51 protein-coding genes (1 of these 51 running past the window's edge) are annotated in these 57,671 nt (G+C 57.4%); 10 read left to right on the top strand and 41 right to left on the bottom strand.

What is annotated here, in order from left to right; translation table 11 throughout:
* From QS713_RS08535 to QS713_RS08440, 20 genes are all read right to left on the bottom strand, one after another.
* Nucleotides 1-261: the beginning of an RluA family pseudouridine synthase gene (locus tag QS713_RS08535; protein WP_313274498.1), read on the bottom strand. Its footprint begins 660 nt before the window's first position; the window shows 261 of its 921 coding nt (coding positions 1-261); its start codon is at nt 259-261; the stop codon falls past the left edge of the window.
* The gene (gene lspA, locus QS713_RS08530; RefSeq protein WP_313274496.1) at nt 254-814 is read right to left on the bottom strand and encodes a signal peptidase II; all 561 of its coding nucleotides are present in this window, start codon (nt 812-814) and stop codon (nt 254-256) included. The genes QS713_RS08535 and lspA overlap by 8 nt, the downstream gene beginning before the upstream one ends.
* A 132-nt stretch (nt 815-946) precedes the next feature.
* Nucleotides 947-1,546 (bottom strand): DivIVA domain-containing protein, encoded by a 600-nt coding sequence (locus tag QS713_RS08525; RefSeq protein ID WP_102215631.1) that lies wholly within the window; start codon nt 1,544-1,546, stop codon nt 947-949.
* A gap of 172 nt (nt 1,547-1,718) precedes the next feature.
* The gene (locus tag QS713_RS08520; RefSeq protein WP_102215630.1) at nt 1,719-2,006 is read right to left on the bottom strand and encodes a YggT family protein; all 288 of its coding nucleotides are present in this window, start codon (nt 2,004-2,006) and stop codon (nt 1,719-1,721) included.
* Nucleotides 2,007-2,018: 12 nt separating this feature from the next.
* Nucleotides 2,019-2,456, bottom strand: a complete 438-nt coding sequence (locus QS713_RS08515) for a cell division protein SepF (protein WP_313274491.1) — start codon at nt 2,454-2,456, stop codon at nt 2,019-2,021.
* Between the two features lie 88 nt (nt 2,457-2,544).
* Nucleotides 2,545-3,258 carry a purine nucleoside phosphorylase YfiH/LACC1 family protein gene (locus QS713_RS08510; protein ID WP_313274489.1) on the bottom strand — a complete coding sequence of 238 codons (714 nt, stop codon included), beginning with the start codon at nt 3,256-3,258 and terminating at the stop codon, nt 2,545-2,547.
* Nucleotides 3,258-4,505, bottom strand: coding sequence for a cell division protein FtsZ (ftsZ, locus tag QS713_RS08505; protein ID WP_313274487.1), 1,248 nt, complete (start codon nt 4,503-4,505; stop codon nt 3,258-3,260). Before ftsZ ends, QS713_RS08510 begins: the two co-directional genes overlap by 1 nt.
* Before the next feature lie 254 nt (nt 4,506-4,759).
* Nucleotides 4,760-5,770, bottom strand: coding sequence for a cell division protein FtsQ/DivIB (locus tag QS713_RS08500; protein ID WP_313274484.1), 1,011 nt, complete (start codon nt 5,768-5,770; stop codon nt 4,760-4,762).
* A complete protein-coding gene (gene murC, locus QS713_RS08495) occupies nt 5,767-7,119 on the bottom strand; it encodes a UDP-N-acetylmuramate--L-alanine ligase (RefSeq protein WP_313274483.1) in 1,353 nt (450 codons plus the stop codon). Before murC ends, QS713_RS08500 begins: the two co-directional genes overlap by 4 nt.
* Before the next feature lie 6 nt (nt 7,120-7,125).
* Entirely contained in the window at nt 7,126-8,370 is a 1,245-nt protein-coding gene (gene murG, locus QS713_RS08490; protein WP_313274480.1) for an undecaprenyldiphospho-muramoylpentapeptide beta-N-acetylglucosaminyltransferase, read from the bottom strand.
* Nucleotides 8,367-9,647 carry an FtsW/RodA/SpoVE family cell cycle protein gene (locus QS713_RS08485; protein ID WP_313274479.1) on the bottom strand — a complete coding sequence of 427 codons (1,281 nt, stop codon included), beginning with the start codon at nt 9,645-9,647 and terminating at the stop codon, nt 8,367-8,369. The genes murG and QS713_RS08485 overlap by 4 nt, the downstream gene beginning before the upstream one ends.
* Nucleotides 9,644-11,065 carry a UDP-N-acetylmuramoyl-L-alanine--D-glutamate ligase gene (murD, locus tag QS713_RS08480; RefSeq protein ID WP_313274476.1) on the bottom strand — a complete coding sequence of 474 codons (1,422 nt, stop codon included), beginning with the start codon at nt 11,063-11,065 and terminating at the stop codon, nt 9,644-9,646. Before murD ends, QS713_RS08485 begins: the two co-directional genes overlap by 4 nt.
* On the bottom strand, nt 11,062-12,147 hold the full coding sequence (gene mraY, locus QS713_RS08475) for a phospho-N-acetylmuramoyl-pentapeptide-transferase (protein WP_313274474.1): 1,086 nt from the start codon (nt 12,145-12,147) through the stop codon (nt 11,062-11,064). The genes murD and mraY overlap by 4 nt, the downstream gene beginning before the upstream one ends.
* A gap of 27 nt (nt 12,148-12,174) precedes the next feature.
* Complete coding sequence (locus QS713_RS08470; protein ID WP_313274471.1) at nt 12,175-13,551, bottom strand: UDP-N-acetylmuramoyl-tripeptide--D-alanyl-D-alanine ligase; 1,377 nt, start codon at nt 13,549-13,551, stop codon at nt 12,175-12,177.
* 80 nt (nt 13,552-13,631) lie between these two features.
* Nucleotides 13,632-15,284, bottom strand: a complete 1,653-nt coding sequence (locus tag QS713_RS08465) for a Mur ligase family protein (RefSeq protein WP_313274470.1) — start codon at nt 15,282-15,284, stop codon at nt 13,632-13,634.
* Nucleotides 15,285-15,326: 42 nt separating this feature from the next.
* Complete coding sequence (locus QS713_RS08460) at nt 15,327-17,084, bottom strand: peptidoglycan D,D-transpeptidase FtsI family protein (protein ID WP_313274467.1); 1,758 nt, start codon at nt 17,082-17,084, stop codon at nt 15,327-15,329.
* Between the two features lie 81 nt (nt 17,085-17,165).
* Nucleotides 17,166-17,582, bottom strand: a complete 417-nt coding sequence (gene ftsL, locus QS713_RS08455; protein ID WP_313274466.1) for a cell division protein FtsL — start codon at nt 17,580-17,582, stop codon at nt 17,166-17,168.
* A complete protein-coding gene (gene rsmH / locus QS713_RS08450) occupies nt 17,579-18,568 on the bottom strand; it encodes a 16S rRNA (cytosine(1402)-N(4))-methyltransferase RsmH (RefSeq protein ID WP_313274464.1) in 990 nt (329 codons plus the stop codon). The genes ftsL and rsmH overlap by 4 nt, the downstream gene beginning before the upstream one ends.
* Before the next feature lie 109 nt (nt 18,569-18,677).
* On the bottom strand, nt 18,678-19,109 hold the full coding sequence (gene mraZ / locus QS713_RS08445) for a division/cell wall cluster transcriptional repressor MraZ (RefSeq protein WP_313274461.1): 432 nt from the start codon (nt 19,107-19,109) through the stop codon (nt 18,678-18,680).
* A 399-nt stretch (nt 19,110-19,508) separates the two neighbouring features.
* Nucleotides 19,509-19,976, bottom strand: coding sequence for a SixA phosphatase family protein (locus tag QS713_RS08440; RefSeq protein ID WP_313274459.1), 468 nt, complete (start codon nt 19,974-19,976; stop codon nt 19,509-19,511).
* Nucleotides 19,977-20,068: 92 nt separating this feature from the next.
* On the opposite strand from QS713_RS08440, the gene QS713_RS08435 reads away from it, so the two are divergent.
* On the top strand, nt 20,069-21,595 hold the full coding sequence (locus QS713_RS08435) for a class I adenylate-forming enzyme family protein (protein WP_313274456.1): 1,527 nt from the start codon (nt 20,069-20,071) through the stop codon (nt 21,593-21,595).
* A gap of 40 nt (nt 21,596-21,635) precedes the next feature.
* Here QS713_RS08435 and lipA read toward each other — a convergent pair whose 3' ends face one another.
* Both lipA and lipB read right to left on the bottom strand, forming a co-directional pair.
* Nucleotides 21,636-22,655: a lipoyl synthase gene (lipA, locus tag QS713_RS08430; RefSeq protein WP_313274455.1), complete on the bottom strand. Its 1,020-nt coding sequence runs from the start codon at nt 22,653-22,655 to the stop codon at nt 21,636-21,638.
* 1 nt (nt 22,656) lies between these two features.
* Entirely contained in the window at nt 22,657-23,322 is a 666-nt protein-coding gene (lipB, locus tag QS713_RS08425; protein ID WP_313274453.1) for a lipoyl(octanoyl) transferase LipB, read from the bottom strand.
* Nucleotides 23,323-23,417: 95 nt separating this feature from the next.
* On the opposite strand from lipB, the gene QS713_RS08420 reads away from it, so the two are divergent.
* Complete coding sequence (locus QS713_RS08420) at nt 23,418-23,669, top strand: hypothetical protein (protein WP_313274451.1); 252 nt, start codon at nt 23,418-23,420, stop codon at nt 23,667-23,669.
* Nucleotides 23,670-23,768: 99 nt separating this feature from the next.
* Here the strand turns inward: QS713_RS08420 and QS713_RS08415 are convergent, their stop codons facing one another.
* Complete coding sequence (locus QS713_RS08415; RefSeq protein WP_313274449.1) at nt 23,769-25,379, bottom strand: ABC-F family ATP-binding cassette domain-containing protein; 1,611 nt, start codon at nt 25,377-25,379, stop codon at nt 23,769-23,771.
* Between the two features lie 25 nt (nt 25,380-25,404).
* Between QS713_RS08415 and QS713_RS08410 the strand changes: the two genes are divergently transcribed.
* The 5 genes from QS713_RS08410 (at nt 25,405) to QS713_RS08390 (ending at nt 32,262) form a co-directional block, all read left to right on the top strand.
* On the top strand, nt 25,405-26,169 hold the full coding sequence (locus QS713_RS08410) for a queuosine precursor transporter (RefSeq protein ID WP_313274446.1): 765 nt from the start codon (nt 25,405-25,407) through the stop codon (nt 26,167-26,169).
* 14 nt (nt 26,170-26,183) lie between these two features.
* Nucleotides 26,184-27,482 (top strand): tRNA guanosine(34) transglycosylase Tgt, encoded by a 1,299-nt coding sequence (tgt, locus tag QS713_RS08405; RefSeq protein WP_313274444.1) that lies wholly within the window; start codon nt 26,184-26,186, stop codon nt 27,480-27,482.
* 210 nt (nt 27,483-27,692) lie between these two features.
* Nucleotides 27,693-28,715 (top strand): CPBP family intramembrane glutamic endopeptidase, encoded by a 1,023-nt coding sequence (locus QS713_RS08400; protein ID WP_313274442.1) that lies wholly within the window; start codon nt 27,693-27,695, stop codon nt 28,713-28,715.
* A gap of 524 nt (nt 28,716-29,239) precedes the next feature.
* Nucleotides 29,240-29,899, top strand: coding sequence for an ABC transporter ATP-binding protein (locus QS713_RS08395; RefSeq protein ID WP_313274440.1), 660 nt, complete (start codon nt 29,240-29,242; stop codon nt 29,897-29,899).
* Between the two features lie 164 nt (nt 29,900-30,063).
* Entirely contained in the window at nt 30,064-32,262 is a 2,199-nt protein-coding gene (locus QS713_RS08390; protein WP_313274439.1) for an ABC transporter permease, read from the top strand.
* Nucleotides 32,263-32,526: 264 nt separating this feature from the next.
* On the opposite strand, the gene QS713_RS08385 is transcribed toward QS713_RS08390, so the two are convergent.
* The 17 genes from QS713_RS08385 to QS713_RS08305 form a co-directional block, all read right to left on the bottom strand.
* Complete coding sequence (locus QS713_RS08385; RefSeq protein ID WP_313274437.1) at nt 32,527-32,931, bottom strand: metal-sulfur cluster assembly factor; 405 nt, start codon at nt 32,929-32,931, stop codon at nt 32,527-32,529.
* Nucleotides 32,924-33,397 (bottom strand): Fe-S cluster assembly sulfur transfer protein SufU, encoded by a 474-nt coding sequence (gene sufU, locus QS713_RS08380; protein WP_313274435.1) that lies wholly within the window; start codon nt 33,395-33,397, stop codon nt 32,924-32,926. The genes QS713_RS08385 and sufU overlap by 8 nt, the downstream gene beginning before the upstream one ends.
* A 6-nt stretch (nt 33,398-33,403) precedes the next feature.
* Nucleotides 33,404-34,687 (bottom strand): aminotransferase class V-fold PLP-dependent enzyme, encoded by a 1,284-nt coding sequence (locus tag QS713_RS08375; RefSeq protein WP_313274432.1) that lies wholly within the window; start codon nt 34,685-34,687, stop codon nt 33,404-33,406.
* Between the two features lie 6 nt (nt 34,688-34,693).
* Nucleotides 34,694-35,446 (bottom strand): Fe-S cluster assembly ATPase SufC, encoded by a 753-nt coding sequence (gene sufC, locus QS713_RS08370; protein WP_313274429.1) that lies wholly within the window; start codon nt 35,444-35,446, stop codon nt 34,694-34,696.
* A 69-nt stretch (nt 35,447-35,515) separates the two neighbouring features.
* Entirely contained in the window at nt 35,516-36,700 is a 1,185-nt protein-coding gene (gene sufD / locus QS713_RS08365; protein ID WP_313274427.1) for a Fe-S cluster assembly protein SufD, read from the bottom strand.
* On the bottom strand, nt 36,697-38,142 hold the full coding sequence (gene sufB / locus QS713_RS08360) for a Fe-S cluster assembly protein SufB (RefSeq protein ID WP_102215601.1): 1,446 nt from the start codon (nt 38,140-38,142) through the stop codon (nt 36,697-36,699). The genes sufD and sufB overlap by 4 nt, the downstream gene beginning before the upstream one ends.
* A 33-nt stretch (nt 38,143-38,175) precedes the next feature.
* Complete coding sequence (locus QS713_RS08355; protein WP_102215600.1) at nt 38,176-38,865, bottom strand: helix-turn-helix transcriptional regulator; 690 nt, start codon at nt 38,863-38,865, stop codon at nt 38,176-38,178.
* A 178-nt stretch (nt 38,866-39,043) separates the two neighbouring features.
* Nucleotides 39,044-39,676: an NUDIX domain-containing protein gene (locus QS713_RS08350; RefSeq protein ID WP_313274588.1), complete on the bottom strand. Its 633-nt coding sequence runs from the start codon at nt 39,674-39,676 to the stop codon at nt 39,044-39,046.
* Nucleotides 39,666-41,312 (bottom strand): murein biosynthesis integral membrane protein MurJ, encoded by a 1,647-nt coding sequence (murJ, locus tag QS713_RS08345; protein ID WP_313274422.1) that lies wholly within the window; start codon nt 41,310-41,312, stop codon nt 39,666-39,668. Before murJ ends, QS713_RS08350 begins: the two co-directional genes overlap by 11 nt.
* On the bottom strand, nt 41,309-42,139 hold the full coding sequence (locus tag QS713_RS08340; protein WP_313274420.1) for a beta-carotene 15,15'-monooxygenase: 831 nt from the start codon (nt 42,137-42,139) through the stop codon (nt 41,309-41,311). Before QS713_RS08340 ends, murJ begins: the two co-directional genes overlap by 4 nt.
* A 31-nt stretch (nt 42,140-42,170) precedes the next feature.
* On the bottom strand, nt 42,171-43,100 hold the full coding sequence (locus QS713_RS08335; protein ID WP_313274419.1) for a copper transporter: 930 nt from the start codon (nt 43,098-43,100) through the stop codon (nt 42,171-42,173).
* A 13-nt stretch (nt 43,101-43,113) separates the two neighbouring features.
* The gene (gene steA, locus QS713_RS08330; RefSeq protein ID WP_313274585.1) at nt 43,114-44,307 is read right to left on the bottom strand and encodes a putative cytokinetic ring protein SteA; all 1,194 of its coding nucleotides are present in this window, start codon (nt 44,305-44,307) and stop codon (nt 43,114-43,116) included.
* A gap of 2 nt (nt 44,308-44,309) precedes the next feature.
* Nucleotides 44,310-45,965, bottom strand: coding sequence for a DNA repair protein RecN (gene recN, locus QS713_RS08325; RefSeq protein WP_313274417.1), 1,656 nt, complete (start codon nt 45,963-45,965; stop codon nt 44,310-44,312).
* Entirely contained in the window at nt 45,962-46,807 is an 846-nt protein-coding gene (locus tag QS713_RS08320) for an NAD kinase (protein WP_313274415.1), read from the bottom strand. Before QS713_RS08320 ends, recN begins: the two co-directional genes overlap by 4 nt.
* A gap of 118 nt (nt 46,808-46,925) precedes the next feature.
* Complete coding sequence (locus QS713_RS08315) at nt 46,926-47,747, bottom strand: TlyA family RNA methyltransferase (protein ID WP_313274412.1); 822 nt, start codon at nt 47,745-47,747, stop codon at nt 46,926-46,928.
* Nucleotides 47,747-47,869: a hypothetical protein gene (locus QS713_RS08310; protein WP_313274410.1), complete on the bottom strand. Its 123-nt coding sequence runs from the start codon at nt 47,867-47,869 to the stop codon at nt 47,747-47,749. Before QS713_RS08310 ends, QS713_RS08315 begins: the two co-directional genes overlap by 1 nt.
* Nucleotides 47,853-50,510, bottom strand: a complete 2,658-nt coding sequence (locus QS713_RS08305; protein ID WP_313274407.1) for an HAD hydrolase-like protein — start codon at nt 50,508-50,510, stop codon at nt 47,853-47,855. The genes QS713_RS08310 and QS713_RS08305 overlap by 17 nt, the downstream gene beginning before the upstream one ends.
* A gap of 188 nt (nt 50,511-50,698) precedes the next feature.
* Here QS713_RS08305 and QS713_RS08300 point away from each other — a divergent pair, with 188 nt between their 5' ends.
* Genes QS713_RS08300 through QS713_RS08290 form a run of 3 tightly spaced genes read left to right on the top strand, consistent with a single transcriptional unit; the run spans nt 50,699 to nt 54,585 of the window.
* On the top strand, nt 50,699-51,901 hold the full coding sequence (locus tag QS713_RS08300; protein WP_313274406.1) for a DUF8744 domain-containing protein: 1,203 nt from the start codon (nt 50,699-50,701) through the stop codon (nt 51,899-51,901).
* Nucleotides 51,888-53,129: a hypothetical protein gene (locus QS713_RS08295; RefSeq protein ID WP_313274404.1), complete on the top strand. Its 1,242-nt coding sequence runs from the start codon at nt 51,888-51,890 to the stop codon at nt 53,127-53,129. The genes QS713_RS08300 and QS713_RS08295 overlap by 14 nt, the downstream gene beginning before the upstream one ends.
* Nucleotides 53,116-54,585 carry a cupredoxin domain-containing protein gene (locus tag QS713_RS08290; protein ID WP_313274401.1) on the top strand — a complete coding sequence of 490 codons (1,470 nt, stop codon included), beginning with the start codon at nt 53,116-53,118 and terminating at the stop codon, nt 54,583-54,585. Before QS713_RS08295 ends, QS713_RS08290 begins: the two co-directional genes overlap by 14 nt.
* 194 nt (nt 54,586-54,779) lie before the next feature.
* Here the strand turns inward: QS713_RS08290 and QS713_RS08285 are convergent, their stop codons facing one another.
* Nucleotides 54,780-57,053 carry a bifunctional metallophosphatase/5'-nucleotidase gene (locus QS713_RS08285; protein WP_313274398.1) on the bottom strand — a complete coding sequence of 758 codons (2,274 nt, stop codon included), beginning with the start codon at nt 57,051-57,053 and terminating at the stop codon, nt 54,780-54,782.
* Nucleotides 57,054-57,671: the final 618 nt, after the last annotated feature.

Here is a 57,671-nt window from a genome sequence, read left to right as displayed (position 1 = left end):
GACGTCTTCGTCGTTGTAGATAATGTCCATGCCCACAACCGGGGGTGGCACTGCTTTCGGCTGCGCCATGTCGACTTCCAGCAAACCCTCACCCGGTAGTTTGAAGTTCTTCTTTACTGTCTGTGCGTTAACCCGAACTTTCCCCGCTTCCACGAGGTCACTACTCGCGGTGCGGGACAGCCCGAGCATACGCGCCAGCGCAGTGTCCACGCGCATCCCCACTAAGGCATCTGGGATCGGGAGGAAACGGGTGTCACTCATCGGGTTGCCCTTGTCTAGGCGCAACTTGCTCTTGGCCGCCCGCAGAATGCCCGCGCCGACCCTTGCTGGATTCGGGGCTAAATGGGATTCCGGCAATAGACAGCCCGAATATGCCAGCGGCAGCCAGGACGATAAAAATGTCCGCCACGTTGCCAACAAACCAGCCGTTCCAGTTCAAGAAATCCACCACGTGGCCCATTCCCACCGCAGGAGGTTGGGTAATGCGGTCCACAAGGTTCCCAACCGCACCTCCCAAAAGGATTCCTAAACATAGAGCCCACGGCCGGCTCCTAACCTGGAACGAAACGTAGATGATTAGTGCACAAACAACGCCTGCCACGAGGGTGAATAGCCACGTGGCACCCGATAAGAAAGAGAACGCAGCCCCGGGGTTAGACACCAGCTGTAGGGAAATGAAAGATCCGATGAACGGCCGCACCTGTCCCGCTTCAAGCGCCGTCAGGGCCCAAAGCTTTGTCCCCTGGTCAACCGCCACGCACACCGCCGCCACGGCCCAAAGCGTCACTGCGTGCCGCGTTAATTGTGCGCCCACCACACCCCCGTTGTCGTGCGTCGTTTTTTGAAACCTGCAGAGCTAATTGCGTATCCCCGTGAGTCCAAGCAAGAGCGGCGACAAGCGATAGTGCTTGCCGCCGCCACATTGCTCGCTTGTTCAGAACCTATTTCACTCGCGTGGAGCGTCCACCTCAGTAAGTAGTGACTGGAGGTGGTTGCGGATCTTCCCGCGGTAATCAGACTCGAAGTGCTTGAGCTCGTTAATCTTCGACTCGAGCATCGACCGTTCCTCATCGAGCTTCTTGAGGATTGACGTGTGCTCATCTTCTGCTTCACGCACAATCTTCTCACCTTGCTGGCGAGCCTCTGCGATCAACCGCTCACCTTCCTGACGGCCGTCGCGCACGTATTCGTCGTGTACTCGCTGAGCGAGCGCCAGCATGGACGTCGCGTCCTCGGGCTCACCGGTAGCACTGGTGCGCGTAGCCTGAGCGGGTTCAGCAACAGGAGCGGGTTCAGGCTCCGGTTCCGGTTCGGGTTCAGGTTCAACAACAGGTTCTGGCTGCGGCGTAGTTTCCGCCACCTTCGGAGCGTTCGACTCCGCTTCTTCCAACTTCTGTTTCAGCTCGGTGTTTTCAACCTGAAGGGCATAGATGGTCTCTACAACCTCATCGAGGAACTCATCTACCTCGACCTGGTCATAACCCTCACGGAACTTCACTGACTGGAAAGTCTTATTTAAGACATCCTCTGTCGTGAGCAGCGCCATTTCTTCACCTCTGGATCTCGATACAATTCTTTTGGTCGGCGGGTCGAGTTCAGACTACGCCCCATTTCGCACATGCGATCTGAAGCTCTAGCCAGCGCCGACCTTCACCATTGACGTGTTCTTTCAAACACTCATCGCTAATAGGTTACCGAATTTCTAGCGGGCTTCCTACCTAGAACAGGTATTTTGCCAAATTTCCTATAAAAATTACCCCCACAAAAAGCACAATAAAGCCCACGTCCAAGGCGATCGCTCCCAGACGCAGCGGAGGAATTCTTTTCCGCAGCCAGCGCAACGGCGGATCAGTGAGCGCGTACACGACGTTCGCCACCAGAAGGATCAAACCCTGAGGGCGCCAGTCTTGGGAGAAAAACTGTACCCAGTCTAGGATCATCCGGGCCAGCAAAACCAGGGTGTACACGGAGACGAGGACCTGGATAATATTGCCGATTAATACCAAGTTGGATCGCTCTTAATCAAAAATGGAGGAAGAACGAGACGCTTTAACCGCGTCGTTCTCAATCTTCACGGACTCGGGAGAAAGCAATAGTACCTCGCCGCCCACAACTTCGATTTCTCCGCGTAGACCAAACGTTAACCCAGCACAGAAATCCACGATTCTTCGTGACTCAGTCTCGCTCATCCCAGCGAGGTTCACGATCACGGGAATGCCGTCACGAAATGCCTCACCAATTGTGCGCGCATCTTCGTAAGAAGCGGGCCGCACTGTTTTAATCCGACTCAGATCTGGTTGCTTTGAAGACACAACTTCAGGGCGCGGAAGCACAGTCATGGGTTCGTATTCCTCCTCGGGTTCGTACGCTGCCTCATCTTCGTAGTATTCAGGTTCTTCATCCGAGTAGCTACGCCACCCCATTTTTGCCATTACCTGGTTCAGCGCACCTGACATCCCAGACCTCCCATTTTTCGCCGGCTTAAGTCGATATCTCAAAGTTAGATGACGAAAGCTTGCGACGCATGGTTTGACTCGGCGTGTCTTACAGGTCCGAGGTTTGAATCCACCCTACCTGCCGGCCACATCCGGTGTATCTGCGGTAAGAGTGCAGGTCAGGGGTTTCTAACGTGCATTCTTCGCGGTGATGGATGTGATGAACACCAGCTTCGTTTAGCTGTGCATCCACCCCTGCCCGCAAATCTAACGCGCGCGTCCCCCACCGGGATTCAGCTTGCAACACTGGTAGCACCTGCGTGCACGCGCGAAAGGTTTTTTCGTCTACCTCGTAGCATTTGCCGCAAATACACGGTCCAACCCAGGCACTGATGCTTTCTGCCCCCAGGTCCCGCAACGCCCGCACCGTGTTGCTCACTATGTTCTTCTCAACTCCCCTGCGGCCCGCGTGTACTGCTGCGACCCAGCGTCCCCTATCGGCACTCATGAGGATTGGGACGCAGTCCGCTACCTGCACCGCGGCTGCGCCCGAGGCAACAATCACCGCATCTGCTTGAACCGCGTTTTTGCCGCGCGGATCCGCAGGCGGGTTCACCGCGACACAGTCGGAATGGGTTTGCTCCATCCACACGATCGGACTGCCCACCAGGTGCGCGAGGGCCCGCCGGTCAGCAAGCACGGCCTGCGGATCGTCACCGACCGCGAGGCCGTAGTTGGGCCGGTCGATACCATCCGCAACGGGCGTCTGGATGCGCGTGAACCCGATGCGGGCACCGTCTAAGTCGGGCGAGCTAGTGTGCATCAGCGCAAGAAGTCCGGCAGGTCCAGCCCCTTGTCGTCATCGTCGTCCTCATCGAAAATCCGGGGAACGACAAAGGAGTCATCCGACTCGCGTTTCTTCTCTTTTTCTGGCCGGGCTGAGGGGAACGCGGACCGCGTTGGCACAGGCTGTTCAGCTCGGTGCGCAGGCTGCGGAAGAGTACCCAGGGGCCGCTCAGGCGTGCTCTCTTCGGACGGTTTCTTCTCTGCTTGCGCGGGTTTTTCTTTCTCCGCTTTCTTTACAGAACCGAATACCTCATCGGGATCTGTGTAGGAACTCTGACTCTCGTCGAAACCAGCGGCGATAACGGTGACGCGAACTTCGTCGCCCAAAGAATCGTCGGTGACGGAACCGAAAATAATATTTGCTTCCGGATGCACGGATTCTTTGACGAGCATCGCGGCTTGCTGAATCTCGAACAGGCCAATGTCAGATGCAGCTTGGAAGAAGAACAGAACCCCGTGGGCTCCATCGATACTGGCTTCCAAAAGCGGCGAGGCGATTGCCGCTTCCGCTGCCCGGAGCGCGCGGTCTTCACCCTGCGCACTGCCGATCCCCATGAGGGCACTTCCCGCATCTTTCATGACGGACTTAACGTCTGCGAAGTCGACGTTCACCTCGCCGGGCGTCGTAATCAGGTCGGTTATACCTTGCACACCTGAGCGCAGAACCTCATCTGCCATACGGAACGCGTCTAAATACGAAACGTTCCGGTCGGAAATCTGCAGGAGGCGGTCGTTGGGGATAACGATCAGCGTGTCCACTTCCTTGCGCAACGATTCAATCCCAGATTCGGCTTGTGACGCCCGGCGGTTTCCTTCGAACGCGAATGGGCGCGTAACTACCCCGACGGTGAGCGCGTCTTCTTCGCGGGCCACGCGCGCGACTACGGGGGCGGCGCCAGTTCCGGTGCCACCACCTTCCCCCGCGGTAACGAACACCATGTCGGCACCTTCGAGGGCTTCGCGGATCCCATCTTCGTTCGCTTCGGCAGCCTTGCGGCCAATCGTGGGGTCAGCGCCAGCGCCGAGACCGCGGGTCAGTTCTTCGCCGAGGTCAATTTTCACTTCCGCATCGGACATGAGAAGTGCTTGCGTGTCCGTGTTCATCGCAATGAACTCCACGCCTTTCAAACCGGCTTCGATCATCCGGTTGATTGCGTTGGTGCCGCCACCACCCACGCCCACAACCTTGATCGTTGCCAGGTAGTTCGGTGTTGCTGTTGCCACTGGTTCCCCCAAATAATGTTCCTCTACGAACCCAGAACCTTAAACCTAAAGTTGAAGGTTCAGTTTTCGTCTGATCGTTGCGTAGGAAAGTTAAACAAACTTACCTACTAGTTCAACTTCTGAACCCGCGTGTCGCAAACAGGTGTTGCCACCTAGTGCGCGGCGGTGATGCTGCGTGTCGCACACCGGTGTTGCCACGTGCTGCACAGCGGTGATGCTGCACGGCGCACGGTCGTTGCACACAGGTGTTGTGACTAGCTCGTTACGGGCCGAGAAGGCGCACTCACATCGTACGTTTCTGCGGGCCGCTGCTTCATTAACACGAGCGCCACCTGCGCCTTCGTTTTCGAATTACTGCTATCGCCCCATTTTATCGTCTTGCCGTCATCGGTTTGAATATCCAGGTGCGAGGCGGATGCGACAAACATTTTCACCCGCTGCATAAGTTCCCCCGGTAGTTGCGTCTGCACGGAAGTAATTAGGTCAATGGCGGCACGGCGCTCTTGCTTCGAGCCCGCATCCACTTGGGCACGCGGCAGGTTCTTCGGTGGGTCTTTAACCGCGTCTATTTGTACGCCGTCGGTGTCGAGCACCAACCATGCCTCCCCCTGGGCTACTGCGACCGCTGGTTTTCGCGTCTGCACGTTCACTGTCAAGCCGTGTATGCCCGCGCGGCGCACAGTCACTTGCTTCACGCGGTTTATTTCCTCTACCTTCTGTGCCACCGTAGTTGTGGATAGGCGGGTAATGGGCATGCCTTCGAACGTTCGAACTTGCTCGCGAATAGTATCTGCCGGCACGGACGAGTCAGATACCTGCACCTTCACTTGATTCATGTTTAACGCGAAGATCGGTGAGAAAAAGACTGCCCACACCGCGGCCAGGAGAATCACTGCAACGAGTGCAGCAATCCCGATGCGGGAAAATGCTGCGCGTGTCTTCGCTCGCTTGCGTTCGTCACGGTAGCGTGACAGCTCCGGCACTTTCTTCTTACTGGAAAACGCCTGCGATGCGCTCGGCGCTGGAAGATAGTTCTTCTGGGTTCGAAGCCGAGCCTGCATACGTGATTTCAGCGACTCTTGGGCAGGCTGGTCCTCCCTCTTTGGCTTCGTATTCGCATCCTCTTGCCCGTCGGATCGGCGAGAGGACGCTCGCGCATTCCGGCTTCCTGATCGGCGAGCGGGCACCTGGGTCTGCCGCCCCACCCGGTCTTCTCCGGGAGTGCGGGCAGTGCGGTTGCTGCTCGGCCCACGCGGTCGCCTCATTGATTCAACCACACCTGTTCTATTGTCGATCCCGCTTCAGTCACACTTCCAGCGCCCATCGTTAAACACAGGTCACCGGGCTGGGCTTGCAGCGCCAGAGCCCGCGCCGCCTCATGCAAATCTGGAACAAACGACGCCCCCGCGATCTGGTCGCTAATCAGCGCGGCACTAACCCCTTCAATCGGAGCTTCCCGAGCCCCATAAATATCCGTGAGCACCACCACGTCCGCATGTGCAAGAGCCGCGGCAAAACGATCACAAAAATTCTTCGTCCGCGAATACAAATGCGGCTGGAACAGCACCAGAACCCGGCCATCACCGGCAACCTGACGCGCCTGCTTTAACACTGCCTCTACTTCAGACGGGTGGTGCGCGTAGTCGTCAAACAACCGCTTACCATCTACCTCGCAGCGAAAATCAAACCGCCGCCCGGTTCCCTCAAACGCATTCAACGCACGCACCATAACTGCCGGTTCGACGCCTAACTCAACCCCAACTAAGAACGCGCCCGCCGCATTCTCCAGATTGTGTTCCCCGCCCACCCGCAACTGCAGTGGCCACTGCGAACCGTTGTAACTCAAGGTGGCACGCGCGCACTCCCCCAAGTGGGGGTCGCGCAAAGTCGCGTCGGAACCAGGGTGGAAACCATACGTCAAAACGCGGCCACCCGCCTGCGCATACGCCTGCCCGAGCTTATTCGCACCCGGATCGTCCGCACACACCACCAGAGCGCCGCCGGGTTCAATGCGCCCTGCGAAGTCGACAAACGCCTGCTCGAACGCGTCGTTGGAACCGTAGTAGTCCAAGTGATCAACCTCTACGTTCGTCACCATCGCAATGCGCGGCGAATAGTTCAAAAAAGACGCGTCCGACTCATCTGCTTCGGCGACAAACACATTGCTGGCCCCCAGGTGCGCGCCCGAACCGAAGCCTTTCACTACCCCACCGACCGCGAAAGACGCGTCCACCCCCGCGTGCGACAGGGCTTGCGCCAACATACCGGAGGTCGTGGTTTTCCCATGCGCGCCCGCAACCGCCACGAACTCCATCCCGGTGGCTGCCAACGCGAGGGCTTGCGAACGGTGGATCACCCGCTGCCCCCGGGCCCGCGCCACCGCCAGTTCCGGGTTTGAATCTTTAACCGCGGTGGACACCACCACCACGGCATCCTCGGGAACATGCGCCGCATCGTGCCCAACAAACGTAGTGACCCCATGCTCACCCAGGCTCTGCAGACGAGGGGAATCCGCCTGGTCCGAACCGCTCACCTGCGCCCCCTGCGCCGCCAACAGCTGAGCAACCACCGACATCCCAGCGCCGCCCACACCAATCAGATGAAACTTCACCATGTTCGCCTACCTCGCCTCTTTCCCATCGGGATCTGTATGCGTCGCTCCCGGATTATGCGTCGCTCCCGGAGTGTGCGTCGCTCCCGGAGTGCGCGGTGCTCCCGGAGTGCGCGGTGCTCCCGCGCGTTCGTGCAGGACTTCACTGACCATATCTGCCAGTACGCCCGCTGCGTCCACGCGGCCTAGTTGCGCGCTCGCAGCCGCCATCGACTCTAACCGCGACGGGCTTGCCAGCAGCGGCGCCACCCAGTTCCGCACCACCGACTCGTCGAACTCACTGTCGGCAAAAAGGTACGCACCCCCGGCTTTAACCTGCGCGGCCGCGTTGAGTTTCTGTTCCCCATTGCCAATAGGTAAAGGCACGTAAACCGCGGGGATTCCAAGCGCCGTTAACTCGCACACAGTGCCGGCACCAGAGCGGCACACCACCAGGTCACTTGCCGCGAAGAAGTCCGCCATGTTCGACGCGTATTCGCGCACAATCCAGCGGCCTTCAAATCCGCATGAGCGAACCGCCTGCTCGACACCTTCGGATTTACCTTTCCCAGTCAAGTGCAGCACCTGCAGCCGCTTGTCGAACGCGCTCGCAGCAGCAACCATCACCTCATTCAAATGTTTCGCCCCTAGCGACCCGCCCGTTATCAACAGGGTCGGCTGGTTCGGATCCAAATGAAGCTTCTTCGCCGCCTGCTCCCGCACCCGCGTGCGTGACTGCGGGTCTTGCCGCAGTTTCGCTAACCGTTCAATCTGCGTGCGTAACGGGAGCCCGGTCACCGACGTGCGACCCCGGCTCGCACGCAGTTTCGTGTTTGCAAACGTGAGGCCCACCCGGTCTGCCGAACGTGCCCCCAGCTTATTCGCCCACCCGGCACGCACGTTCTGCTCATGAATGAGCGTAGGGATTTTTCGGCGCCGAGCCGCAATGTAGGCTGGGGCAGACACGTATCCGCCAAACCCCATGACCGCGTCGATTTCGCGCTCCCGCAAGTATTCTTCCACCCGCGCGATCGTGCGGCGAAGCTTAGGGAGGAACTGAAGGGCAGCTCGCCCCGGGCGGCGGGGCGCCGGGATCTTGTCGATTGTTAACAGTTCAAAACCCGCTTGGGGCACCAGTTCAGCTTCTAATCCGACTTTGGTGCCAAGCGCCAGCACGTCGGTGCCGCGTTCAGCCAGTTTTGCGCTGACCGCGAGCAGGGGGTTGACGTGGCCGGCTGAACCTCCACCAGCCATCAAAATGCGTTGCCGTGTCATTGTCCCGCCCTTTCTTCCGACTTGGCGCCGCGCGGTTGCCGCTGCCGCTTAATAGGTTTGCTCACCCAGTGCCGCACGCCCATTGTCTTGGATATTCCCGCTTCTTGCCGCGCGAACCCAACTACTATACCCAGTGCGATCGAGGTAAAAACGAATGCTGACCCGCCGGTGGATATGAGCGGTAGGGGCACCCCAATAATTGGCGTTAGCCCCACCACCGCCCCCATGTTTACGAGCGCGTGGGAGGCGATCCACCCGTTCACCCCCGCCGTTACGTACCGGGCAAACGGGTCGGAGTGATGCATGATTACGCGGTACATCCCCACCGCGAGCACACCGAAACATACCAGTACCGCGACCGCACCGATTAACCCCAGTTCCTCACCTAGAATCGCGTAAATAAAGTCTGTGTGCGCGGCCGCTAAGTAGTTCCATTTTTCTCTTGAGGCACCCGGCCCCACTCCGGTTAATCCGCCAGCACCAAGTGCCCAAATCGCGTGGTCTAACTGTTCGGGCGCGTGCGTGGATGGGGGTTCTTTAAAACCGGGGATTACCGACAGGATGCGTGCCAGGCGAGAGCTTTTTTGCATCACGAAAAAACCGACCACAAACAGCCCCCCACCGGCTAGGTACCAGTACCACCGTCGGGGGAAGTCCACCAGAAGCATGATGCACAGGATGATTGCCACAAAAATCAGGGCGGTACCGAGGTCGTGGCCGCCCATGATGGCTCCGATCGCGAGTGCGCACGGGAGGAAGAAGTTGGGCACCATGTGCCACAGGTTGTCGTGTTTGAGGCGCGATTGCACGAGCACGTGGGCGAGCAGAAGAATTAGCCCAAGCTTTAGAATCTCCGCTGGTTGCACCATGGGTAGGCCCGGGAGTTTCAACCAGTTACGGTTGCCCCCTTCGCCGCGCCCCAGCGGGGTGAGGACCAGTAGTTGCAGCCCCAGGGTGGCGAAAAATATGAGGAGTGCGAACGAGTTCCAAATCCGCGCCGGAACTCGCGCCACCAGGTGGAAAAGCACGAGACCGAGCACCATGATCAGGCAGTTACGCATGTACGCGAGATAGGGGTTCAGCCCCTCCGCGATCGAAGACACTGCGGACGCGGAGAACACCATGATGAACCCCACGAACATGAGGCACAGGACAGACCCGTAGATCATGTAGTAGGTGGTGACGTTTGAGGGAGGTGCCGGAGGTTCCGAAGCTGGTTTGAACCTCAGTTTCGGCATGCGCAAGTTTAACCGCTTGAGCAACGCTGGTTTGCTCACAGCCGCACACCCCGCTGGTGGGCTAGCCGCTCCACTGCGTCTTGGAATGCGTCACCGCGTTCGTTATACGAGTTGAACTGATCCCACGAAGCGCATGCTGGCGCAAGAATCACCGTGTCTTCGGGCCGGGACATGGCGACGGCTTCGTTAACTACCGAGAACATCCAGTCTTCATGCCCATCGACCACCACTTTGGGGACTTGCGGGGCGGCGTCCTCAAGCGCGTTCAAAACCGGTTTGGGGTCGGCGCCAATCACAATCACGCCCCGCAAAAGCGGTTTAACTTGGGACACCAGGGGGCGCAGGTCTTGCCCTTTAGTGTCCCCACCCACGATCCACACCACGTGTTCATTAGGGAATCCCACCATGGACGCGAGGGCAGCGTGGGCGTTCGTAGCTTTGGAATCGTCAATCCACGTCACCTGCTCCACTTGGCCGAGAATCTTCCTCCGGTGGTTAGCAAGTGTGAACCGGTGCATGCCCTGAGCGATGGCGTCCGGGCTAGCACCCCACGCGCGGGCAAGAGCCATGGCAGCTAACGTGTCTTTAACTAAAGCGATCGACGGGTGCTGCCCCGCGTACCCCACCATGTCATCCAGCTTGGCTAACGCCTGGGCTTCACGCTCCCGGTTTTCTATGAACGCGCGGTCCACGAACTGTCCTTCCACCAGGCCCAGTTCCGAAATGCTTGGAATCCCCACGGTGTAGCCAATCGCACGCGCACCTTCGACCACGTCCGCTTCCTGCACCATTTTGAGGATCATCGGGTCCGTCGCATCGTACACGCAGGCTCGGCGCGTGTTTAGATACACTCGGGCTTTGGCCTCTCGATACGCCTCCAGCGAACCGTGCCAATCCAAATGGTCTGCATCCACGTTCAAACAAACGCTCGCAAGCGGCTGCACTGTCTGCGTGGTGTACAGCTGAAAACTGGACAGTTCCACCGCCACAACCTCAAGGTCCGCGTGCGCAACCGCCTCCACAATCGGGGTGCCCACATTCCCAACCACGGCGCAGCGCGCTCCCGCAGCCTGCAGCATCGAGCCGAGCAGGGAAACCGTAGTGGTCTTCCCGTTCGTACCGGTTACCGTCAGCCACTCAATGTGCTTACCCAAGTGCTGCTGAACCCGCCAGGCGAGCTCTACCTCACCCCAAATCTCACACCCGCTGTCTTTTAAGGCACGCCAAATCGGGGAACGCGGATTCACGCCCGGCGAAAGCACCGCAATATCGAAATCGTAACCAGCTACGGCCCGGGCTTGCTGCTCATCTGTGCCGAACACCGCCTCAAAATCAACATCTACTTCGCGGCGGTCAAAACCAACTACCTGTGCCCCCAAATCCGTCAGCACGCGGGCGGCAGCGCAACCGGACTTACCGAGACCAACCACGGCAATCGGCTTATTGAACGGAATCATAGTTGCGAAACCCACTCCCCATAAAACAGTGCTAAACCAACCACGGCGCACAGGCCAGCGATAATCCAAAACCGAATCACGATCGTGATCTCTTTCCATCCAGAAAGCTCAAAATGGTGATGCAGCGGTGCCATCTTGAACACGCGTTTGCGAGTCATTTTGAACACCCCGATTTGGATGACGTCCGACATCACGATCGTGACAAACAACCCACCGATAATCACCGCCAGGAACTCCGTGTGCGTAAGCACCGAAATCCCGGCGAGCGCACCCCCGAGGGCAAGCGAGCCGGTGTCTCCCATAAATATCTGTGCGGGCGAGGCGTTCCACCACAAGAACCCAAAGCAAGCGCCCACAATGGCGGCGCATGCGATCGCCAACCCGAGCGGGTCCCGCACCTCATAGCACACGTCAATATTCGTAACCTGCACGGAACACGATTGCAAGAACTGCCACAGAGAAATAATCGTATAAGCCCCGAACGCGAACATGGAAGCGCCGGTTGCTAACCCGTCTAAACCGTCGGTCAGGTTCACCGCGTTCGACCATGCGGACACCAGAAAGTTAGCCCACAGGATGAACAATATGATGCCGATCGCGACCCCTGCGAACGCCAGATCCAACGGTAGGTCGCGCATAAAAGACAACTTGGTGGAAGCCGGGGTGTTTCCACGCGCGTCTGGGAAAGACAGGGCGAGGGCCGCGAAAATAGTGCCGACCGCTAACTGGCCGAGGATCTTCGCAGCCGGATTCAACCCCAAAGACCGCTGTTTCGAGATCTTAATGTAGTCGTCTAAGAAACCAACCACACCGGTTCCGACGAATAGGAACATCAGCAGGCACGAGGACAGGTCGGGAACCTCCCCAATCGCGGCGTGGCCACCGAGCCAACCCACGAGAGCGGCGATTATTATCACCACCCCACCCATCGTGGGGGTACCGCGTTTCGTGTAGTGCGCTGTAGGTCCGTCTTGGCGGATGAACTGCCCGAAGTTCCTAGAAACCAATAGTCGGATGAATGCCTTTGTCCCCAGCAGGGTTACAGCTAGCGACAATGCGCACGACGCGACAACGGCTACCACGGTTCAGTCCTTCCTTCGTTACTTAAACTATTGAGCGAGCTTATCCGCGATGGTCCAGATGCCCGTTCCGTTCGACCCTTTCAGTAACACCACGTCGCGAGGACGAACGAGTTCCTTCAATAGCGTAGCCGCCGCCTGCGCGGAATCCACCTGGTGACACTCGAGGCGGTCGCGAATCGGCGTGAGGATCGCGCCGGCACCTTCCCCCACTGCGATCACGAGGTCCACGTTGCGGTCGAATGCTTGCTGCCCAACTTGCTCGTGAAGCTGCTGAGACTTCTCCCCCAGTTCGAGCATTTCCCCCAGGACTGCGATGCGGCGGGGCGCGTATTCACCGACGCGTTCGAGCACGTCGAGGCCCGCGCGAACCGAATCTGGGTTGGCGTTGTAAGAGTCATCGATGTACGTTACCCCGTCGGCGTCGAAGATAGACATGCGGTGCGGGCTCTTCGCGTGCAGATCGTTTACTACCTCAACGATTTTTACCGGGGGAATACCTAGCGCGAGCGCGGTCGCGATCGCTGCGAGCGCGTTCGACACCTGGTGTTTGCCCACCAGCCCAAGGCGGACGCGTTTGATCACTTCACCGGCAAGTAGGTCGAAGCTGGGGCGGGAGCGTTCATCGAGCGTGATGTTGCTGGCCTGCACGTCCGCCTTGGGATTACCGGCGGCGGAGAAGAACAGAACGGGGCCGCTCGTGAGCTCCGCCATGTTCGCCACGTTCTTGTCGTCTAGGTTCAGCACGGCGGTCCCACCTTGTTTCAGACCGTCCACGAGTTCCGCTTTGGCCCGCGCCAGGGTTTCGACGTTGCCGAAACCACCCAGGTGGGCTTTCCCAACCGCGAGTTCCACCGCCACATCGGGCGGGGCGATCTGCGTGAGGTACCGCAAGTGTCCGCGCCCCGATGCTCCCATTTCGAGCACCAGGTACCGTGTGGTTTCGTCTGCCTTGAGGATCGTTAGCGGCATGCCCACTTCGTTGTTGAACGACTTTTTGGGCGCCACGGTGGGGCCGAACGTGCTCAAGATTGTGGAGGTAATGTCTTTCGTAGTGGTTTTCCCCACTGACCCGGTAATTCCCACCACGGAGATAGTGCCGTGTTCGCGGAGTTCTTTTAGGTGTGCGCGGGCGAACATGCCGAGTGCTTTGGTGGCGTCTTCCACCACGATTTGCGGTAGGGCAAGTTGTTCTTGCGGCCGGGTTACTACCGCGGCTACGGCACCGCGTTCGCGGGCTGCATCGATGAAGTTGTGTCCGTCCGTGTGCTCGCCAACGCGAGCGATGTAGAGGCTACCGGGTTGCGCTTCGCGCGAATCGGTTACGGTGGGGCCGGTTATGGTGACGTCCTCACCTTCGAGGCGTCCGGCCATCGCGTTAGCGATCCATTGCGCTGTGTAGGTCATCTGCGATCCTTTTGTTTTTACGCGCGGGTGCGCGTGTAGTTGTTCCGTCTGTTGTATTTTCCCACGTTTGTGCCCGCTGGTTAAACCGGGTGGTGGGCCACCATGTTTTCGCTTGAGGCAACCTCGCCTAAGTGGCGTTGTTTCAGTGCCTGCCGGGCTCGTTCGCGGTCGTCTAGAAAGATGGTGTTGGTGCCGATGGTTTGGATGGTTTCGTGGCCGCGCCCGGCGATCACGACTGTGTCGGCCGGCTTGGCGTGGGTAACTGCGTAGTCAATGGCGGCTGCGCGTTCCATGCCTTCCCAGATATGTGAGGCGCGTCCCTCTTTGTCGGTAAAGCCGGCGAGCACTTCGGCGCGGATGGTCGCGGGGTCCTCTCCGTACACGTCGTCGTCAGTAACGATTATTGTGTCTGCGGCTGCTTGCGCTGCTTGGGCCATGAGGGGGCGTTTTCCGCGGTCGCGTTCCCCGGTGGCTCCAAACAGGAGCCATAGGTGCCCCGGGGTCACGGGGTCAAGGGTGCGGCATGCGGCGGTTAACGCGTCTGCGGTGTGCGCGAAGTCTACGATCACCAGTGGGGTGTGCTCGTCTCGGTGCGCGATCACTTCCATGCGTCCGGGGACTTGCGGGGTATTGCTGATTGCTTCCGCCACTTGCTGGGCAACATGCGTGGAAGCATGCGTACCCGCTGCGTCCGCTGCTGCCGGCTTTGTTGCGTCCGATGGTGCTGGCGCCGCTGCCCCACTCTCGCCGACTACTTGGGTGGCCGCGGCGAGCGCGACAGTCGCGTTTTGCACGTTAATATTCCCGGGTAGGGGGCAGTGCATGTGGATGCGCTCGCCCGCGTGGCTGACAACCACATCGGTGCCCGCACTGCTGGTATCCGCACGCGTTTCCTCCACGCTCCACCCACTGTTCGTGCCATTGCTATCCGGCTGCGTTAGTACCGTTTCGAACGGCACTTCGCAGCGGCGCGCTAGCTTTTTCCCCCAGGGGTCGTCGATGCAGATAACTGCCCGCCGCGCGAGCTGCTGTGTGAACAGAGCAGCTTTGGCCTCAAAATAAGCTTCCATGGTGTGGTGGAAATCCAAATGGTCGCGCTGCAAATTCAAGAACCCAACGGTGTCGAATCGCAGCCCTTGCACGCGGTGAAGGGTAAGTGCATGCGATGACACTTCCATTACCGCTGCCTGCGCGCCATGTTCCAACGCCCACGCCAACACGCGGTGCAAGACGGGCGCTTCCAGCGAAGTTCGGGCCGACGGCACGTGCACGCCCGCTAGGCTCACTCCCACGGTTCCCAGTAGCAGGGTCGTCAACCCTTGGGATTGCAGGGCGTGGCGGACAAAATGCGTGGTGGTAGTTTTCCCGTTTGTTCCCGTAATTCCCACCATTATCAATTTGCTTGAGGGATGCCCGTAAACCTGTGCGGCGGCGTCGCCAGCAAAAACGCGAGGGTTAGCAACCTGTAGTACGCCCGCGTCTAGGTCGGCGATCAGTTCGACTCCGCGCGCGTCAGTTGCCACCGCCACCGCGCCGCGTTCGAGTGCCTGCTGGGCGAACTCCGCCCCGTGGTGTTTCGCCCCGGGCACGGCGACGAACAGGTCACCGGGCTGCACATCAGTTGAATCTAGCGTCACCCCGGTTACGGCTGGGCCAGAGCGGATCACACGCCCCCCGAGCGCGTCGATCGGTTTTGGCTGGACCGCTGTGGGTCGCAGCTGTTCTAGTTCCACTGTTCCTCCCATTTCCCCTGGATTGCCACAACCGTGTTTCGACTACGGTTTTGTGGGGTAGAGCGTCGGCGAGTCACTTGAAGAAGGCACCCCGAGGCTACGCACTGATTCTACGACTACATCGTGGAACAGTGGGCCAGCCGTATCCGTTGCGAACTTACCGGTGGACGGCCGGTAGAGCACCACGGAGACCGCGATTGAGGGTTTTTGTGCGGGCACGAGCCCCACGATAGATCCGGCGATTCCCGAGTGGGAGCCGTTGGTGAACAGTTCCGCAGTCCCGGTTTTAGCCGCAATATTGTAGCCGTCCACTTTGAACCAGTGACCCGTGCCCTCTTCGTCCGACAGTGTGGATTCCAGCATGGTCGTAAGCATCTGCGAGGTTTTCTGGTCGATCGCTTGGCGCGGCTTACTCGCTTCGGTTGGATGGTACGAGCCGTCCGCATCGGTCCACCCGTCAATCAGGCGTGGCGGTAGGTACACGCCGCCGTTACCAACCGCGGCCATCATCGACACCTGCTGCAGCTGTGTCATCGAGTATCCCTGTCCGAACATGGTGGTGTAGCGCAGGCGCCGGTCCCAGTCTTTGGGGTTGCGGAGAATGCCCGCGGATTCGCCGGGCAGGGGCACGTCGGTGGCTTGTCCCAATCCCATTTTTTTGAACGTGTCAAAGCGCTCGGCGTCAGTTACCCGCTGGCCAACCTGCACGGTACCGGTGTTGGAAGATTCCGCAAGCACCCCGGTTGTGGTGCGCGTGTATTGTTCGTGTTCGTGTGAGTCGATGAACTCTTCCCCATCGGCCGTCGTGTACTTGTAGGGTACTTGAATGGGAGTTAGCGGAGTTATTCTCCCTTGCTCCAGCGCGGTCGCGAACGTAAGGATCTTCCCCACTGACCCGGGTTCGATTGGGGATTGCACAATCCGCGAAGTTTGCGGTTTAGTGGTGATTTCTTTATTTCCCGAGTCGGCAAGTACCAGCACTTTCCCGCTGGACACCTCGGTAATCACCACCCCACCCCATTCAGCTCCGGTTTTTTCCACGGTTTTGTTGAGGATCTCTTCCACTGAATGTTGCAGGTCCGCCCTTAGGGTGGTGTGCAGGGTTTTGCCGTTCACCGCGGGTTTGGTCTCGCTTTTCCCTCCGGGAATTACCTCCCCGGTTGGTCCGTACTCGTTTTCCAGCATCCCCGGTTTGCCTTTGAGCTGTTTATCTTGGGTTAGTTCTAACCCCGAGTTGCCTTCGCCTTGCGCGTCAATGGATCCGATTACGGATGCGGCAGTGGAACCGTTCGGGTACACGCGCTGGTACGATGGTTCCCATTCGATGCCGTAGAGGTTGAGTTTACGCACTGCCCGCCACGTTTCCGTGGGAACGTCTTTCTTGAGGTACTGGTAGGTCGAGTCGCCCACGAGTTTCCCCCCGAGTTCAGCCTCATCCATTCCGAGCACGGGTGCTAGCTGCTGCGCAACTGCTGCCGGCCCGATGCCTACGACCTGCATTTTGCCGTCCTTATCTTTACGCATCACTTTCGCTTCTTTTACGTGCCGTTGGTTGACGGCGATGTGGTAGGTTTCGAGCGATGTGGCGAGTGGGGAGCCAGATGCGTCGACGATGTCTCCGCGGCGCGCTTCTAGCGTGGACGTGTGCAAGCGGATTCTTTGGCCTTGTGCAGCGAGTTCTGGGCCGCGCACTATTTGGAGGTTAATTAGCTGCAGAGCGATCGCGACGAGTCCCACCAGGAAGATCGTGAGGATCCAGAACGGAGCCGGTTTGCTCCGAACGTATTGCCGCAGTTTCAAATCGCTCCTTCCACGTTAATGCGCGTTTACTTTCGGGTTTTCTAGCAATGGTTTCTTGAGGTAGGTACGGGCCAGCTGGCGCTAGTCCTTGTCTTCAGCATTCTCGGCTGCCGGGGTACCGCCCTCAACTTTACCGGTTGAGAGCGTGACGTAACCGGTGGGGCCGGCGTGGACCATCCCGTTTTTCGCCGCCTGCTTTTCTAACTCCCCCGCGGACGACACCACTTGAAGCCGGTGCTGCAGGGAGTCTTTCGTTTCGTTCAACTGCACCAGTTCCGTGCGCATGTCGCGCAGTTCATATGCAGTCGACGCCATTTGAGTGCGGATGTACAGGTGGAAGGCAAACACGGCGACCAGCACCACTACGATCGCGATGATCACCGGGTAGGCACTGCGGGGGGCGGCGTGGCCTTCGATGACGCGCAGCACGGGGCGGGTGGATTCGCGTTTGGGCACACCGGGACGAGTGGTTTGCCGTAGCGCCGCTGTGTTGCTCATCGGTTACTCCTATTGGTTGGGTCGAAAGGGTGTAGCACTTCAGCAGCCCGTAGCCGAACGGATGCTGAGCGCGGATTGTCTTGAATGTCTTGTTCGCTTGCTTTGATCACTTTGTGGGTGATTTCCCGCAAGTGCGGTTCAGTTCCCGGGGGGATGAACGGAAGGTCGGCAGGGACCTGCGCGCTAGCGCCCTGGCGGATCACGTGCTTCACGATCCGGTCTTCGAGCGACTGATAGGCCTCAACCACCAGGCGGCCCCCCACTCGAATACAACTCAGTGCCCGTGGGAGGGCTTGTTCTAAAATGTGGAGCTCGTCGTTTACCGCTATCCGCAGGGCTTGGAACGAGCGTTTCGCCGGGTTACCACCCTTGCGTCGTGCTGGCGCGGGAATCGCGTTTCGGATCAGTTCCGTTAGCTGATCCGAGGTGGTTACTGGCTCAGTTTCACGGACATGCACAATGGCGCGGGCGATGCGGGAGGCGAATCGCTCCTCCCCGTATACGCGCAGTATCCGGGCGATTTCCCGTTCACTTTCTTCGGCAAGTAGTTGCGCTGCGGTGCGGCCACCACTTTGATCCATCCGCATATCGAGCACGCTCGACCGGGCGTACGTGAAGCCGCGCTGTTCGTTATCTAACTGCAGTGACGACACTCCCAGATCCATTAGGATCCCGTCCACCGCCTGCACCCCTAGTTCAGACAGGACCCGAGGGATTTCGTCGTACGTAGCGTGGACCCCACGGAATCGGTCTTTGAAGCCTTCCAATCGTTTAGTCGCTAGCGCAAGCGCTTCTTGGTCGCGGTCAATTCCGATGAGGCGCAGGTTGGGGAACCGAGTTAACGCACCTTCGGCGTGCCCACCCATACCTAGGGTTGCGTCGACAAGAACTGGTTCGGGGCCTTGTAGTGCGGGCGAGAGTAGGTCCAGGCATGCTTGCAAAAGCACCGGTTGGTGTAGGTTAGCGATCCGGTCGCGTTCGCTCAATGCTCCTCCTCCGTGGTGGAAAGTGGAGGGCTCTAACCCGCATGGGACTCCCACCGGTTCCGCCGCCGGGGAAGTGGCTTCGGATCAGTCGGTAGAAGACCTATGCGCGTTAGAACATTCCAGGGATTATTTCGTCCGCAGTGTTAGAGAAAGTTTCTTCTTGGACGGCGAGGTAGTTGTTCCAGTGCTCCGCATCCCAAATCTCCACGCGGGTGCCCGTACCGATGACCGCGAGGTCTCGGCTCAGGTCTGCGTAGGTTCGCAGTTGCGGTGCGATGGTGATTCTTCCCTGTTTGTCGAGGGTTTCATCCGTTGCTCCGGACAGCATCACGCGAATGTAGTCGCGCGCCTGTTTTGACGTCAGAGGGGCCTGACGGAGCTGGTTGAACATGTTCTCGAACTCGGCTTTGGGGAAGGCGTACAAGCACCTGTCTTGTCCGCGGGTGATTACCACCCCGTCTTCCAACTGGCTGCGAAACTTTGCGGGTAAGATGACGCGTCCCTTGGTGTCGAGCTTTGGCTCGTAGGTGCCTAGGAACACGACTGCTCACCCCCTCATGTCATTTCGCAGCCCACTTCAACTAACACTGTCCCCACTCTACTCCACTTTCCACCACTATTGGCTAGCAACGCGCGTATTGCTTTCACAGAGCCTCATGATTACAAGGAAAAGTCGTAGTAAACGCGGTGGAGGGAATTGTGTCACTTTTTGTCAAAGCGAGCCGCGAGCGCACTTGTGACAGTGCAGGAGGTAGTCAATGACCGCAAATAGAAGCGCCCGCGGACAGCTGCGTGATTGGCAGGCACATTCCGCGCTCCACGCGCGTTTCCCGAATGTGCTGTAACGAAAGTCGGATGCACTGTGACAAAAGCCAGATGCCCTGCGACAAGAGTCATACGTGCTGTAACGAAAGTGAAGGCGGCCCTATTGCCGAAGGGTTTACGAAAGGGTGGGGACGCCAGCAGCTACTAGGGTGCCACAGCGGGCGGGGCCGTCTGGGGCGCGGTCGATGATCCAGTGGGTTGCGGGCGCACCACCAACTGCGCGCACCCGCTGCCTTTCTTCGTCCGTCACCAGATTCTCAGCAGCGGCGAGCACGGTCGGCATGTGCCCAACCACCACGATCTGCGGGTCGGTGAAACTCGTGACTAAACGGCAGAGGTCATCCTCATCACCGTAGTAGATCTCGTTCATCACAATCGGCTCTACCCCGAGCTCCACCGCCAGAATCTGCGCACTCTGCTGCGCGCGTGCAGCCGGCGAAGTCAGTAGCAACGGCTCGGAAACATAGCGGGCAATGTGCCGTGCAGCGAAACCAGCCTGCTGCATCCCCATGGTCGTCAACGGGCGCCCCAGGTCGTGATACCCCCAGTTCGCTTCCCCATGACGCATAAGTACAACCCGCATACCCTCAGGCTACGTGAAAAGCCCCTTCTTTGAACAGATTGAAGCACGCCCGCGCCTTGGTATCCGACCAATCCGGGGTGATAATGGGCGGTGTGACAAATACGGATCCTGATTATTCCCCTGCCCGCCTCCTGCGCGAAGCCGCTTTGCGGTCCCCAGAACGCACGTCCATTACATACATTGAGGTAGGGGCATGCGAACGGCAATACTCGGTGGCCCAATCGCAAAAGCATGCCCTTCAACTCGTATCCCTGCTGCGCCGCAGGGGCGTTCAAACTGGTGACCGCGTCCTCGTGTGGGGCCCTAACTCCGCGTGGCACCTGTGGACCTACATCGCGTGCGCGCACCTTGGGGCAATAGTAGTTCCCGTGCAAGAGCATTTAACTAGCGCAGAAATCCAAGCGCTAGTGCATCACTGCGAGCCACGCGTCGCAATTGTGGGGCTGGCGCAGGCGGAAAGAGGCGGATTGCAAAACGCGATCACGTATGCGGAACTGGAGCAGACAATAGATGCCGAACCGGTGGATCAGGCGCCGCCCGTTCCATGCCCCGCGGGAACCATGGGGGCGATTATTTACACCTCTGGCACCACCGCCCACCCTAAAGGCGTGACTTTGACGCACGACCAACTGTGGTGGGGCTGCCGGAACTTCCGGGACGTGTTCGAATACTCTTCGGCAACTGTGCACGCAGTGGTGGCTCCCCTGTCGCACATTGGTGGTTTCAACGGTGCAACCACCGACATTTTTGCCAACGGCGGGCACGTGGTGATTATCGACCACTTCACTCCCCGCGCCGTTTTGGATGCGCTCGAGGAGCACAGAGTACAAATGATGTTCGCTGTTCCCACCATGTATCAGGCTCTACTCAACGACAGTGCGTGGCGGCCCCTACCGGATTTCACCCGGCCTCTCACCGGCGGAGCTCCCCTTCCGTCCGCATTAGCGCAGCAACTATTGGACCGTCAACTAGACGTCATCAACGTGTGGGGAATGACGGAGCAGTCCGCTTCCGGTACGTGTATGCGCGCGTCCACCGCGGTCCGCCGCGGTGACCTGACCGGTAGCGGAACCGCGTTCCCGTATACGCGCGTGCGGGTGGCACGCGCAGTTGACCCAGATTCCGGCACCATTGAATGGGCGGATCCCGGTGAGGACGGGGAACTATTGTGCTCTGGCCCCTCGATAACCAGCGGGTATTGGCGCGATCGCGAACTGACCCGCACCACAATCGTCAACGACTGGCTGCGAACCGGTGACTGGGGACGTCAGGATCAAGACGGGTTCGTCACGTTCCTTGGCCGCGTGGTCGACACGATCAACACCGGAGGTGAGAAAGTGCTCCCCACGCCCATTGCTGAGGTCATCTCTACCCACCCGGCTGTGCGTGACTGCGTGGTGGTTGGCGTGCCGGACCCTAAGTGGGGGCAGGCCGTGGGCGCGGTGCTAGTGCTCAACGACGGGGCGAAAGCACCTAGCTTGCAAGAGATACGCCGTTACGCCGGGCAGTATTTGGCACGGTATAAACTTCCGCACTACCTGGCGGTCACAAACCAGTTCCCAACCAACGCAAACGGCAAACCATCGCACCGCGCCCTAGTAGAACTGCTAACCCAATAGCGTGTTTTCGCGCGCCCAGTAGCCTGCTTTAACCAGTTCGCTAGCTCATGCGGGCGAGTACGGATTCGGCTTCCTGTCGGGCCTGCGCCGGTTTCTCCTCGGCAAGGTGGGCGTAGATCGGGGGGATTTCCCGCCCGAGGTGGCGCATCGCCTGCACCCACAGTTTGCCCGACCGGTACGAAGAGCGAACCAGTGGCCCGGACATGCAGCCGGCAAACCCCATGTCGTACGCAAGATTACGCAGACGCAAAAACTCTTGCGGTTTAACCCACCGGTCAATCGGATGGTGCAGTTTAGATGGCCGCAAGTACTGCGTAATGGTGAGGATGTCACAGCCCGCGTCCAGCAGGTCCCGCATCGCCGATTCCACTTCTTCCGTGGTCTCTCCCATTCCTAGAATGAGGTTCGACTTAGTCACCAGCCCCGCTTCTTTTGCCGACTGGATAACGGACAGGGAGCGGTCGAAGCGGAATGCCGGGCGGATTTTCTTGAAGATTCGCGGCACGGTTTCGAGGTTGTGTGCGAAAACTTGAGGATCAGATTCGAACACTTGCTCCAGTGCTTGCGGATCACCTTTGAAATCATCCACCAGCAGTTCCACACCCGTACCTGGGGATTGCGCGTGGATTTGCCGAGCAGTCTCTGCGTACAGCCAGGAAGCCCCATCCTGCCGATCATCACGAGCCACCCCCGTCACCGTCACGTAGCGCAGCCCCAGGGACGCAACGGAGGCACCGAGCCGGCGAGGTTCATCCTCGTCAAATTCCGTGGGCCTACCGGTTGCAATGTCACAAAAGTCGCAGCGCCGCGTACAGATCGCACCACCAATGAGGAAGGATGCTTCCCGATCTTCCCAACATTCGTAAATGTTCGGGCAGTTCGCTTCCGCACACACCGTGTGTAACCCACCTGAGTGCACGCGTTGGCGCACATCTTGATACCCGGGTCCGGTAGAAACCGTGGTTTTTAACCAACCGGGTTTTTGCTCGATCGGGGTTTGCGAATTCCGCGCTTCAATGCGCAGCAGTTTCCTACCTTCAGGTTTAGGCAGAGTAGACACTTCAGTGAGCTCCTTCGCTTATCGTTTCGAGCCTTATCGTTTCGAGCAGGGGATCAAGTTTTTCTCGCAGTTTCTTCACGAGGGCAACCCGCACTTCATCCACTGTGGCGCTCACGCCCTCAGCTTTCAAAGAAGTGACCCCCATGCCAACCAGGCCGCAGGGAATGATACCGGTGAACGCGTTACTAAAATCGGGGTCAATGTTGAACGCCACGCCGTGCATAGTGGTGTCGCGCGCAACTTTGAGGCCGATCGCGCAGATTTTCCGGTCGGGGTCACGCAGCCAAGCCCCCGCTTTCCCCTCAATGGTGGTGGCAGGAATGTTCCACGTGTCTTGCGCTGCCTCAATCACAGCGGCTTCAACTGCGCGGATGTATTTGATGCGGTCTGCGGGCGGCGCTAGTTTCACAATCGGGTAGATCACGAGTTGACCGGGCCCGTGCCACGTGACGGAACCACCCCGGTCGATGCGCACTACCGGCAGGTCGGAGTTCAGAATATCTTCTGGTTTCGTCTGTCTCCCCGCGGTGTATGTGGCCTCAAACTGGGCGACGATCAGGGTATGGTCGCGTTCTCCAGCTGCTACTTGTTCAAAAACTTCACGTTGAATCCGGTCCCCCTCCATGTATGGAATGGGCCCGCGATCCAGTAGATTTAACTCCTGCACCCCTCCATGATAACGAGTACGCACAAAAACCGCGTCTTCGCATGGGTCTAAGGTCCGCACTTGTGTTTGTGTTGTGAGCGGTTACTCTAATCAACGTGAGTAACGACGAGTATGTACACGTGTGTTCCGCCCGGCAGTGCACGGAACCAGCCGCGTGGGCTGTGATTTGGCGCAATCCAAAAATCCACTATGGCCGCGAAAAAACGTGGTTGGCCTGCGAAGGGCATCGGGATTTCTTAGCTGAGTTCGTTGCCCTGCGGGAGTTCCCTTACCGCGTGGTCCCGATCAGCGAGATTGGACCTGCTGCCGGCCCTTCCGCGAAACCGGTGGATCGCCGCTCTCTGTGAACCCACCGTCCTCATAGGCTTACCGCAGCCCCTCCGAATCCACCGGCCCACCTGTGAGCCCACTATGGTCCCTGTATGGTCCCTGTGACTCCAGCGCGGTTAGGTAAGGGTGACGAGTTCGAGGTATGAATCGTCCCACAGGTCCTCATCCCCGTCTGGGAGTAAGAGGACCCGGTCGGGGTTGAGGGCCCGCACCGCTCCTTCGTCGTGAGTCACGAGCACAACGGCGCCTTCATAGGTCCTCAGTGCGTTCAGGATTTCTTCCCTGGACGCGGGGTCGAGGTTGTTGGTGGGTTCATCCAGCAAAAGCACGTTCGCGGACGACGCCACGAGCACCGCGAGCGCCAGCCGGGTTTGTTCACCGCCGGAGAGTACGCGGGCGGGTTTGTCGACGTCATCGCCGGAGAACAGGAATTGTCCCAGCACGTTCCGCACGTGGGTGTCATCCAGTGTGGGGGCTGCGTCAGTCATATTTTCGAGCACTGTCTTGTCGCCTTGCAGGGTTTCGTGTTCTTGTGCGTAGTACCCCAGTTTGAGGCCGTGGCCAGGGTTCACACTGCCGGTATCTGCTTCGAGTTTGCCTGCGAGGATGCGTAGGAGTGTGGTTTTACCCGCCCCGTTGAGGCCCAGGACCACAACTTTTGATCCGCGGTCGATCGCGAGGTCAACGCCGGCGAACACTTCGAGCGAACCGTAGGTTTTAGTTAATCCCGTGGCGGTGAGGGGAACGCGTCCGCACGGTGCGGGTTCTGGGAAGCGCAGGCGAGCAACTTTTTCGGGGGCACGCGCGGGTTCCACGGATTGTTCTAGTTCGTCTGCGCGCCGCAGCATCTGTTGTGCCGCCACGGCTTTAGTGGCTTTTGCCCGCATTTTTTCGCCTTGTGCGCGCAATGTTTGAGCTTTGCGTAACGCGTTTGCCCGTTCTTTCCGGCGCCGGTGTTCGTCGTCTGCGCGTTGTTTGAGGTAGGCATCCCACCCCATGTTGTACACGTCCAGTTGGGCTCTGTCTGCATCCAGGTGGTATACGTGGTTCACGGTTTCTTGGAGTAGTTCGACGTCGTGGCTGATGACCATGAAGCCGCCCGGGTAGGTGCGCAGAAAGTCGCGTAGCCAGATTAGGGAGTCGTGATCGAGGTGGTTGGTGGGTTCGTCAAGTAGCAGCACGTCTGCTTCTGCGAATAGGGCGCGGGCAAGTTCAGCGCGCCGCCGTTGCCCGCCCGAGAGGGTGCGTAGAGGTTGGTCGAGCATTTTTTCGTCCACCCCCAGGGCAGCGGCCATTTGAGCGGCCTGCGCGTTTGCGGCCCATCCGCCTGCGTTGGTGAACTCTTGGTCTAACCGCACGTATCGTTCCATGGCTTTGGTTTGCCGCGCGCCTGTGGAACGTGCCATTTGTTGTTCGGCCTTGCGGATCCGCCGGATGGTTTCGTCGATGCCGCGTACCGACAGAATACGTTCTCGCACCGTTTGTTCCGGGTCACCTACGCGGGTTTCTTGCGGGAGGTAGCCGATGGTGCCTCGCCTGGTAACTTGCCCTGCGAACTCGGCTTGTCCGTGGTCTTCTTCTCCGGCCAGCATGCGCATGGTGGTGGTTTTCCCAGCGCCGTTGCGCCCTACCATGCCAATCCTCATGCCTTTGTCGATCCGGAAGTTAGCGCCGTCGATGAGGGTGCGTGCGCCGATGCGCACATTCAAGTTGACCACGTTAATCACGTGATCAGTATAGTAATTTAGGTTCGTGGAACAATTCTTCGATTCGCCGGTAAGGCCCACGCGCCTGTATGACTTCATAGCGGTAGCGTTTGTTGCGCTGTTACTGCTTTCTAATATTGCTGCTACCAAGCTGATTGCGTTCGACTTGGGGTTTTGGAAACCGATTTTTGATGGTGGCGCGGTTTTGTTTCCCCTGACCTACATTCTGGGGGATGTGCTTTCTGAGGTTTATGGGTTCGCTAAGGCCCGCCGCGTTATTGCGTGGGGGTTTGGGTTCTCTATTTTGGCATCGCTAACGTTCTGGCTGGTGGGGATCGCTCCTCCGGGGCCGGGGTATGAGAACCAGGCCGCGTTTGTGGCTGTGTTGGGTTTCGTTCCGCGGATTGTGGCGGCGTCGATCGCTGGGTATTTAGCGGGTCAGTTGTTAAACGCCTGGGTGCTGGTGAAGATTAAGCAGCGGTGGGGTTCGAAGCATATGTGGGCCCGTTTAATTGGTTCCACGGTGGTTGGTGAGTTCGCAGACACCCTCATTTTCTGCACGATCGCGTTCTATGGGATTATTACGGGCGCAGATTTTTTGAACTACCTTTTGGTTGGGTATTTTTACAAAGTTGGGGTTGAGGTCGTGTGCTTGCCCCTCACGTATCCAACGATCGCGGTGGTAAAACGCGTGGAAACTAGTTTTGCAAAACGCGTGGACGCGAGTTCTACCTCACGCTTGGACGCGAGGGACGCGAAGCTCGTGGACTCGAGTGGTGCCGCTGGTATTGCAAAGCACGTTGCAAAGTAATTAGGGGGTGCATCGTGGATCGGATTAGTCGTAGTCAAATTGATAGTCAGCGAGGATTCGTTGTCCAACAGCGTCTAGAGGCACGGTCAAATATCGCGGTGAATGCTGCAGGCCGTCCACTCGGTAGGGCTGGGGTTCTTACTACTGCGCACGGAGTTATTCGCACGCCTGCTTTTATCCCCGTGGGTACGCTCGCCACCGTCAAGGGGGTGCTTCCCGAACAGATGGCTGAGTTGGGGGCGCAGGCGCTGTTGGCGAATGCGTATCACTTGTATTTGCAGCCCGGTGATGAGTTGGTTGCGCAAGCTGGTGGTGTGGGGGCGTTCATGAATTGGCCGGGCCCGACATTCACGGACTCGGGTGGGTTTCAAGTACTGTCGCTCGGGTCTGGTTATAAGAAGGTCCTGTCAGAGGAGTTCTCTGGACGCGAACCAACCAGTGAGGAGGCAGCGTTTGAGGCTGTGCGGCGCAACCGCGCAGTAGTTGATGAGGACGGCGTGGTGTTCCGTTCGCACCGAGATGGGTCCAGGCACCGGTTTAACCCAGAGGTTTCACTGTCTATTCAACATAATTTGGGTGCGGACATCATGTTCGCATTCGACGAGTTGACGTCGCTGCGTCACCCGCGTTCATATCAGGAGGAGTCGCTGGAGCGCACACACCGGTGGGCGCAGCGGTCGTTGGATCAGCATTGGCGGCTCACGCTGGAGCAGCCCGAAAAGCCGTATCAACAGTTGTTTGGGGTGTTGCAGGGGGCGCAGTACGAGGATTTGCGCCGCCACGCAGCCCGCACGCTAGCAGCGATGACGAGCCATGGTGAAGGCTTCGACGGGTTTGGCCTGGGCGGTGCTTTGGAGAAAGAGAACTTGGGACGCATTGTGGGGTGGATGACTTCGGAGTTACCGGAAGATAAACCGCGGCACCTGCTGGGCATTTCTGAGCCGGATGATTTTTTCCGCGCAATCGAAGCAGGCGCAGACACGTTTGATTGCGTAAATCCCTCCCGTGTGGCGCGTAACGCCGCGATCTATACGCGCGATGGGCGTTTCAATGTAACTAACGCCTCGTGCCGCACGGATTTCAGCCCCCTCGATTCAACTTGCGGATGCTACACGTGTGCGCACTACACCCGCGCTTACATCCGGCACTTGTTTAAGGCACACGAGATGCTTGGCCCTATTCTGGCGACAATCCACAACGAGTACTTCACAGTTAACTTGGTGGAGCGGATTCGCAAATCCATCTTGGATGGCACCTACGCAGAGTTCAAAGAAGACACTTTAGGCCGCTTCTACGGCGCTCGCACGCAGTAGAAGCTCGGCTGTGTTTTCTTGCTTTCATGTTTCCGTTAAACTTTAGACCGTAAAATTCCACTCCCACAATCACTCAATGCTGTTATTTCGTTGGACACGAGGCCAACTGCAGTGAGTTCGGAACACTGTTCTGATGCTTCGAGTAAACGATTCGTCGCATTGCACCCGCGTTGAGTTAGTGATTACGAGACCGAAGAAGAAACGAGGCTTATGCTTTACCTTCCCCGTTCCACCCCATCGACTCCCGCTGCTTACAATCAAGTGGGGGCCGGGCCGGATCGTCGTTGGTGGCGGCCGCTGCTTGGCCTGGCTTTAGGGATTGCTCTTTTCGCGGTCTCTTCCATACTGGTGGCTTTGGTCGCTGCTATTGCGAACCCGAATATGTTTTCGACTTTTACAAACGGTGACATCAACCTGACGAATCCGTCAGAGATGATCTACATGATGACGTCCCTGATCATTTTGATTCCGTGTGTAATCGTGGCCACGATTGTTGGGTTACGGATTCGTCCCGGGTACTTGTTTTCAGTAGCTGGCCGGATTCGGTGGCGTTGGCTACTTACCTGCGTGTCAATTTGTTTGGTGGTGCAGGTGCCGTTCATTGTGGGGTCCGCTGTCTTATTTGAGGACGTGGAGTGGCACCCCGCTAAGACGCTGGTCTTGTCGCTAGTACTAGCCCTCGTGCTGTCGCCGCTACAGAGCGCTGCTGAAGAAGTTACTTTCCGCGGGTACTTACTGCAGCTGGTGGGTGCGTGGATCCCTAATCGGGTGGTCGCGTTTGTGATGGCAACAGTTTTGTCCGCCATAGTGTTCGCGTTGGCGCATGGTTCTTTAGATCCCGGGGTGTTAGCTACGCTTGCAGCTATGGCAGCTTTCAACTGCTATTTGACGCAACGCACTGGTGGTTTAGAAGCTGCGATTGCGCAGCATGCTGGTAATAACACCGTCATTTTCACTATGGAAGTGTTTGCTGGGCAAACGAACTCAATTATTGGTGAGGAAACCACGCAAGGACTTATTCCCACTCTGTTTGCTATTGGTGTGGATCTGCTGATTATGGTGCTAATTCTATGGGCGTTTAGGCATTCCAAACTCTCCGCCTTTACGGACCCGTCGAACCGCCCCCAGCCAACACTGGATTACTTGTACACGCGCTATCAAAAAGGTGAGTTCATAGACGAATTCTCCCATCTGTATCCCCCACAGGTCCCAGAGAAGGCCGCCAGTAATTAGCAAGTTTAGGAGGCAGCCAAAAGGCACAGAGATAAATTCCCCCTAGCGTACGTGTATTCCATTAGGCACTCTATTCACATAACCAATTGGTAAACATGCATTCTCAGCTTAACCTATTGACACGTTTTTTTTGGCTTGATACCGTTCTCAATATCAGCCCTCTTAATCAAGGAAGATTTTGTCGGAAAGCCTAGTGGAAGGAACTCCAATGCGGAAAAGAAGACTCATAGGTATCGCACTAACACTTCCTTTGCCGCTACTTGTAGCCGTGCCGGCTATTAGCGCAAACTACGTTTCAGCAAACGGATGCGATGCGACTCTACAGAAGAGTTGGACCGGCCAGAGCAATGTGATCGCTGCATGTGGAAATACGATTGGTGGAAATGCCCATCAGGCGCGAGGTGCCATTGATTGTACGAGTGCCCCTGACCGGTATACATCATGGATAAAAGCCAATGGTAGAGCGTCGTCTGGATATTGTGCATTCGGTGCTCGCGGCGTAAGTTTAGAGTTCAAGTAGCACTATGTTGCGTGTGGAGTCGCTGGGGATTGCGCTTGGGAAAGGACGGACGCGTCGACAAATTCTCAAATCCGTTTCATTTACAGCAGCTGAAGGTAGTATCACCTGCATAATGGGAAAATCAGGCGCTGGTAAAACCACATTACTGAACCTATTAGCCATGGAAACGACTCCAGATACCGGCAAAATATGCTGGAATAATGCGTCGTACGGAACGCTATCCAAATCGCAACGGAATCATTTTCGACTCCACGGCATATCACGAGTTTTTCAGAATTATTCGCTTATAGAATCACTCACAGCTGCAGAAAACATTATGCTCATAGGCGAGTTACAAGGACAGAGAAAACAAGCGTGCAACGAACAAACCGAATACGCACTCAAAACACTGGGCATGCTCGATGTGAGAAACTCGTTCCCAAGTCAAATGAGTGGCGGCGAACAGCAAAGAACCGCCATCGCACGGGCTCTGGTATCACAAGCTAACTTAGTCTTAGCCGACGAACCTACCGGAGCATTAGACTCGAAAATGAGTCGACAAGTGTGCAAGTCACTTCGTATACTAGCAGAGCGTGGGAAAACCGTTGTTCTCGTGACCCACGATCACGACGTTGCCCAAACAAGCGACACTATCTTAACCATCAGGGATGGTAAACTCTCATGAACCACGTCGGATCTGTCGCAGCACTTTGCCGTAAACTCGCAACCAGAAGCAGGCACAGTAAGCTACAGATTCTACTAGTCGTATTACTTGTTTGTTTGCCTTCCACAGTATCGATATGGCAGGCAACCACAGAATACACAGAGGCTGAACGTGGTACCCAACTAATGGGCAACGCGGATTACATAATTAGAAGCAGCAAAACAATCGAGTCAGTCGATACCGTCAACAAAACAACCCAAGAGATAAAGTCTTACATCCACCACGGCCACCTCGTGCCTCGAATCTTTGTGGAAAGCAAACTAAAAACAGCTTCCAGCTCGCATCATCTCAACGCATCCGTATTTCCTCTAAGCTCCCCCACCGTCACCGGTATATATCACGTGAAGTGGGCTCCCAAGCTTTCCAAAACCCAGCCTTCCGTCTTACTTTCTACAACCACGCTTAAAAGGCTCGGGCTGGACCACGCGCACACTACCGCGCCCCAACAAGTAGAGTTATTTGGAGAATCCTGGCGAGTAGGTGGGACCTACACTCAACCCGCCAACCCCGGCGCCGAGGAACTTCTAATAAACGCGAGCAATCCTGCAAACTTACCCCACAATATTACGGTTACAGGAGCCGCATGGTACTTGGAGGGAAGCGCTGATCTGGATGCGCTCGCAACGCAGGGCTACGACGTCATGAGTCGTTCAGACGCAGTCTCTAACAGCACGTTCCCATCTGTGGTTGAAAGATTCGTACCATGGGTTTTAACCATCCTGTGCGTCATGATTTACGCCATGCTGGTTCTTGGGTTCAACCGCGAAGATCGCATCCAGTGGAGTGTGCTTTCAAAACTCGGGTTGGGCCCCATGCAAGTAAGGTCGGTGGCAACGCTAACTCTACTGCTACGACTTTTCATAGCAGGAGCTACTGGATTCCTATTTTCATTGGGTTTCGGATGGTGTCTAACCCGGTTAACTCAACATATGACAGGCATGGAATATGGGGAACTGACCGTAGATTGGCCAGTCGAGCTCACCGTGTTCTTTCTATACGTCTTAGTTAGTTTACTCCCAGCTGCCCTAATCAACTTCAAAAAGAAACAGATTCGAAGCAACCAAACAACCATTTGTAAGACAGCTTCGTGGTGGCCCAAGCTGACTGTTAGGGAATTTCTAAATGCTCCCGATCGGTCCGTAGTGGGATTAGCCTCCGTTTGTGCTCTAGTACTTGCAGCACTAACAGCAACGACTGTCCTGCAAGCACTGACAAACAGGTTGGAACTACTGGAAAAATACCCCTCGTTCGCACCTGGCTGGGCAAGAGTAGAGCTGGGAACGCACAGCCTCACGCGCGCTCAAATAGATAGTTTGTCCAAACAGCTTAACGCGTCAATTAGTACCCTCGCATGGGCGTCTCTTCCCGGCCAAGAAGGTGAAAACAACACGTTAGCTATCGACACTGACGCATTCCGCTGCGTACAAAAAGCATACCTAAAATCTATAGAAACGAAAGTATTTGATACCAAAACGTGTGCTCTGCAAGCAAAAGACATGCGCTCTAGCCCCACCATAGCGATTATGGATTCTAAGAATGCACAGGTCTACCTCGACCGAGAGTTTACCAGTGAAGAACGCACCGATTACTCCAGGAAAATATTTTGTGTGGATATGCACTGCCCAAAGCAGGTCACCATCACATCATTGGACCCGCATCTGAAAGTAGGCCCGGTTCCGACGCACAATTTAACCAACATTCCAACGCGAGGTTTAGGCTTTCCAGCTGTCATTATTTCACCAGAATTCGCTAATAAACATAGTATTGAACAAAACGGGAGCCCGCCTTTAACTGATGGCACTCTATTTCGCTCCAACAGCCAAGACAAGTCTGTAGTTATTCACTCCGATTCTAACGAAACCCTTTCTTCATTAGGAGCGCGAGCTGACATTGCACTACGCAACTTAGGTGTCTCCCCTAATGTCCCGCAAGCAGGAGAAGAAGTGGAGAAAAGCGCCGCTAACCTCTTATTGCTACTAAATGTCGGAGTTGGGTTCTTACTAACGGTACTCGTGGGGTGCGTAGTCTCCATCTGGAACGCGCGCCGCAGTCACACTCTAAAACTCCTTCAAATCCTTGGGGCTAGCAAACGCGCACTAGAACTGCGAACACGGTGCACAAACACGGTGGCTCTACTCGCTCCCACATTAGTTGGAGTGCTCGTCGGAACGCTTCTAGGATGGGGCTTCTTGAAAAGCCAACAGATGGATGCTTTGTTCTCAATTCCCCTTTCCGCTCTACTGTTCCCCATTCTCATCTGCGCAGTTGGACTCGTGTTCCCAACCGGCTTCGTAGCAAACGGGAATCACCGCCAGATTACCTAGCACACACATCAGCTACGCAGAGCATCAGAAGGCTCCACTTTCGCAGCCCGCCTGATCGCCACCAACCCACCTATAACGCCGACCACTATCCCACAAATAATCCCCACGGGTGGAAGCCTCAAATCAAACACAGGTTGCCACCCCCTGAATATTGTTACGCCCAGCACCACCAGCAAAGCCGCATACGCACGTCCAATTGTCCTCATGTGAACAAGAAAAAGCTCCGCTGGGTCAACCCAGCGGAGCAGAGAAAATGAAACGCAGTTAAACGTTGAAACCTAAAGCGCGCAACTGCTCTCGCCCATCATCCGTAATCCGATCAGGTCCCCAGGGTGGCATCCACACCCAATTGATTGCTGTACCAGAAGCCACATCGGCCAGCATCATTTGTGCCTGGTTCTCAATCACATCTGTAAGCGGGCAAGCTGCCGAGGTCAGCGTCATATCGATGTCCACAAAGTTGTCCTTATCCACGGCAATACCGTACACAAGACCCAGATCAACAATGTTTATCCCCAACTCAGGGTCAATCACGTCTTTCAGTGCTTCCTCCACGTCATCAGCTGATAACGTTCCCTCAGAAGACTTATCCCAACCATCCAACCGTTCCGGTTCCACCGGTGCGAACCGCTGCTCCACCGGCTCCGGATTAGCCATCGGGTTATCCATCCTGCCCCTCCTCAACAATATTCACACCAGTCTTAGCCAACGCGTCCTTCAACGCATACCAGCCAAGCAACGCGCACTTAATCCGATTCGGGAACTGCGAAGTCCCCTCCAACGCAGCCCCATCCTCCAAATGGTCCAAAAGCTGCTCATCCACACCCCGATTACGCGAATGCATCATCGTTTCAAAATCCCGGTACAGAGAACCAATCTCCTCCACCGACTTACCATCAATCAAATCCGTCATAATCGACAAAGACGCCTGCGAAATAGAACAACCGTCACCATTCCACACCATGCGCTCAAGCTCACCATCAGCCACATCAACAGCCACCGTGACCTCATCCCCACACGTCGGATTCACCTGATACGACGTGGCAGACGGGTTCTGCGGCAAATCACCAAACCCATTGCGTTCCCGCGAGTGATCCAAAATCACCTGCTGATACAAAGTCTGCAAATCATCCACAACCGCTTAACCTCCTACGAAAAACTCGCGAACACCCCGCAGCGCACGCACCAACCGATCCACTTCAGCAGGCGTAGTCGTTAACGACGCAGAAGCCCGCGTAGAAGACCGCACCCCAAAGAACGTATGCAACGGAATCGCACAATGATGCCCCACCCGAACCGCTACAGAAGCACCATCCAAAAACTGGCCCACATCGTGCGGATGCACCCCATCCAACGCAAAAGAAACCACTCCAATGCGCCCAGCAGGGTCCTGCGGGCCTAGGATACGCACTCCATCGACTCCCCGCACACCTTCAAGAAGCTGCGCAGTAATCTGATCCTCATACGCGGCAATCCGATCCATCCCCACCTCACGCAAGAACTTCACGGCCCGTGCCCACCCCACAGCCTGAGCCACAGGTTGCGAACCTGCCTCAAACCGTGCCGGCGGATCCTGGTAAATCGCCTGCTCCATCGTCACAGTCGCGATCATCGAACCACCGGTGAGCACCGGCGGCATCTGCTCCAACAAATCCGCCCGCCCCCACAACGCACCAACTCCCGTCGGTCCGCACATCTTATGGGACGAAAAACAAGCAAAATCCACGCCCAGCTGCTGCACATCAATCGGCATGTGCGCGGACGACTGCGTGGTGTCTAGCACCACCAACGCACCCACCGCGCGAGCTGCCTCAACGATCTGCTTAACTGGCGAAATCGCGCCCGTCACATTAGACACGTGCGTAAACGCAACGACCTTCGTGTTCTTCGTTATAGCGTCCAAAGTCGCCAAGTCGATCCGCCCTTGCTCATCCAAATCCAGATAAGCAAACTCAGCACCCGTCTTCCGGCACAGCTCCTGCCAGGGAATCAGGTTCGCATGGTGCTCACTGCGGGTCGTCACCACCCGGTCACCCGGCCCCAACTTGAACGGCCCATCGAGGTTCTCCGCAGTTGCATTAGAGAACGCGTACGCCACTAAGTTCAACGCTTCCGTGGCGTTCTTCGTCCACACCAACTCGTCGGGCTGCGCCCCCACAAACGCCGCAACCGTCTCGCGCGCATCCTCAAACGCCTGAGTGGACTCGTCCCCCAACAGGTGAGTGCCCCGATTCACCGCCGCATTCGTGTGCTCATAAAACTGCGCTTCAGCATCAATCACACACTGTGGTTTCTGCGCGGTAGCAGACGAATCCAAATACGCAATCGGATCCCCAGAGCGGCCAGGGCGTGAAAGTATCGGAAACTGGTGGCGCAACGCCTCCACTTCCTGCACGCTCAACGCCCCGGAGTTCAGCTCTTCCATCAATACTTACGCTTTCTGGTAGCGGTCGTAACCTTCTTCTTCCAACCGATCCGCAAGATCCGGACCGCCCTGATCCGCGATCCGACCATCCACGAACACGTGCACAAAGTCAGGTTTGATGTACTTCAAAATCCGCGTGTAGTGCGTCACCAAAATCACGCCCATGTTCGTCTTCTCGTGCGCGCGGTTCACACCCTCAGACACAACCCTGAGCGCGTCCACGTCCAGGCCCGAATCGGTCTCATCCAAAATCGCCATCGACGGTTTCAACAGCTCCATCTGCAGGATCTCTAAACGCTTCTTCTCCCCACCGGAGAACCCCACGTTCACATCGCGCTGCGCAAACTGCGGATCCATCCGCAGGTTGTGCATCGCCTCGTTCACCTCTTTAACCCAAGACCGCAGCTTCGGGGCCTCCCCCTGAATCGCGGTTTTAGCGGTGCGCAAGAAGTTCGAAACCGTAACCCCCATAACCTCAACGGGGTACTGCATCGCCAGGAACATGCCCGCGTGAGCACGCTCATCCGGCGTCATCTCTAGCACATCTTCGCCATCCAACGTCACCGAACCGGAATCGATAATGTACTTCGGGTGACCGGCCAGCGCATACGCGAGGGTGGACTTACCCGACCCGTTCGGTCCCATGATCGCGTGAATCTCCCCGGAATTCACCGTGAGGTTCACGCCCTTCAAAATGTTCTTCGTGCCCTCCGGCGTTTCCACACTCACGTGTAGGTCTTTAATATCAAGCGTTGTCATCAGAATCCTTCTACTTCTCTTAAACGTCTACGCAAACTGTTGGCAAGGTTGGGTCCCTGCGCCGCAGCCCTATTTATCGAAAACTAAAGAGCCGCCGCGTTGCAGTTCCTCTTCCACGGACTCCATCAGGTGATCCTGGATGGCAGGCACCCCGATCTCGTTGATTAGTTCCGCAAAGAATCCGCGCACCACCAGGCGGCGCGCCTCCATCTCCGGCACCCCGCGGCTCATCAGGTAGAACAGCTGTTCATCGTCAAACCGGCCGGTTGCCGAGGCGTGTCCCGCACCTTCGATCTCACCGTTTTCAATCTCGAGGTTCGGCACCGAATCCGCTTTCGGCCCTTGCGTCAACACCAGGTTGCGGTTCAGTTCGTACGTATCCGTTCCGTCCGCATCCTCTCCGATGAGGCAATCGCCCACCCAAACGGAATGCGCATCCTCACCCTGCAACGCGCCCTTGTAGGTGACGCGCGAGTAGCAGTCTGGTTGCGTATGTGCAATGTAGGGGCGGTGCTCCAAGTGCTGGCCTTCGTCGACGTAGTACAGTCCGTACAGTTCGATTCGCCCACGTGGAGCCGCGAACTCCGTGTCTGTACAGATGCGCACCATGTCGCCACCGAAAGAAATGACGATGTGGCGCAGCTCCGTTTCTTTCCCCGCGCGGAGGCGGTGGTTTGACGCGTGGATCGCGTCGCGATCCCATTCCTGCAATGTCACGACCGTGAGTTTAGCGCCATCTTGCGCGTCCACTTCCACAGTTTGGTTCAGCTTGCCACTTCCAGAATGTGAAAGCACCACCACCGCTTCAGAACCGGTGTGAGCGCGCACATAGATCCGTTGGCTCTGCAGGCCGTCAGTGCCCGCAGTGGACACCATTATGGGCTCATCAATTTTCGAGTCTGCTGGGATCTCAATGAGGTTCGTCTCGCGTGCCGCAGCCCACGAAACTACTCCGGTGCGGTCCCCGGGCGCCAACACGGGCGCGACCCTGTCGTCGTCCATGCCCACAACCTCGAACGTCGCGTTGCCCGCGAGCGTTACGTCTACCGGGCAGTTAACCGCCGAGTAATCCTTGGGTTCGAACAGTGCGTCAATGCGACGCAGAGGGGTGAAACGCCAATCTTCAGCGTGCCGCGTTGGCACTGGGATATCCGCGGGGTCGAATGAGGTCGGCCGATCCGCCCTGGAGGAATACGTGTGTTGCGTACCTTCTCCGTGACTGTGTTTACGTGCCATCGTATCGGCTATCGTCATCCGACAGATCCTTCCATTTGCAACTCGATTAGACGGTTTAACTCCAACGCGTATTCCATCGGCAACTCACGCGCGATCGGCTCCACGAAACCACGCACAATCATGGCCATCGCTTCCGTTTCTTCCAGGCCGCGGCTCATCAGGTAGAACAACTGGTCTTCACTGACTTTAGACACAGTGGCTTCGTGGCCCATCTCCACGTCGTCCGTGCGCACATCCACGTACGGGTATGTGTCGGAACGCGAAATCTTGTCTACCAGCAAGGCGTCGCACAGCACGTTGGACTTCGAATGCGTCGCGCGTTTGTGTACTTCCACCAGACCGCGGTATGACGATCGGCCGCCTCCGCGGGCCACCGATTTTGCGACAATCGAAGAGGAAGTGTGCGGCGCCATGTGAATCATCTTCGCACCCGTGTCTTGGTGCTGACCTTCCCCGGCGAAACCAATCGACAGTGTTTCCCCACGCGCGTGCTCACCCATCAGGTAGCACGCCGGGTACTTCATGGTCACTGAGGAACCGATGTTGCCATCGACCCACTCCATGGATCCGCCCTCTTCAACCATTGCACGCTGCGTCACTAGGTTGAGGACGTTGTTGGACCAGTTCTGAATGGTCGTGTACCGAACGCGCGCGTCTTTCGCCACGAAAATCTCCACAATCGCGGCGTGCAACGAGTTCGTGTCATAAATCGGTGCTGTGCACCCCTCAACGTAGTGCACATACGAGCCCTCATCGGCAATAATGAGGGTGCGTTCGAACTGTCCCATCGCCTCCGTATTAATCCGGAAATAAGCCTGCAGCGGAATCTCCACGTGAACCCCCGGTGGGACGTAAACGAAGGAACCACCCGACCATGCCGCCGTGTTCAAAGCCGCGAACTTATTGTCCCCCGCTGGAATCGATTTACCGAAGTACTTCTCGAACAGCTCCGGGTACTTCTTCAGCCCCGTGTCGGTGTCGAGGAACACCACACCCTGACGCTCCAGGTCCTCTTGGATCTGCTGGTAAACCACTTCGGACTCGTACTGCGCCGCAACGCCTGCTACCAAGCGGTTGCGTTCTGCCTCAGGAATCCCCAATCGGTCGTACGTGTGCTTGATTTCATCTGGCAGATCATCCCAAGACTGCGCAACCCGATCCGTTGGCCGCACGTAGTACTTGAACTTGTCGTAATCGATATCATCAATTTTCGGGCCCCACTTAGGAATCGGTTTCCGCTGCCAAGCTTTAAACCCCTTGAGGCGGCGCTCCAGCATCCATTCGGGCTCACCTTTGATTTTAGAAATGTGGCGGACAAGCTCTTCCGTTAAACCACGCTGCGCGTCTTTACCGTACAGATCCGTGTCATGCCATCCATATTCGTAGGCACCGATTGAATCGATGATCTCTTCATCGGCCAGTTGCTTCTCGTTCTTCGCAACCGGAGATGTTGTAGACATAGATTTCCTTTCTACTCAATACCGCGATCGAGCTCAGCTGTTGTTCCACCGGGGACGTTTAGTAATCGAAGCCACGGGAATGTGGGTGGTACACACGTGTTCGCCCCCCGTTAGGGTCGCCAACCGCTGTACGTGCACGTCGAGCAGACGTGCGAACGCCTGTGTCTCCGCTTCACACAGCTGTGGGAACTCTTCCGCCACCGTCAATATGGGGCAGTGACCTTGACACAGTTGGACAGCAAAGTTACCCGCCCCCACGTCGCGCACACTAGCTGCGTACCCATCTTGGGTTAACGCATCTGCCAGGGCCATCGCTTGCGCCCGAGGGTCGTTACCTGCCGCCCGGATAATAGGCGCATATTTGCGTTCAATCTCGCGGCTGCGCGCCGCAGCAAAACTTTCGATCGCACCTTCGCCGGCTGTCTGCGCCAAATACGATAGCGCCCGGTTCGCGATCTCTGAATAACTATCGGTCAGCTGGTCGTGAGCTGCTTCCGTCGCCACGTAGTGTCGCGCCGGTCGGCCTCGACCACGCGGCTTAGTGCTAACGATTTCGTGTTCTTCAATTTCCCCCGCCGCTTCCAACGAGGTGATGTGGCGTCGCACCGCAGCAGTTGTTAATCCGAGGATACGGGCTATAACAGTGGACGTCACCGGCCCTTTCTCGACAACGAGGTCGAGGACCTGTTCGCGCGTGCCTTGCGGTTCTTCGCTTGGGGCCACGTTGTCCTCCTTCCAAATTCAGGAGCCCTCACGTGACAGGAGAGCCCGCTGCGTCAAATACGCTGCGCAACTAGCCTAGCGCTTTTACGCAACAAACTCATTACTTAAAGTGATTACCTACAACACTTAGGTAACCCTCACCAAGATGGAACCTGCTAGTACGTGCTGGACAGTGCTGTTATCTACCCAGAGGCGAACGCATCCACGGCGCGTCAGAAGGACGTAAGGGTGCCCAATCTTTATCGAGCGCAGATTTCGTGGCTAATAGCCCCATTACCGCCGACGGGTTATGTAACTGCCCGCCATGAATGGCTGCAACTGCCTCCTCCAGATCCACCCACCGGGTCTGCATCAGCGCCTCCTCATCCTCGCGTTCAAACCGCTCACCAAGGGGAACCTCGGAAACCTCACGCGCTAAATAAATCCGCAACGCTTCCGTCGACCCGCCCGGGGAAGTAAAGAAATCCACAAGCACGTCCCAGCGCTGCGCCTCCAGGTCAGTTTCCTCTTTTAGCTCGCGTTTAGCAGCGTCCAGCGGGCGTTCTCCCGGCTTATCCAGCAGGCCAGCTGGGATCTCCCACAAAGTGGCCTGCACGGGGTGGCGATACTGATTAACCAACGCCACTTGCGGCCGCCCGTCATTCCACCTGAGTGCCACGATCGCAACCGCTCCCGTGTGGGCCACGTAGTGCCGCACCACCGTAGTGTTTTCGCTAAGTTGAACGCGGTCCTCATCCATGTCAAACACGGCTCCACGCCACACCCGGTCGTGGGCAACAACTGGGAAGCTCGTGGGTTTATCAGCAATCATCCTCATCACTTTCACTTATCCGAGTTCTCAAAATTGCCAGAACGCTCTTTGCCCCGATGGTCATGATGCACGCGGCGAGCAACCCCATCCCCACCAGTGCCGCCGCGATACACGCCAGGAGGCCCTGCAGGAAACCCTGCCCCCACGTAACAATCAACCGAGTGCATGCGTAACAAAGCGCACTCAGGGGAATGAGCAGTGCCGCGGCCCGCACGAGCACACCCCAGTATCCAGATAGGCACGCCGGTGAACACTGCCGGCGAATCGTAAACAATACCACTAACCCACCCAGCGTGAGCCCAACCGTGTGGGCTGCGGCAAATGCCGTGATCGCCCAGTACCCACTGCCTTCCGCGGGGGTCAGTACGCGCGCCAAAACGAGCGTAGCTGCGGCCACCCCCAACCAGGACAACGCAGCAACTTGCCACGCCCTCCTCGGCTGCCCAACGGCCAAGAGTGCCCGCTGACCAAAGTACAAGAGCGCATACCCCCACAGTGACGGGGCCATGACACAAAGAGCAGTGTGCATACCCGGAACCGGGGTTAAGAGGTTGAAAAAGCGCGCTGCTACCGGTGCCATAGCGACCAGCAGGCTCACTCCCGCGAGCGCACCGACACTCACCCGCTGTGCACTGCGCGCACACGTGCGTTCAAAGATCGACGAGCAGCCCTGCTCCCCATGCTCAGAAAGAATCGGGAACGCGGCCGTTACCAACGGGTAGATGAAAACCGCGTGCGGTAACCAGTACACGGCCTGCGTGTACTGAAAAATCGCAACTGTCCCCCCCTCACCGTAGGTACGCAGCGCCCACAGACCCGCGACCACACTCACCTGCTGGGCGATTAACGCGCCCACCCCAGACATTCCCAGCGCCCAGGCACGCCGCGCCTCACTGCGACGCAGGTTCAAGGTAGGCCGCAAACGCACCCCTAGACGCGACACGGGAACCAGCAGCGGCAAGGACAAACTGGCCGCCCCCAAGGTGGTGCCCCAACCCAACACCAGCACCCCCACATGCGGGTCGGTAACCGCGGCGTAAACCACGAACGTGCCGATAGTAACCACAGACGAAATCAGTGGCATTAGGGCCGGCCAGATGAACCGCTTGTGCGCCTGAAGCGTTCCCGTTAACACTATGGACACGCCGTACAGGGGGATTTGCCACGCAAAAATGCGCAAGAACGTGGTTAGCAGCGCGTGCTGATCTGCGATTACAGTATCCGCTGGCACGGGAATGAGCTGCGCAATCAGGGGCGCGCCTGCGCACACCCCCACCGCGAGGATGCTCAACGTCAAAGTAACCCATGTCAACAGGGCCGAGGCGATACGTGACGTGTCGTCTTTAAGTCCGCGCTTAACCAACCCGGCCAGCAACGGAACGGTAATTCCCGACAGCGCACCGCCGATAACGATTTCAAAAATAATGTTCGGCACCTGGTTCGCACTGGCGTACGCGCCCGCAAGGCTACCGGAACCAACGAACGCACTTTGCGCCATCCAGCGCAAGAACCCAAACGCGCGGGAAGCGAGCGTGGCTAGCGCCAGCATCCCGACGGTACCTAACCCCACCTTGGTGAGTGCGGCGTTGAACAGGCGCGTTGCTCGCCGCGGCACCGAGCTGGACTCGTTACTCATAGGCCGCTGTTATCCGCCTGCGCTCGCCCCCACCGATCTACGGCACGTAACCACGGGGTTTGGTCAATAACCTGAGTAAAGGACACGCGTTCGGACAGTAGCACTAGGCCCGCGATTGTGGCGGCCAGTATCGCCCGCGTGGCGCGCGAGCGGATCTTGCACAGCCCCGATCCCAAGTAAAACCCAAGTGCGTTTGCCCCAGTGTCGCCCATCATGGTGTGAGCGCGCGCGTCGCTACGCGCAGTCGCCAGTACAACAGCCGCGGTGGTTGCTGCTACCGCCGGGGCAGGCCGGGCCACGATTGGTGTCTGAAGGGCTGCAACCTTGAGGGCGCGGGTGGGGCGCAAATCGAACAGATTCAACAGGTTCGCGTTACCGGCCATGATCACGGTGTCTAAGCCCGCGTCGATCCACCAACCGGCCGCGCGTGAGCGCGCGTTGCGCTCAAGGGCGAGTGCTGCGGCGGAGGCGGTGATAGCAACAGCCTTGATTGCCCCCGAAGAAACATGCCCGGATTTCAACGCGGCTAAGTGCCCGCGCAATCCCTTCGCTTGTTTCTCACCATCTGCGCGACCCTGATCTACGTCGTCCCACACTCCCGCAGCCGTTACCGCCGCAGTAGCGGCGCTAAGCCCGGGGTCGTGCACCAATGCGGCCCCCACGGTAGCACTCGCGATTGCCACGCCCTCAGATAAAGAAACAGTCTGGCCCCGATGATTGACCCGCGCTAAACGCGGCTGGTTGCGCAGTTTCCAGTTCAGACCCCCCGCAACAGCGCCCGCCACTGCAGACGCTGCTACCGCCAACCACCACTTATTTTTACCCATTAACTTCGATCGCCTAACACTTCCGATTCAACTACGGCAAGGGTGGCATAGCCGAGTTCACATCGCTCCCCTGGCCGAAAGCCCGCGCCTGCGCACCCGCGGACACGAGCGCGAGAACGGCTGACGCATTCCCCATGGCACTGCCCACACCATCGACCGTAGTCACCACGGCCCCCTCATCGCGCAGCACCGTAATCAAACCATCCTTAGTGGCGGACTGGCCCAGCACCACACCGGACTTCGGGGCCTTCGCAATCGCGGTCCCAAGCTGCGTGAGCATCGACGTGTCCGGTTCCGCATTGGGACCCGTAGGAGTCGGGGTTGGTTCTTCACCGGCTTCAGGCCGCACCGGACCCACCAGTAAGATTGCCTCCGACTTCGTCGGATCCTGATCGAACTGCACCAGGGCATTATCTTTATCCGTAAGCATTTCGCGGATCAGCTTCGAATCCTCAGAATCATCCGTAAGCACCTGCGTCAACGCCTGCCCAAAGATCTGCGCACTACCCGCGTCTTTCAGGTCATCCCCACTGAGGTGCTCCGCGATCGGTGACGACAAGGATGCGCGGAACTGCGTCATCCCACCGGCCGTCCAATTGTCAGTCAAAGCCGCCGTCTGGTTCACTTTACCGCCCGCCACCTCAATGTAAGAACGGACCGCATCCACGTCCTCAGAACGGGTCTGTGGCAAAGAAACCACCGCCACGTTCACGCCCTTGAGTTTATTCGGCAGCAGCTGGCGCGCGGCCTCATCAATCCAATCATTGCGATTCGCAATATCCGCGTGCGCCTGTTCAATCTGAGCCGTCGTTTTCGTCTGGGTCTCACGCAAAGACTCCACCTGTCCCGTCAGCCCAGACGCGATCGGGGTTTGCAGTGGGCCCGCGCCCAACACCACTCCCAGCGCCAACGCTAGAAACACGGAGATAAGTGAAACCAAATGGTACCGAAAATCAACCATAAACTACTTCCAATCAAGTGGTCGGCACGTTTGGTGCCATCCCCAACCAGCCACGCAAGATATTTACCAGGTCTAGTATATGAACCCACACTATTGACATGAACGCCTGCCCCGCAGGAGTCATGATCAACGCCAGTGCGATCGCTAACAAACCCGCTGCTGCCAGCATGAAAAGCTGCCACGACGAAATCCGCGTTCGATACAGCCGGGAAACCCCCTTCGCATCCACCAGCTTCGAACCAACCACCAGGCGGGTGAAGAACGTGGATGCCATGCCGGCACGTCCTTTGTCTAAGAATTCCGTGAGGGTAGTGTGCGTACCTAACGTGACGATCAGGCTCGCTCCCTTCTCATCCCCCAGGAGCATCGCCGCGTCCTCAGAAGTGCCAGTGGCGGGGAAAATAACGTGCGACAACCCGAGCCTCTGCACCCTCTCCAAACCGGGCGCTGTCCCATCGCGGTAGGCATGCACCACGATTTCCGCGCCACATGCCAACCCTTTATCCGACACCGAATCCATGTCCCCAAGGATCATGTCGGGTTTAAAACCGGCTTCCAAAATCGCATCCGCTCCCCCATCGACCCCAACCAGGACGGGGTGGAAATCGCGAATATAAGTCTTGAGCGTCCCCAGGTCTTCCTTATAGTGGTAGCCCCGCACCACGACCAGCATGTGACGGCCTTTGAACTCCGTTTTCACATCCGGAATCCCCACGCCATTCAACAGCAGGTCGCGTTCGCGCGCGAGGTATTCCATCGTGTTGGCAGCAAACGCTTCAATCTGGGTGGACATGCCGTCGCGCGCTTCTTGCATCGCAATCTCATTGAGTTCACTGGTTTGGCGTGTCCCCTGAGCAATCAGTTCGTCTCCGACGTAGACCTCGTTGTCTTCAATCCGAACCGTTTGCCCTTCCTTGAGGGTCATGATGTCGGGCCCCAGGTCGTCTATCAGAACAATACCTGCGTCCAACAAAATCCCTGGCCCCAAGTTCGGGTAGCGGCCCGTGGAGGATTTCGCAGCGTTCAAAACAGCAGCTGGTTTTCTGACCACTAAAGATTCGGCGGCCACGCGATCTAGGTCCGCGTGGTCAATAACCGCGACCTCACCTTGCTCTATCCTTCGGGCTAGACGCTTAGTGCGTTCATCGACCCGCACCCGCATGCTCGCCGGAGCTTCCCCCGAAGATCTTCTAAAGAAACGTTTCATCATTAAGATTGTGCCACTTTTGCTGCGTCTATGAGTTCAGCCGCGTGCGCGCGCGCCGTTTTTGAACCGCGCGCGCCCGAAAGCAAGCGCGCCACCTCATCGATCCGCTCCTGCCCATGCAGTGCCCGCACGCGCGTGGTGGCGCCCTCTTTTTCCACCACCAAATGCTGGGTGGCACAGGCTGCGACCTGCGCTAAGTGCGTCACCACCACCACTTGCCGATGCCGCGCCAAGCGGGCCAAGCGGCTCCCCACTTCCCGGGCTGCGACCCCGCCCACTCCGGAATCAATCTCATCGAACACGTAAGTGACGTTACTCGCACCATGCTGTGCCTCTGCCATGACCACTTCAATGGCGAGCATTATCCGCGACAGTTCCCCGCCCGACACGCCCTCCCCCAGTTCCACTGGGTTCGCTTGGGCGTGGGGCCGAAGCAGCATCCGCACGTCCTCAAGGCCGTCCGGGCCGGGTTTGTCCCGCTTCGGTAAATCTACTCCCAAATGCGCCCCACGCATTGAAAGGCCGGCCAGCTCAGTATCCACGAGCTTAGAGAACGTCTTCGCAGCTCGCGCGCGCGACGCACTGAGTTTCTTTCCGACCTCAAGAACCTTTTGCTGTGCCTGCACCAGGGCAGCGGTAAGTGCTTCAACATGCTCATCGCTGGTGTTCAACTGGTGTAACCGCTCCCGTGCCCACTGCGCCCATTCCAACAAACCAGTCACGTCCACTGCCCGCCCACGCAGCAAAGAGTTGATAGTGCGGCGGCGGTTCTGCAGTTCATCCAAACGCGCTGGATCCGCATCCAAGTCTGACAGGGCAGATAAAACATCCGCAGTCAGATCAGACACCTGGGCACTTGCCGATTCCAACCGCGCAACCAGCTTGGCTAGCTGCGGACCGTACTGCTGCACTTTCGCGAGCATCCCCGCAGCGCGGCCTAACGCATCCGCCGCCGACACATCTGCGGATTGCAGAAACTGCGCAGCCCCAGCGATGCCCTGACGAATCTGCTCCGCGTTCACCATGCGCTCAGTCTCTACCCGCAGGCGCTCATCCTCACCCGGTTTTAAATCCAACGCGTCAATCTGCTCCACCACGCCAGAAAGAGCCGCCACCTCACTTTGCGCATTCGCTAAATCCGCTTCAAACGCATCTTTCGCTTGTTTCGCAGCCACTGCTTGCGCCCACGCCTCATGGAACACACTAAGCAAATCCGCGTGTTTTTCACCCGCAAATTCGTCCAAAAGGGCCCGCTGCCTACTCTTGGACCGCAAGGTCAGCTGTTCAGACTGCCCGTGAATCACCGCGACCTTAGGCGCCAAGTCTGTGAGCACGGAAAGGGACACGGGCCGGCGATTCAAATAAGCGCGCGAACGTGAAGACATCAGCTTGCGCGTAATCACCACTTCGTCATCGTCCAACTCCAGGCTGTTCGCCGCTTGCTTGTCAATCACGAATACGCCGTCAACTAACGCTTGTTCTTGTCCCGCGCGGATCTTCCCCGGCGCAGCCCGCTGCCCTAACAGCAGCTGCAGGGAGGTTAACACCATGGTTTTACCCGCTCCGGTTTCCCCGGTCAAAGCCGTTAAACCGGGTTTTAGATCTAGATCCGCTTCTTTTATGACCCCCAGGTTCTCAATGTGGATAGTCTCTATCACAGCGCGTCCCCCGGGTTTTCTCGCCACCCTCTGACGGGCAGGTCAAACTTGGTCACCAGACGCGTTGAAAAAGGAATGTCCGTTAGCCGCGCCAGTTTTAGGGGTTGTTTAGACGGCCGGCACAGGATGCGGGTGCCCGAAGGCGCGGTAATTTTGCGGATCCCATCGCACCACACTTCCAGGTCTGCCCACTGGTCCTCCATGACGCTTACTTCCAGTTCCGATTTTGGACCTACCACGAGGGGCCGGGTAAACAGCCCGTGGGCTGCGAGCGGCACCATGAGCACTGCTTCCGTGTCCGGCCACAGCACTGGGCCACCGGCGGAGAAACTATATGCGGTTGACCCGGTTGGGGTGGAGAGGATTATGCCGTCCGCCCCGTATGTGGATACGCCCTGCCCGTCGACTCCCACCCCGAGGTGCGCTGGGTGCGCCAGGTCCGTTCGCATCACCGCGGCCTCGTTAATCGCCCAGTCGTGCTGCACGCTCCCATCCGGTAGGAGCACGTCAATTTCTAGGGTCATGCGTTTTTCTACCGTGTACTGGCGGGCAATAACTTTTTGCGTTACCGATTGGAGTGAGTGCACGTCTGCTTCCGCGATGAATCCCATGTGCCCCATGTTCACCCCCAGGAGGGGAATGTCGCGTTCGCGCGCTTTGGGGGCGGACCACAAGATAGTGCCGTCACCGCCGAAGACGAGGAGTAGTTCAACAGGTTCCGTACTGGTTGCGTCTACCACTTCGATACCTGCTGAACGCAAGCCGTCTAGAACAGAATCCGCGGCGTTTTGAGCCGTGTCGCGATTAACGTTAATAACCGACATTATGCGCCGATGCGCCATTAGGCCCCTTTCTTCCTGTTCACACGTCTATTTTTCTTGCTCGCACGTCTATTAATGAGTGTATGCGAATCCTTCCCGCACCGGCCCGCTGGTGGACGTCCCGGATGCCGATGCGCGGTTAGCTAGATCCCGCTGGCCCAGTTTCGATTGCCTGCCACACGGATTTAGATGGGTTTTCGATTGGGTTCTTGTGTTCGCGTTTGAGGGCAATGAAGTACTCTACGTTCCCAGCTGGCCCCGGAAGAGGGCTCGCAGCCACAGCATACAGTTCTAGCCCTGCTTGCGCTGCACTGTGGATAACCCCCATCACTGCCCGGTGGTGTAAGTTCACGTCGCGCACGACGCCGCCGGCACCAACGTGGCCTTTACCGACTTCAAATTGGGGTTTTACCATCAATAAGAAGTCGGCGTTCGGCTCTGCGCATCGTACCAGAGCCGGGATCACGAGGGTCAACGAGATGAACGATAGGTCTGACACCACCACGCTGGGTAGTGGTGCCACGGCCTCCGGTTCTAGGTAGCGGATATTGGTCCGGTCGAGTACCTGCACGCGTGGATCCGATTGGAGCCGCCATATCAGCTGCCCGTATCCGACGTCTACCGCCACCACCGAGCGGGCACCGCGGCGCAGTAGAACATCGGTAAATCCCCCGGTTGACGCGCCCGCATCTAAACAACGTTGCCCGCGGATTTGCGGGCCCTTGGAACCAAGCAGATCCAAGGCACCCGCTAGCTTATACGCCCCTCTTGAGGCGTAGTCGTCCCGCGCCCGTTCATCCACCACAATCGCTTGCGCCGGATCTACTTGGCGGGCGGGTTTGTACACCACCATCCCGTCGAGACGCACGTGACCGGCATGGATTAAATCTGCGGCAATGGTGCGCGAAGGCGCTAGTTTGCGCCGCACCAGTTCCGTATCTAAACGCCTGCGCGCAGCCATCAGCTATCAACCTGATCTAGCTCAGCGCGTAACCGGGCTTCCGCTTCGCGCAGCACCCGCAACTGTTCCCCCAGGTCGAGGTCTTGCAGGTGCTCCCAGTCGGGTTCAGTTTCCGTCCCCATCTACCTCGTCTTCTTCCAGGTGCCGGGTGTTTTCCATCAGTTCCTTGAGGTCTTCTTCACCCGGTAGAAAAGCCGGCACCGATTCCACATCAACCTGATCGAGCTGCGCGTCACTGGGCGCGTCCGGGTCACCCGGTTTCACCCCCAGGTCTTCGCTTTCCATCTCCTCTACTGTCGAAGTGGCCTCTGCCTGTTCGCTCGTGCCCTCCGGTCGTGCACTCGCCGCAGGTTCCGAATCATCCTCAGCTTGCGCATTTCCCTCGGGGTTAGAAACGTCCTCAGGCTGGGAAGGAGGATTCACAATCCCGTTCGGATCGTCGTTATCAACCACCTGGATTATGGGGCAGTCCACTTTGGAACCGGTTTCGGAATACTCCCACGCGGCCGCAATGAGTGCGCGGTACGAATCCAATGTCACCTGGACGTTATCGGAATCTAAAACCACACCATCCAAAGACAGCTGGTTACCAATCACCTGCGCCACTTGGCTAACCCCGCACGTCCACGTGCCATCCTTGTGGTGCTGCGGACGCGGGTGAGCCTCGTTCAGACCCCGCATATCGGTATGCACCAGCTGCGGACGCAAACCGCGCTCCGCTAGAATAACTGCTTTCGCGTCATGCACCCCGGTTAGTACGTGCAGACACGGCACCGACGCCTGCAGCGCACCAGCCACATCCGTTTCTAACCGATCCCCAACAGCCACTGGATGCTCCGCCCCAACCAGAGCGGTCGCCCGGTGGTAAATCCCCGGCAGCGGTTTACCACCCGCCGTCGGTTTCACGTTCGTCGCATACCGCACCGCACGCACCAACGCCCCGTTACCGAGGGCGAACCCGCGCTCCACAGGCAGGGACGCATCCAGGTTAGACGCGTAGTACTTAGCACCCGCGTTAATCGCGAACGCGCCTTCAGACAGCGTCTGCCAATCTACCGAACGGTCAAACCCCTGCACTACCGCATCCGGATGGTCATCAGCACTTGCAACTACCTCAAACCCAGCTTCCTGCACGGCCTCACGCAGTCCCTGTCCACCGATCACATAAACGCGTGCACCAGCGGGAAGTTCCTCAGACATAATATGGGCAATATCCATCGCCGCAGTCATCACGTGTTTTGTATCAGCCGGTAGGTCAAATGAAGTTAACTGCTCCACAATGGCCTGAGGGCTGCGCGCCGCATTATTGGTGACAAACACCTGCTGCATACCGGACTCAACGGCTTTCGCCACCTCTTGAGCAGCGTACGGAACCGGGTTCTTCCCCATGTAGCACACGCCATCGAGGTCCAGCAAAACCGCATCGTACCTGTCCGTTAGTGGCTCCGCACTTCCCTTCAGATCCGACCGCTTCGCATCCACATCCGCAGTGGCAAGTAGTTGCGCGTCAATAATGTCGTTATCCTCAGGTTCAGCTGGGATCTGCGCTTCCACCTGCTCTGCTTCCGATGTGCGACCAAGATCGTTCAGGTACTCAGCCTGCGCGCTCATCAGCCGCCGCCGCATGTCGTCGTCACTGTCTGGACCGAGTTTCGCCAGCGCATCCCCAACCAGCACTAGCGCTGTTTCCAACTCGCCTAAGTCCTTGCGAGCCCCGGCTGCGACCAGCACCAGCTCGACCTGTTCAGCGAGTTCCACGTGCGTCAAATCCGTGTCTTCAATGAGTTCTAATGCTTTTTGAGGCCGGCCCTGCCCGCGTTCACAATCGGCCTCTACCGCGCGCAGTGAGTAGTCACCGCGCATCCGCCGCAATGCCCGCACTTCCCGCAGCGCTTCCGCATACCGGCCCGAAGCGTACGCAGTCAACGCTGCTGCCTCACGCACAACATCCACCCGGCCTGCGCGTTTCACCGCTGCCTGCGCATACGAATACGCAAGCTCTGGTTCTAAGTCAATCAGCTGGCCCGCCATGACGAGCAGTTTCGCAACCACTTCCTGGTTGCGCTCCCCCAGGGTGCGCAACGCTGCGAACGCCTGCGAATCCAACTCTGATGCTTCCACGCCCGCGGGGATTTCTAAACCGTCAATCTGGTTATTCTGCTCGTCGAACTCGCGGTCGAACTGGTCGTTGACGTTGTATTCCTCGTGGCGGTGTCCGCGGTTGTTTCCCCGATCAAACTGGCGCCGCCCCCGGTAATCATCCCTGCGATCTGCGCGCCGTCCACGAGAGAAACCGCCGCGCTCTCGATTACCCGAACCGCGTCTGTCAAAGCCACCTTTGTTATCCCAGCGGCGCTTCGAACCGGACCGATCAAACCGGCGTTCACCCGAACCGGCCTCGCGCTGACCGCCCTGCCGCCGAGTAAAACGCCGTTCAGAGGAGCGCTGCTGCCCCCCGTCCTCACGGTCGAACCGGCGTTGCCCATCGCGGTTTCTGCGCTGATAATTATCGCGCTGACCACGGCGCCCAAACTGACGCTGCTCCCCGCGGTCGGCGCCACTGCGTCGATCATTCGAATCCGCCTGGCCATCCCGGTCGAATCGGTTGCCCTCAAAAGAACTGCGATCCGCTTGGAAACCTCGTTTACCTCGGTCCCCTCGGTTACCGAAGCCACGTTTCCCGCGGTCGCCAAAGCCTTTCTTCTGCTGGTGGTCGGACCCCTCGTCTCGCCACTTCCTACTGAAACCCGATTCATTACTCATGGATTCACGCCTTCACTTGATTCATTTAAGCGAGGAGCCACTGGCTCGTGTCGCTGCAGACCCTACCTCAGGTATCTACGTCAAATATTGTACCGACCAAAACTACCACTGACCCGCCTAGTTGGGTGATACTACGCTCACTACCACACCTTAATTAAACACGGGTTTTTCTGTAATAATAGGAGGCAATGGTTACCAAAAGTAGAGCACGTTCCAAACCGCGGGTATTTCCACGCGTCCTAATCCTGCTCCTAGCCGGCGCCAGCCTCCTGGCGGGCCTAAACTTCGCGGCCGTCCGCCTGGGGGCATGGGCGCCCGTTGACAGCACCGAACTTGCACTGCGCCACGGAATCATTATGATATTCGGATTCCTTGGAACCGCAATCGGATTGGAACGCGCCGTAAGTGCCCAAAAACTGTGGGGGTACGCAGCACCCGTATTCAGTGGTGCCGGTGCGCTGCTGGCCGCATTTGGCGCACCCCGGCTCATATGCGGCAGCAGCATGAGTTTAGGAATGCTCACCCTGTGCGGTCTCTACGGACTCTTTTTACGCCGCCAGTGGGCGGGCGCTACCACTATCGAACTTGCAGGTGCGGTCAGCGCACTAGGGGCGATAGTTCTGTGGACCAGCGGCTGGGAAGTACCCGCTATCGTTGGCTTCGTCCTCATGTTCCCCGTGCTAACCATTATTGGTGAGCGCCTTGAACTGGCGCGGATTGAGTTCACCCGCCCCGGCCGCGAGCACCTGGTTCTTGGCCTCGTCGCACTCATCGTCGCGACGTTACCATTTACGCTTTTCACCCCCGCAGCTGCTTTAACTGTGCTCGGGTTTTTATTGGCGGCACTCACGCTTGCGATGTTTACCTTCGACGTTGCGCGTAAAACCGTGCGTGCAACTGGGCTCGCCCGGTTTATGGCCGCCGCCATGCTCGCCGGGTACGGTTGGTTGCTCACGGGCGCTCTGATATGGATTCTGGGTGGGAACGTGCAAGCCGGGTTCCTTTATGAAACGCTTATCCACTCCATCACGCTAGGTTTCACCCTGTCCATGATTTTTGCGCACGCCCCCATCATTATTCCCGCGATTGCGCACCGCTCAATCCCGCTGCACCCAGTTCTATGGGTGGCACTGGCCCTATTGCACCTTGGTTTAATAATCCGGTTTGTTTTTGGTGCTGCCCGCCAGATTACGTTTCTTTGGCAATGGGGCGGGGCGCTCAACATCATGACGACACTGCTGTTTGTCCTTTCCGTGCTGTCTCTAGCCGGGGTGCGTCCCTGGTGGATCCGGCACAAGAAACGCGAGGCGAAACCGCAACACATACCAGCGCCCACAGCCTCACGCGAAAAATCTAGTCTGAAAGACGCGAATAATAATGCGGCACACTAAAGCACACGTGGTTTCGCGGCACATACTGAGCGCATGGGTGGTTTTCGCGCTCATCATCCTGGTCGTGAACGTTACGGATAATGCCCATTGGCTGGGGCAACCGTGGTGGGTCAGTGTGCACACGGTTACCCTCGGTTTAATTGGCACTTCGATTCTCACTTGGTCGTGGCATTTCGCGGCCGCGTTATTGCGGTTTGGGGATCGCGGTGACGCGGGGCAAACCACCCGGCTCATTTGCTTCACGGTGGGTGCAGTGGTGCTGATGGGCGCCATGTTCACCCACGCATTCCGGTTCGCACTATTAGGTGGTGTTGTGATTCTCGGTGCAGTTTGCTGGCACGCCGCGGCACTAGCAGTTGCATTTCTTAAAGCACCATTTCGGTCGAAGTTCGCGGTCTTAGCCGCTTATTACATTTTCGCGTGTTTCTTTCTTATCGTTGGGATTGGGCTAGCTTTCTTCGCGGTTTGGGACATGCTTGGCAGCCCACCATCACGCGTTTCAGCTTGGCGGGAGGCAGCCACCAGTGCCCACGCCCTCGTTAACGTGACGGGCTTCATTGGGCTCACTTTGCTGGGAACGCTCGTCACTTTAGGCCCCACCATTTTCCGCACCCGCATGGACCCAAGTGCGGCGCAATCAGCTAAACTCGCGCTTCCCCTGTTGGTTATGTGTATTTTTGGCGTTGGGGTTGCGGCCTTGTTTCAATCTCCTGAGGCCATGTGCCTCGCCGTTGGACTTTACTCGCTGTGCGCGCTGCTTGTGCTGGTTCCTGTCTTTAAGGTTGGGTGGGGGAAACGCCCCGGTGATTTCGCTGCCCTGAGTTTAGTTTGCGGCCTCGCCTGGGTCGTAGCTGGGTTTGTGGCGATCGCCGTTGGCACTGTTCTTGCCCTGCGCGCCGGAGGTTTGCGTCCCCTCATGCAAACCCCGCTCACGATCGTACTGATGGGGGTCGTGCAGATCGTGCTTGCCGCGATGAGCTACCTTTTTCCAGTTTTAATTGGAGGCGGGCCCCGGTGCGTTAAAACCGCATTGCGGTACATAAACTCGTACCGTGAGGTCCGGCTCTTCATACTCAACGCGAGTGGTGTCGCAGCCCTCCTGCTGCCCGCGGGTGGTTCCGCACTGGGGTGGGCACTGGCGGGCCTCGCGCTGTTGTGGTCGTTTGTAGTACTTATCCACGCTTCTGTTCGCCAGGCACTTCTTCGGAGAAACCATGCAGCCGCTTAATATCTCCCCTGCAAACAAGAAACTCACGAGCCCGGGGGCTAACTGGCCCCTACTGGTGGCGGCGGCCGCGGTATTTGCGGTGCTGTTCACCTCACTAGCAATCGTGGACCCACCGTCTTCGCCGGGCGATACCCAGAATCAGACTAGCGCTAGCCATGCAGCGAGTGGGGAAACCCAAACCGTGGATATCGTGATTAAAGGAATGCAGTTTGTTCCAAACAAGATCGAGGTTAAAGCTGGAGCTTCGGTGACCATCCACCTCAAGAACGAGGACACGATGATTCACGATCTGGAGCTGGAGACCGGACCAAAAACAGGATTTGTGCAACCCGGCGAATCCGTGACCCTTGAAGCCGGTGTGGTTTCTGAAGCAACTCAAGGGTGGTGTACGCTGCCCGGCCACCGGCAAATGGGAATGACGCTGGATATTACAACTACTAAGGCCGCCGACGGCGACAATCCTGGTTCTTCCAACAACAATCACTCTGATCCCAGTGACAATAGTGCCCGCGGTGACAACGCGGACCATGGCGGTCACGGCAGTAGTGGTGCCGCGGGCGCAGGGACCGAGACACGGACTCTTCCCATGGGAGACTTCACGAACCAGCCTGCAGCGCAAACTGTGGATGCGACCGCACCGCGCTTAAAACCAGGAAACGTGCACCGCGTTAAGTTGGAGGCGAGGGAAGGTCAGTTCGACATGGGCGCTGGCCTGAACCGCACGATCTGGTCTTTCAACGGCAAGCCCGTTGCCCCCACGCTGCGTGGGAAGGTTGGGGATACTTTCGAAGTCACGCTGGTGAATAAGGGAACTATGAATCATTCAGTGGATTTCCACGCGTCGTTCCTAGCTCCGGATAAGCCTATGCGACAGATAGCCCCGGGCGAGTCCCTAACGTATACGTTCAAAGCTGAGCGGGCTGGAATGTGGCTTTATCATTGTGGGGCGATGCCCATGTCTATGCACATGTCAGCGGGAATGCACGGGGCTGTTATCGTGGATCCGCCTAATTTGTCGCCCGTAGACAAGGAGTTCACGCTGGTGCAGTCCGAGGTGTACCTCAATGACAAGAACGAACCGGATGCGGGGAAGGCAATGGCGGGAACTGCGGACTACGTGGTTTTTAATGGGATTCCCTATCAGTACAACGTGAAGCCGCTGGAAGTTAAAACTGGTCAGCGCGTGCGTTTTTGGGTGATGGCGGCCGGCCCGAACTATGGAACGAGTTTCCACGTTATCGGCGGCCAGTTCGACACCGTGTTCAAAGAAGGTACGTACCTGGTGCGAAACGGTTCGTCCCCTCAGTGGGCGGGGGCTCAGACTCTGGGTTTGCATGCTTCGGAGGGTGGTTTTGTCGAGATGGTGTTTCCAGAGGCGGGCACTTACAAGTTCGTTGACCATCAGATGATGAATGCCGAGAAGGGCGCTCTTGGCCTTGTGCACGTGACGGATTAGATCTTTCAGAGGCCTTATTTGCGCTCCGATATGCTGGTGGGCTGCAGTCCATTGGATTGGTACTGCAGCCCACCTTCTGTGTAGTTTCGCTGCCTGTGTCCGCTAGCGTTTTCTGACCGGTGTGCGGCCGTTTTCCTGCCGGTGTGGGGCGTTTATGCGCTAGCTTGGTTGCGGAACTACTTTCGTTGTGCCGTTTAGCGGCGGCGCATTGCGTAAACTAGCCCGGCTCCTAGTACGAGAAGTGCCGCAGCTCCGATTACTGCACCGGTTACTTGCGCACCTGTGCGAACCAGTTTCCCGCTTGCGTTGTGCTGCTTGCCGTTCGCAACGTGGCCCGGTTTTGTACCAGCGTTGTTGTTTGCCGGCGGTGTGGTTTGGTTACCTTGGTTGCCCCCTTGCTGGTTGCCCCCTTCTGACGGGTTGGTGCCAGGTGTGGTCGCTTTCTTTGGGCAGTTAACAGTTACAGCAAGACCGTTGTCTGCTTTCACTACTTCCCCAAAGTCGGTGGATACTCGCACCGGTAGCGCCACGTTCTTGCCCGCGTTCGCATCGCAGTCCGCTTGCGCCTTCACTTTGACACTGGCTTGCCCAGCACCATCGGTAGTGATGATCGCTTTCTCATTTTCTGCGTTCGCATCCGTGAGGTCGTTGTTTACATTTGCTTTCGCTTCCGTGTCGCCAACCTTCACGCTCACCTGTTTGGTGATGGATGGCCCTTCAGAGAATGAGAGTCCGCGTAGAGCAATCGAGATTTCTTTACCGTTTTCCACTGGGTCTTTCGGTAGTGTTACACCTACCGAGCCTTTGATTTCGCGTGGTTTAATGGTGTCTTTGCTCTTCAGGTAGTCGTTGAACAGGTCGCGGTCAACCCCGTCGGACACGATCGGGTCCCCCTGTTTGGTGATTGCTGGGAACGAGTCCCCACCTTCGAGGATGAACACGGATGAGCCAATTGTGTATTTCTTGTCTGCTTGCACGGGCTTACCATCGATCAGCACGGAGGTGATTCGTTTCCCGAACTCCGCAGCTGGGTCGTACGTGTAGGACACGTTTGAGGACAAACCTAGTTTCAGCATTGGACGCGAGTTTTGGCTGCTCAGATTGGTCTTCCACTGCTGCTCTAGGAGCTCTTTGAAGTCCGCACCGGTGATGGAAGTGTACCCCACGTAGTTGGAGAATGGTTGTACCGCGAACGTTTGTTGGTAGGTGACTTCACCTTTTTCATTGGGGATCAGGTCTTCGCGCAAACCACCGGCGTTGATGATGCCGATGTCAACACTTTCACCTTCTTTGGTTTTGACGCGTTCTTTAAATGAGTCGGCAACCAGGTCGCCAAGGGAGGATTCAATCCCGCGGTTTGACCCCGGTGAGGTTCGCCCTCCTGCTTCTGTGAACACGCCCCGTTTAAATGGACCATTCACGTTGGAAGAAATGATTTCGTTTCCTTTAGCTTCGGAAGCTTCTTTGGCTTTGTCAATCTTTTCTTGGATCTGCGTCTTCTGCCCGCATTCGGCTACTTTTGCTGCGGGAATAAGGTCTGCGTTTGATTCAACAACCTTGTTGGTTTTGGTGTTGTATTTAATTTTTATGAGGCCCAGGTTATCTGTGTAGCTTCCTGAGGCCACTGCTGAGAGTTTGTTGCCCTCAGATCCGGAGACCATGTCAAAGTCATATGGCACGTGCGTGTCGCCACCCATGAGGGCATCTACGTATTTACCCATCTTCGGGTAGTTGTTTTTAACGTCGTCGTCAAGCATGGCTACGACCACGTTTGCTTTACCAGATTCTTTGAGGTCTTTGGCGAGTGTATTGATCCGTTCAATCGGATCGTTGAACTCCATGCCTTCTGTTGTTTTGGGTGACAGTTTGTAGGGTACGTCTTGTGCAATTGCGCCAATGAACGCTACTTTCGCGCCAGCTGGCATTTCTTTAATGACGTAGTCCCCCAGGTAGGGTTTCATCGTTCCGTCTGCTGCTTTGTATTCTCCGAGGCCTTCGACGTTGGCTCCGAGGTAGGGGAATTGCAGCTGTACGAACTCGGGGTCTGAGCCATCTACCCTAGCTTTGAATACGTCCTGCCCCATGTCTAGTTCGTGGTTCCCGATGGTTGACGCCTCGGGGTGTAGTTCGTTTAGCGCTTCGATAGTGGGGTTGTCTTTGAGCGCTGCGGAGAGGTAAGGGGACGCGCCGATGTTGTCACCAAGCAGGGTGAATGAGCTGTTTTTGTTGTCAGCCATGGCTGCATCTAGGTAGCATCCCATGGATGCGATACCTGCTTCTGTTACCTTACCGTCTTTTTTGACTTGGTCTATGTGACCGTGAACGTCTGTGAGTTTGTAAAGGTCCAGCTCTACGACATCAGCGCCGCCGTCGCTGGTTGTATCGTCAGCAAGCGCGGCTTGCGGGAAGGACAGCAGTGCGAGAGCGGAAACTCCCAGTGCTGCGGCGGTTCGTCTGAACGTATTCATGCGTTCTCCTAAGCTCCTCAGCTTCAGTTAACGGATTGTGGCCAATTAGTCACGAACTTAGTGTTACACGTCGCAAGTTTTTTCGCTAGCACCTATCTTAATTCTAGGTAACCGGTAACTAAACAACATAGGTTTCAAGTGCAGCGACAGCTCATCTGACGACGTGCTTGCGAGTCTCACCAAATGACAAGCCTTACGTAAGTCAAGCGTGCGAGCATCGCGCCTTTGCTGAGCTAGCATTCAAGCATCGCGTCCTTGCGTAAACATCCTTCGAGCATAGCGAATTTGCGCGGCCATCGTCCGAGCATCGCATCCCTGCGACTTGTCTGCCTGCCGGGCGGGTTAGGGAGGAAATACGTAGAACTCATTAACACGCCAATTCCTCGCCACTGGTTCTGCCTTGCGCGTTTTGGTCAAGCACGTGCGTGTTGTTTGCGTGTGTTTTGTGGTGTTCTGGTTGTGTTTTGGAAAGAATGTTTTGGCGTGTTGATTGTGGGTGTTATGTGGCTTGCGTGTGTGTTGTTTGTGTGCTGCGTGGTTTTGGGTGTGTTTTGGGGGCCGGCACTAGTGTGTGCCGGCCCCCAAATTGTTTAATGTGTTTTGTGTGTGGCGGTGTCT

The organism is Gleimia hominis (assembly GCF_032085515.1).
In the GTDB taxonomy this organism is placed as follows: domain Bacteria; phylum Actinomycetota; class Actinomycetes; order Actinomycetales; family Actinomycetaceae; genus Gleimia; species Gleimia hominis.
Note: the sequence above shows the minus strand (reverse complement) of the source record. Positions and strands in the feature narration are given on the sequence as shown.

Bases quoted from the DNA above. Each gene is read 5' to 3' on its own strand.
- QS713_RS08385 (WP_313274437.1), bottom strand. From the start codon at position 32,931: ATGGATAACCCGATGGCTAATCCGGAGCCGGTGGAGCAGCGGTTCGCA.
- QS713_RS08310 (WP_313274410.1), bottom strand. From the start codon at position 47,869: ATGGGGACGGAAACTGAACCCGACTGGGAGCACCTGCAAGACCTCGAC.
- sufD (WP_313274427.1), bottom strand. From the start codon at position 36,700: ATGACGATAGCCGATACGATGGCACGTAAACACAGTCACGGAGAAGGT.
- QS713_RS08315 (WP_313274412.1), bottom strand. From the start codon at position 47,747: ATGGCTGCGCGCAGGCGTTTAGATACGGAACTGGTGCGGCGCAAACTA.
- sufC (WP_313274429.1), bottom strand. From the start codon at position 35,446: ATGACAACGCTTGATATTAAAGACCTACACGTGAGTGTGGAAACGCCG.
- QS713_RS08305 (WP_313274407.1), bottom strand. From the start codon at position 50,510: ATGAGTAATGAATCGGGTTTCAGTAGGAAGTGGCGAGACGAGGGGTCC.
- QS713_RS08390 (WP_313274439.1), top strand. From the start codon at position 30,064: ATGGGCAACGCGGATTACATAATTAGAAGCAGCAAAACAATCGAGTCA.
- QS713_RS08335 (WP_313274419.1), bottom strand. From the start codon at position 43,100: ATGGTTGATTTTCGGTACCATTTGGTTTCACTTATCTCCGTGTTTCTA.
- QS713_RS08375 (WP_313274432.1), bottom strand. From the start codon at position 34,687: ATGGAAGAGCTGAACTCCGGGGCGTTGAGCGTGCAGGAAGTGGAGGCG.
- QS713_RS08295 (WP_313274404.1), top strand. From the start codon at position 51,888: ATGCGGCACACTAAAGCACACGTGGTTTCGCGGCACATACTGAGCGCA.
- QS713_RS08350 (WP_313274588.1), bottom strand. From the start codon at position 39,676: ATGATTGCTGATAAACCCACGAGCTTCCCAGTTGTTGCCCACGACCGG.
- sufB (WP_102215601.1), bottom strand. From the start codon at position 38,142: ATGTCTACAACATCTCCGGTTGCGAAGAACGAGAAGCAACTGGCCGAT.
- QS713_RS08400 (WP_313274442.1), top strand. From the start codon at position 27,693: ATGCTTTACCTTCCCCGTTCCACCCCATCGACTCCCGCTGCTTACAAT.
- QS713_RS08320 (WP_313274415.1), bottom strand. From the start codon at position 46,807: ATGGCGCATCGGCGCATAATGTCGGTTATTAACGTTAATCGCGACACG.
- murJ (WP_313274422.1), bottom strand. From the start codon at position 41,312: ATGAGTAACGAGTCCAGCTCGGTGCCGCGGCGAGCAACGCGCCTGTTC.
- QS713_RS08515 (WP_313274491.1), bottom strand. From the start codon at position 2,456: ATGTCAGGTGCGCTGAACCAGGTAATGGCAAAAATGGGGTGGCGTAGC.
- QS713_RS08340 (WP_313274420.1), bottom strand. From the start codon at position 42,139: ATGGGTAAAAATAAGTGGTGGTTGGCGGTAGCAGCGTCTGCAGTGGCG.
- QS713_RS08290 (WP_313274401.1), top strand. From the start codon at position 53,116: ATGCAGCCGCTTAATATCTCCCCTGCAAACAAGAAACTCACGAGCCCG.
- ftsL (WP_313274466.1), bottom strand. From the start codon at position 17,582: ATGAGCAACACAGCGGCGCTACGGCAAACCACTCGTCCCGGTGTGCCC.
- murG (WP_313274480.1), bottom strand. From the start codon at position 8,370: ATGACACGGCAACGCATTTTGATGGCTGGTGGAGGTTCAGCCGGCCAC.
- murC (WP_313274483.1), bottom strand. From the start codon at position 7,119: ATGGTGAAGTTTCATCTGATTGGTGTGGGCGGCGCTGGGATGTCGGTG.
- QS713_RS08510 (WP_313274489.1), bottom strand. From the start codon at position 3,258: ATGCACACTAGCTCGCCCGACTTAGACGGTGCCCGCATCGGGTTCACG.
- QS713_RS08500 (WP_313274484.1), bottom strand. From the start codon at position 5,770: ATGAGGCGACCGCGTGGGCCGAGCAGCAACCGCACTGCCCGCACTCCC.
- QS713_RS08395 (WP_313274440.1), top strand. From the start codon at position 29,240: ATGTTGCGTGTGGAGTCGCTGGGGATTGCGCTTGGGAAAGGACGGACG.
- steA (WP_313274585.1), bottom strand. From the start codon at position 44,307: ATGAAACGTTTCTTTAGAAGATCTTCGGGGGAAGCTCCGGCGAGCATG.
- QS713_RS08525 (WP_102215631.1), bottom strand. From the start codon at position 1,546: ATGGCGCTGCTCACGACAGAGGATGTCTTAAATAAGACTTTCCAGTCA.
- QS713_RS08300 (WP_313274406.1), top strand. From the start codon at position 50,699: ATGGTTACCAAAAGTAGAGCACGTTCCAAACCGCGGGTATTTCCACGC.
- murD (WP_313274476.1), bottom strand. From the start codon at position 11,065: ATGATTCCGTTCAATAAGCCGATTGCCGTGGTTGGTCTCGGTAAGTCC.
- QS713_RS08440 (WP_313274459.1), bottom strand. From the start codon at position 19,976: ATGCGGGTTGTACTTATGCGTCATGGGGAAGCGAACTGGGGGTATCAC.
- QS713_RS08470 (WP_313274471.1), bottom strand. From the start codon at position 13,551: ATGACCTACACAGCGCAATGGATCGCTAACGCGATGGCCGGACGCCTC.
- QS713_RS08285 (WP_313274398.1), bottom strand. From the start codon at position 57,053: ATGAATACGTTCAGACGAACCGCCGCAGCACTGGGAGTTTCCGCTCTC.